The 56,180-nt window shown below is 67.3% G+C and carries 48 protein-coding genes and 1 pseudogene (1 of these 49 running past the window's edge); 26 read left to right on the top strand and 23 right to left on the bottom strand.

Annotated elements, in window-relative coordinates; translation table 11 throughout:
* Positions 1–400: 400 nt before the first annotated feature.
* From QSJ95_RS26335 to QSJ95_RS26345, 3 genes are all read right to left on the bottom strand, one after another.
* Positions 401–1,747, bottom strand: coding sequence for an HlyD family type I secretion periplasmic adaptor subunit (locus tag QSJ95_RS26335; protein WP_061562109.1), 1,347 nt, complete (start codon positions 1,745–1,747; stop codon positions 401–403).
* Positions 1,748–1,751: 4 nt separating this feature from the next.
* Positions 1,752–3,914 (bottom strand): type I secretion system permease/ATPase, encoded by a 2,163-nt coding sequence (locus QSJ95_RS26340; RefSeq protein ID WP_285646584.1) that lies wholly within the window; start codon positions 3,912–3,914, stop codon positions 1,752–1,754.
* Positions 3,915–4,019: 105 nt separating this feature from the next.
* Positions 4,020–5,378 carry a TolC family outer membrane protein gene (locus tag QSJ95_RS26345; RefSeq protein ID WP_009618789.1) on the bottom strand — a complete coding sequence of 453 codons (1,359 nt, stop codon included), beginning with the start codon at positions 5,376–5,378 and terminating at the stop codon, positions 4,020–4,022.
* A 480-nt stretch (positions 5,379–5,858) separates the two neighbouring features.
* On the opposite strand from QSJ95_RS26345, the gene QSJ95_RS26350 reads away from it, so the two are divergent.
* Complete coding sequence (locus QSJ95_RS26350; protein ID WP_285646465.1) at positions 5,859–11,672, top strand: retention module-containing protein; 5,814 nt, start codon at positions 5,859–5,861, stop codon at positions 11,670–11,672.
* 168 nt (positions 11,673–11,840) lie between these two features.
* Positions 11,841–13,025 carry a thiolase family protein gene (locus tag QSJ95_RS26355; protein ID WP_058070283.1) on the top strand — a complete coding sequence of 395 codons (1,185 nt, stop codon included), beginning with the start codon at positions 11,841–11,843 and terminating at the stop codon, positions 13,023–13,025.
* Positions 13,026–13,497: 472 nt separating this feature from the next.
* Here the strand turns inward: QSJ95_RS26355 and QSJ95_RS26360 are convergent, their stop codons facing one another.
* Positions 13,498–13,707 carry a DUF6316 family protein gene (locus tag QSJ95_RS26360; RefSeq protein WP_064582716.1) on the bottom strand — a complete coding sequence of 70 codons (210 nt, stop codon included), beginning with the start codon at positions 13,705–13,707 and terminating at the stop codon, positions 13,498–13,500.
* Positions 13,708–13,943: 236 nt separating this feature from the next.
* Here QSJ95_RS26360 and QSJ95_RS26365 point away from each other — a divergent pair, with 236 nt between their 5' ends.
* The 10 genes from QSJ95_RS26365 to QSJ95_RS26410 all read left to right on the top strand — a co-directional run bounded on the left by QSJ95_RS26365 (position 13,944) and on the right by QSJ95_RS26410 (position 22,731).
* Positions 13,944–14,582, top strand: coding sequence for a peroxiredoxin (locus QSJ95_RS26365; protein ID WP_009618796.1), 639 nt, complete (start codon positions 13,944–13,946; stop codon positions 14,580–14,582).
* A gap of 184 nt (positions 14,583–14,766) precedes the next feature.
* Positions 14,767–15,774 (top strand): aliphatic sulfonate ABC transporter substrate-binding protein, encoded by a 1,008-nt coding sequence (locus tag QSJ95_RS26370; protein WP_285646470.1) that lies wholly within the window; start codon positions 14,767–14,769, stop codon positions 15,772–15,774.
* A gap of 9 nt (positions 15,775–15,783) precedes the next feature.
* Complete coding sequence (locus QSJ95_RS26375) at positions 15,784–16,611, top strand: ABC transporter permease (protein WP_285646586.1); 828 nt, start codon at positions 15,784–15,786, stop codon at positions 16,609–16,611.
* The gene (locus QSJ95_RS26380) at positions 16,608–17,357 is read left to right on the top strand and encodes an ABC transporter ATP-binding protein (RefSeq protein WP_009618802.1); all 750 of its coding nucleotides are present in this window, start codon (positions 16,608–16,610) and stop codon (positions 17,355–17,357) included. The genes QSJ95_RS26375 and QSJ95_RS26380 overlap by 4 nt, the downstream gene beginning before the upstream one ends.
* Before the next feature lie 444 nt (positions 17,358–17,801).
* Complete coding sequence (ssuE, locus tag QSJ95_RS26385) at positions 17,802–18,395, top strand: NADPH-dependent FMN reductase (RefSeq protein WP_064582717.1); 594 nt, start codon at positions 17,802–17,804, stop codon at positions 18,393–18,395.
* Between the two features lie 168 nt (positions 18,396–18,563).
* Positions 18,564–19,541 carry a sulfonate ABC transporter substrate-binding protein gene (locus QSJ95_RS26390; RefSeq protein WP_043272101.1) on the top strand — a complete coding sequence of 326 codons (978 nt, stop codon included), beginning with the start codon at positions 18,564–18,566 and terminating at the stop codon, positions 19,539–19,541.
* 110 nt (positions 19,542–19,651) lie between these two features.
* Complete coding sequence (gene ssuD / locus QSJ95_RS26395; protein ID WP_285646475.1) at positions 19,652–20,803, top strand: FMNH2-dependent alkanesulfonate monooxygenase; 1,152 nt, start codon at positions 19,652–19,654, stop codon at positions 20,801–20,803.
* 63 nt (positions 20,804–20,866) lie between these two features.
* Positions 20,867–21,661 (top strand): aliphatic sulfonate ABC transporter permease SsuC, encoded by a 795-nt coding sequence (ssuC, locus tag QSJ95_RS26400; protein WP_009618809.1) that lies wholly within the window; start codon positions 20,867–20,869, stop codon positions 21,659–21,661.
* Complete coding sequence (gene ssuB / locus QSJ95_RS26405) at positions 21,658–22,467, top strand: aliphatic sulfonates ABC transporter ATP-binding protein (RefSeq protein ID WP_285646478.1); 810 nt, start codon at positions 21,658–21,660, stop codon at positions 22,465–22,467. Before ssuC ends, ssuB begins: the two co-directional genes overlap by 4 nt.
* A 48-nt stretch (positions 22,468–22,515) precedes the next feature.
* Entirely contained in the window at positions 22,516–22,731 is a 216-nt protein-coding gene (locus QSJ95_RS26410; RefSeq protein WP_009618813.1) for a TOBE domain-containing protein, read from the top strand.
* Positions 22,732–22,821: 90 nt separating this feature from the next.
* Here the strand turns inward: QSJ95_RS26410 and QSJ95_RS26415 are convergent, their stop codons facing one another.
* Entirely contained in the window at positions 22,822–23,622 is an 801-nt protein-coding gene (locus QSJ95_RS26415) for a c-type cytochrome (RefSeq protein ID WP_285646480.1), read from the bottom strand.
* A 671-nt stretch (positions 23,623–24,293) separates the two neighbouring features.
* Here QSJ95_RS26415 and QSJ95_RS26420 point away from each other — a divergent pair.
* The 4 genes from QSJ95_RS26420 to QSJ95_RS26435 all read left to right on the top strand — a co-directional run bounded on the left by QSJ95_RS26420 (position 24,294) and on the right by QSJ95_RS26435 (position 29,734).
* Positions 24,294–25,499 carry an acetyl-CoA C-acetyltransferase gene (locus QSJ95_RS26420; protein ID WP_285646482.1) on the top strand — a complete coding sequence of 402 codons (1,206 nt, stop codon included), beginning with the start codon at positions 24,294–24,296 and terminating at the stop codon, positions 25,497–25,499.
* Positions 25,500–25,660: 161 nt separating this feature from the next.
* Positions 25,661–27,805 carry a 3-hydroxyacyl-CoA dehydrogenase NAD-binding domain-containing protein gene (locus tag QSJ95_RS26425; RefSeq protein ID WP_285646484.1) on the top strand — a complete coding sequence of 715 codons (2,145 nt, stop codon included), beginning with the start codon at positions 25,661–25,663 and terminating at the stop codon, positions 27,803–27,805.
* 441 nt (positions 27,806–28,246) lie between these two features.
* Positions 28,247–28,804 (top strand): cysteine hydrolase family protein, encoded by a 558-nt coding sequence (locus QSJ95_RS26430; RefSeq protein ID WP_285646486.1) that lies wholly within the window; start codon positions 28,247–28,249, stop codon positions 28,802–28,804.
* A gap of 192 nt (positions 28,805–28,996) precedes the next feature.
* Positions 28,997–29,734, top strand: a complete 738-nt coding sequence (locus QSJ95_RS26435; RefSeq protein ID WP_058490172.1) for an amidotransferase — start codon at positions 28,997–28,999, stop codon at positions 29,732–29,734.
* A 333-nt stretch (positions 29,735–30,067) separates the two neighbouring features.
* On the opposite strand, the gene QSJ95_RS26440 is transcribed toward QSJ95_RS26435, so the two are convergent.
* Together QSJ95_RS26440 and QSJ95_RS26445 are read right to left on the bottom strand one after the other, a co-directional pair.
* Entirely contained in the window at positions 30,068–31,039 is a 972-nt protein-coding gene (locus tag QSJ95_RS26440) for a magnesium and cobalt transport protein CorA (protein WP_009618833.1), read from the bottom strand.
* A gap of 98 nt (positions 31,040–31,137) precedes the next feature.
* The gene (locus QSJ95_RS26445; protein WP_285646491.1) at positions 31,138–31,359 is read right to left on the bottom strand and encodes a hypothetical protein; all 222 of its coding nucleotides are present in this window, start codon (positions 31,357–31,359) and stop codon (positions 31,138–31,140) included.
* Between the two features lie 284 nt (positions 31,360–31,643).
* Here QSJ95_RS26445 and QSJ95_RS26450 point away from each other — a divergent pair, with 284 nt between their 5' ends.
* On the top strand, positions 31,644–31,832 hold the full coding sequence (locus tag QSJ95_RS26450) for a hypothetical protein (RefSeq protein WP_502945323.1): 189 nt from the start codon (positions 31,644–31,646) through the stop codon (positions 31,830–31,832).
* Positions 31,833–31,909: 77 nt separating this feature from the next.
* On the opposite strand, the gene QSJ95_RS26455 is transcribed toward QSJ95_RS26450, so the two are convergent.
* Together QSJ95_RS26455 and QSJ95_RS26460 are read right to left on the bottom strand one after the other, a co-directional pair.
* A complete protein-coding gene (locus QSJ95_RS26455; protein WP_285646495.1) occupies positions 31,910–32,092 on the bottom strand; it encodes a hypothetical protein in 183 nt (60 codons plus the stop codon).
* Between the two features lie 1,488 nt (positions 32,093–33,580).
* Positions 33,581–34,270 carry a crotonase/enoyl-CoA hydratase family protein gene (locus QSJ95_RS26460; protein WP_058490169.1) on the bottom strand — a complete coding sequence of 230 codons (690 nt, stop codon included), beginning with the start codon at positions 34,268–34,270 and terminating at the stop codon, positions 33,581–33,583.
* A 225-nt stretch (positions 34,271–34,495) separates the two neighbouring features.
* On the opposite strand from QSJ95_RS26460, the gene QSJ95_RS26465 reads away from it, so the two are divergent.
* Together QSJ95_RS26465 and QSJ95_RS26470 are read left to right on the top strand one after the other, a co-directional pair.
* Complete coding sequence (locus tag QSJ95_RS26465; protein ID WP_285646498.1) at positions 34,496–35,770, top strand: aq_1923 C-terminal domain; 1,275 nt, start codon at positions 34,496–34,498, stop codon at positions 35,768–35,770.
* A gap of 22 nt (positions 35,771–35,792) precedes the next feature.
* Positions 35,793–36,077: a GNAT family N-acetyltransferase gene (locus tag QSJ95_RS26470; RefSeq protein ID WP_009623398.1), complete on the top strand. Its 285-nt coding sequence runs from the start codon at positions 35,793–35,795 to the stop codon at positions 36,075–36,077.
* Positions 36,078–36,135: 58 nt separating this feature from the next.
* Here the strand turns inward: QSJ95_RS26470 and QSJ95_RS26475 are convergent, their stop codons facing one another.
* Both QSJ95_RS26475 and QSJ95_RS26480 read right to left on the bottom strand, forming a co-directional pair.
* Positions 36,136–37,212 (bottom strand): 3-deoxy-7-phosphoheptulonate synthase, encoded by a 1,077-nt coding sequence (locus QSJ95_RS26475; protein ID WP_285646502.1) that lies wholly within the window; start codon positions 37,210–37,212, stop codon positions 36,136–36,138.
* A 166-nt stretch (positions 37,213–37,378) separates the two neighbouring features.
* The gene (locus QSJ95_RS26480; RefSeq protein ID WP_024128653.1) at positions 37,379–37,798 is read right to left on the bottom strand and encodes a PilZ domain-containing protein; all 420 of its coding nucleotides are present in this window, start codon (positions 37,796–37,798) and stop codon (positions 37,379–37,381) included.
* Between QSJ95_RS26480 and QSJ95_RS26485 the strand changes: the two genes are divergently transcribed.
* The 5 genes from QSJ95_RS26485 to cysB all read left to right on the top strand — a co-directional run bounded on the left by QSJ95_RS26485 (position 37,797) and on the right by cysB (position 41,797).
* Complete coding sequence (locus QSJ95_RS26485) at positions 37,797–38,186, top strand: YbbN family protein (RefSeq protein ID WP_009623296.1); 390 nt, start codon at positions 37,797–37,799, stop codon at positions 38,184–38,186. The genes QSJ95_RS26480 and QSJ95_RS26485 overlap by 2 nt on opposite strands.
* The gene (locus tag QSJ95_RS26490) at positions 38,187–39,140 is read left to right on the top strand and encodes a putative 2-dehydropantoate 2-reductase (protein ID WP_281687555.1); all 954 of its coding nucleotides are present in this window, start codon (positions 38,187–38,189) and stop codon (positions 39,138–39,140) included. It abuts the gene before it with no gap.
* Positions 39,141–39,161: 21 nt separating this feature from the next.
* Entirely contained in the window at positions 39,162–40,073 is a 912-nt protein-coding gene (locus tag QSJ95_RS26495) for a 5'-nucleotidase (protein WP_043272087.1), read from the top strand.
* 64 nt (positions 40,074–40,137) lie between these two features.
* Entirely contained in the window at positions 40,138–40,626 is a 489-nt protein-coding gene (locus QSJ95_RS26500; protein ID WP_009623290.1) for a universal stress protein, read from the top strand.
* Positions 40,627–40,822: 196 nt separating this feature from the next.
* Entirely contained in the window at positions 40,823–41,797 is a 975-nt protein-coding gene (gene cysB / locus QSJ95_RS26505; protein ID WP_074980682.1) for an HTH-type transcriptional regulator CysB, read from the top strand.
* 789 nt (positions 41,798–42,586) lie between these two features.
* Here cysB and QSJ95_RS26510 read toward each other — a convergent pair.
* The 3 genes from QSJ95_RS26510 to QSJ95_RS26520 all read right to left on the bottom strand — a co-directional run bounded on the left by QSJ95_RS26510 (position 42,587) and on the right by QSJ95_RS26520 (position 44,452).
* A complete protein-coding gene (locus QSJ95_RS26510) occupies positions 42,587–43,216 on the bottom strand; it encodes a phosphatase PAP2 family protein (protein ID WP_069864270.1) in 630 nt (209 codons plus the stop codon).
* A gap of 79 nt (positions 43,217–43,295) precedes the next feature.
* A complete protein-coding gene (locus tag QSJ95_RS26515) occupies positions 43,296–43,640 on the bottom strand; it encodes a hypothetical protein (RefSeq protein ID WP_009623287.1) in 345 nt (114 codons plus the stop codon).
* 77 nt (positions 43,641–43,717) lie between these two features.
* The gene (locus QSJ95_RS26520; RefSeq protein ID WP_285646509.1) at positions 43,718–44,452 is read right to left on the bottom strand and encodes a phosphoadenylyl-sulfate reductase; all 735 of its coding nucleotides are present in this window, start codon (positions 44,450–44,452) and stop codon (positions 43,718–43,720) included.
* A gap of 187 nt (positions 44,453–44,639) precedes the next feature.
* On the opposite strand from QSJ95_RS26520, the gene thrH reads away from it, so the two are divergent.
* A complete protein-coding gene (gene thrH / locus QSJ95_RS26525) occupies positions 44,640–45,257 on the top strand; it encodes a bifunctional phosphoserine phosphatase/homoserine phosphotransferase ThrH (protein ID WP_261746446.1) in 618 nt (205 codons plus the stop codon).
* A gap of 380 nt (positions 45,258–45,637) precedes the next feature.
* On the opposite strand, the gene QSJ95_RS33085 is transcribed toward thrH, so the two are convergent.
* Positions 45,638–46,393 carry a methyl-accepting chemotaxis protein gene (locus tag QSJ95_RS33085; RefSeq protein WP_371263880.1) on the bottom strand — a complete coding sequence of 252 codons (756 nt, stop codon included), beginning with the start codon at positions 46,391–46,393 and terminating at the stop codon, positions 45,638–45,640.
* 102 nt (positions 46,394–46,495) lie between these two features.
* A pseudogene (locus tag QSJ95_RS33090) lies at positions 46,496–47,920 on the bottom strand (methyl-accepting chemotaxis protein); the annotation flags it as partial.
* A 44-nt stretch (positions 47,921–47,964) separates the two neighbouring features.
* Between QSJ95_RS33090 and QSJ95_RS26535 the strand changes: the two are divergent.
* A complete protein-coding gene (locus QSJ95_RS26535; protein WP_285646513.1) occupies positions 47,965–49,029 on the top strand; it encodes an AI-2E family transporter in 1,065 nt (354 codons plus the stop codon).
* Positions 49,030–49,238: 209 nt separating this feature from the next.
* Here QSJ95_RS26535 and nuoN read toward each other — a convergent pair whose 3' ends face one another.
* The 7 genes in view from nuoN to nuoH are tightly spaced (at most 28 nt apart) and all read right to left on the bottom strand, a layout consistent with a single transcriptional unit that may run on beyond the window.
* On the bottom strand, positions 49,239–50,705 hold the full coding sequence (gene nuoN / locus QSJ95_RS26540) for an NADH-quinone oxidoreductase subunit NuoN (protein ID WP_009623278.1): 1,467 nt from the start codon (positions 50,703–50,705) through the stop codon (positions 49,239–49,241).
* 7 nt (positions 50,706–50,712) lie between these two features.
* Entirely contained in the window at positions 50,713–52,242 is a 1,530-nt protein-coding gene (gene nuoM, locus QSJ95_RS26545) for an NADH-quinone oxidoreductase subunit M (protein WP_009623276.1), read from the bottom strand.
* Positions 52,243–52,270: 28 nt separating this feature from the next.
* A complete protein-coding gene (nuoL, locus tag QSJ95_RS26550) occupies positions 52,271–54,115 on the bottom strand; it encodes an NADH-quinone oxidoreductase subunit L (protein WP_285646516.1) in 1,845 nt (614 codons plus the stop codon).
* Positions 54,112–54,420: an NADH-quinone oxidoreductase subunit NuoK gene (nuoK, locus tag QSJ95_RS26555; RefSeq protein ID WP_009623272.1), complete on the bottom strand. Its 309-nt coding sequence runs from the start codon at positions 54,418–54,420 to the stop codon at positions 54,112–54,114. Before nuoK ends, nuoL begins: the two co-directional genes overlap by 4 nt.
* Positions 54,421–54,424: 4 nt before the next feature.
* A complete protein-coding gene (nuoJ, locus tag QSJ95_RS26560; RefSeq protein WP_043318272.1) occupies positions 54,425–54,925 on the bottom strand; it encodes an NADH-quinone oxidoreductase subunit J in 501 nt (166 codons plus the stop codon).
* Positions 54,926–54,936: 11 nt separating this feature from the next.
* Positions 54,937–55,485, bottom strand: a complete 549-nt coding sequence (nuoI, locus tag QSJ95_RS26565) for an NADH-quinone oxidoreductase subunit NuoI (protein ID WP_009623268.1) — start codon at positions 55,483–55,485, stop codon at positions 54,937–54,939.
* 11 nt (positions 55,486–55,496) lie between these two features.
* Positions 55,497–56,180 carry the 3' portion of an NADH-quinone oxidoreductase subunit NuoH gene (gene nuoH, locus QSJ95_RS26570; RefSeq protein WP_285646588.1) on the bottom strand. Its footprint extends 309 nt past the window's final position, so only the last 684 of its 993 coding nucleotides appear in the window; its start codon lies off the right edge, out of view; its stop codon occupies positions 55,497–55,499.

Genomic DNA, 56,180 nt, shown 5'->3' on the forward strand with positions numbered 1-56,180 from the left:
GAGAGCCCCGATGGGCTACAGGGACGTACCCTCGGGGCGGGCCTCCGTGGCGGGGGAATTCGCGAGGGTAGCCCGGCTCCATCGGGCCCGTATGTCGGGGCAAGCCTTTTTGGTTCCTTTTGTGGCGTTTGACAAAAGGGACTCGCCCGAGGGGGCGAAACAAGACGGTCGGGCAGACTCGGAGCGGCGCAGAAACACCCAAGCCAAGGCAGCTGGGTTCCCGCGTTCGCGGGAATGACGAGGGGGAGTGAGGAGTTTCAGGATGACTCCAGATTTTCCGCCTACTCAGGACAGCCCCCTCTCCCTTCAGGGAGAGGGCTGGGGAGAGGGCGCTCTTCCCCCCAACACCACAGCCCCCGGCAAACCCCATTCGCAAGCAAGCTCGCCCCCACAACACCCCTCACCGCTCCCGCAACGCCTCCCAGCGCGCCTTCAGCACCGGCTTGAGCAGATAATCCAGCACGCTCTTCTCGCCCGTGATGATGTCCACCGTCGCCACCATCCCCGGAATGATCAGCAGCGGCTTGTTGTCCGGCCCCAGGTGGTTCTTGTCGGTGCGCACCTGGATCAGGTAGAACGCGTTGCCCTTGTCGTCGGTGATGGTGTCCGCGCTGATCATCTCCAGCTTGGCCTTCAGGCCGCCGTAGATGGTGTAGTCGTAGGCGCTGAACTTCACCGTGGCCGGCTGGCCGGGGTGGAGGAAGGCCACGTCCTGTGGGCGGATCTTCGCTTCCACCAGCAGGTTGTCCTCCAGCGGGACGATTTCCACCATGTCGCTGCCCGGCTGCACCACGCCGCCGATGGTGTTGACCTTCAGCTGCTTGACGATGCCGCGCACCGGCGACACCACGGTGGTGCGGCTGACCTTGTCGTCGATGGCGCGGCTGGTGGCGGTGAGTTTGTTCAGCTCGGTGCGGGCCTCGTTGAGGTCCTTCAGGGCGTCGGTGCGAAAGCCCTGGCGCGACTCGTCGATCTTCCGCGCGATCTCCTGCATGGCCGCCTCGGCGCGGGGGATGGCCAGGGTGGTGGCGTTCAGCTCGCCGTTGATCTCCACCACGCTGCGGCGCAGGCGCAGCAGTTCCACCGGGGAGATGGCGCCGCTCTTGACCAGCGGCGTGGACATGTTCAGCTCCTGCTGCACCAGGCCGAGGCTGGAACGGTACTGTTGGGCCTTGGCGCGGAATTCCTGCAGTTCCTGGGTCTTCTGCCGCAGCTGTTCCTGGAGGATGCTTACCTCGCTGGCCTGGCGCGCCTGGCGGCTGTGGTAGAGCTGCAACTGGTCGTCGACCACCTGCGGCGCGGTCTGCTTCAGGGCGTCGGAGAAGGCCGGCTCGCGGCCCTCGGCCTCGGCGCTCAGGCGTTCCACCCGGGCCTCCAGGGCGTTGCGGTCGGCCTCGGTCTCGCCCTTGTTGGAGGCGAAGCGGGTGTCGTCCAGGCGCAGCAGGGTCTGGCCCTTGTCCACCACCTGGCCTTCGTGGACGAAGATTTCCGAGACGATGCCGCCCTCCAGGTTCTGGATGGTCTGCACCTTGCTGGAGGGGATGGCCTTGCCTTCGCCCTTGGTGACTTCCTCCAGGTGCGCGTAGTGTGCCCAGGCCAGCGCGCAGACCAGCAGCGCGAGCACCGCCCAGAGGGTGATGCGCGCGGCCAGCGGCGAGTCCTCCAGCACCGTGCCCTGGACCTCGGGCATGAACTCGGTGTCGCTGCGGCCGCCGAGGTAGCCCGGCGTCGGTTGCATGCTGCTCATGGCTTCACCCCGCTGCCGGGCCGACGTGGCCCTTGCGCAATGCTTCGATCACCGCTTCCTTCGGCCCGTCGGCGACGATGCGCCCGGCGTCGAGGACGATCAGCCGGTCGACCAGGGCGAGCATCGAGGTGCGGTGGGTGACCAGCAGCAGCGTCTTGCCCGCGCAGCACGCTTGCAGGCGCCGGCGCAGGGCTTCCTCGCTGCTGTTGTCCATGGCGCTGGTGGGCTCGTCGAGCACCAGGATCGGCGGGTCCAGCAGCAGCGCGCGGGCCATCAGCACGGCCTGGCGCTGGCCGCCGGAGAGCAACTGGCCGCGCTCGCCCACCGGGCGGTCGAAGCCGGCCGGGTGCTGCCGGGCCAGTTCGCTGACGCCGGTCAGCTCGGCCACCTCCAGCATGCGCGCGTCACCGACGTAGCGCGCGCCGAGGGTCAGGTTGTCGCGCAGGCTGCCGGCCAGCAGCGGCAGGTCGTGGGCCACGTAGCCCACCTGTTGGCGCAGGTCGGCCACGTCTATCTGCCGCAGGTCCAGGCCGTCGAGCAGGATCTGCCCCTCGTCCGGCTGGTAGAAACCCAGCAGCAGGCGCGCCAGGGTGCTCTTGCCCGAGCCGCTGCGGCCGATCAGCCCGACCTTCTCGCCGGGGGCCAGGCGCAGGCCGATCTGGCTCAGCGCCGCGGCGTTCTGCTCGGGGTAGCGGAATTCCACCTGGCGCATCTCCAGCGCGCCGTGCAGCTGGGTGCGCTCCAGCGGGCGCTGGCTGGCCTGGCGCTCCTGGGGCAGGGCCATGAGCGCGTCGGTGCTCTTCATGGTCAGGCGCGCCTGCTGGTGGCGGGTGATCAGCCCGGCGATCTGCCCCAGCGGCGCCAGCACCCGGCTGTTGAGCATGTAGCAGGCGACCAGGGCGCCGACGCTGAGCTGGCCGTCGAGGATGGCATAGACGCCGCAGATGATCAGGGCCATGCCGGCGAACTGCTGGACGAACAGGGTGCCGTTGGTGGCCAGGGTGGCGAGGAAGCGGGCGTGGTTGTCCAGGCGGGTGAGGGCGCCGTGGGTGGCTTCCCAGCGGTACTGCCGCTCGCTCTCGGCGCCGCACGCCTTGAGCGTCTCCAGCCCGCCGAGGGTCTCGATCAGCAGGGCCTGGCGCTCGGCGCCGAGGGTCAGGCTCTTCTGCACGGTGTCGCGCAGGCGCACCTGGATCAGGTAGGCGAAGCCGATGGTCAGCGGGAAGGCCAGCAGCGGCACCGCCACCAGAGCGCCGCCGAGCAGGCCGATGACCACGATCATCAGCAGCGAGAAGGGCAGGTCGATGAGGCTGGTGAGGGTCAGCGCGGTGAGGAATTCGCGCAGGCCCTGGAAGTCGTGGATGCTCTGGGCGAAACCGCCGACCGTGGCCGGGCGGAACTTCATGGCCATGCCGGTGATGCGCTCGAACAGCGTGGCCGAGAGCACCACGTCGGTCTTCTTCCCGGCCATGTCCAGCAGGTGCGAGCGCAGCACCCGCAGCAGCAGCTCGAAGAGGGTGCCCAGCAGCAGCCCGCTGGCCAGCACCCAGAGGGTGGAGATGGCCTGGTTGGGCACCACGCGGTCGTAGGTCTGCATGACGAACAGCGGCACCAGCATGCTCAGCAGGTTGATCAGCAGGCTCGCCACCAGGGCGTCGGTATAGAGCCAGCGCGACAGCTTGAGGGTGTCGCGGAACCAGGCCTCGACCCGCGGCACCAGCGGCTGGCGCGCCGCCTCCAGCTCGTGGCGCGGGCGGGCGAACAGGGCCAGGCCGCTGTACTGTGCGGCCAGTTCCTCGGTGCTCACCCACTGCTCGCCGCCCTCGGTCTCGCAGGGCAGGATCAGCGCCTGGCCGTCCGCGCCCCACTGGCGCAGCACCGCGCTGCGCCCGCCGTCGAGCAGCAGCAGCACCGGCAGGTTCAGCGCCGGTATGGCCTTCAGCTCGCGGCGCAGCAGGCGCCCCTGCAGGCCGGCGCGGGCCGCGGCGCGGGGCAGCAGCTCGGCGTTCAGGCGTTGCTGCGGCAACGGCAGGCCGGCGCTCAGGCTGGTGCGGCTGACCGAGCAGCCGTGCAGGCGGCAGAGGATCAGCAGGCCGTCGAGCAGGGGGTCGTCGTGGCTCAGGCGGGGGTCGTCCGCTGCGGGGTTGCCGCGCTCCTGGATGATCATGGTCACGCTACTTCTCCCGGGCTTCTGCGAGCCCCGTGCGGCCGCCGCGCCCCGCAAGCGCCGCCGGCCGGGCGGGCCGGCGGCGGACGCGGGGCGGGCAGGGCCTTATTTCATGTCGGGCAGGCGTGTCTCGGTCTTCACGTCGGACAGCGCCACGCCCTCATGGGGCGGCACGACGTTCTGCGAGCGCAGCAGGGCGCCCATGGCGGCCAGCACGCGGTAGCGCGAGTACTCCTCGGTGTAGCGCACCTGGGTGTAGCGGCGGTTGGCGGTGAAGAGTTCGTTCTCGCTGTCCAGCAGGTCGAGCAGCGTGCGCTGGCCGAGGGTGAACTGCTGCTGGTAGGCCTCGCGGACCTTGCGCGTGTAGTCGGCGTACTCGCGCGCCGGGCCGGTCTGCTTGCTGGCGTTCTCCATGGCGTCCCAGGCCAGCGAGAGGTTCTCGTTGAGCAGGCGCAGGGCGTTGTCGCGGACGTCCTTGGCTTCGTCGATCTGGTGCGAGGTGGCGCCGAGGCGGTTCTTGTCGCGCATGCCGTTGAACAGGTTGTAGCGCATCACCACCTGGGCTTCCCAGTCGTTGTAGTGGCCCACCTCGCCGTCGACGTTGTTGTTCGCCGCCTTCGACAGTTCCAGGTCGAAGCGCGGGTAGAAGGGCGACTTGGCCGCCTCGTACTGCTTCTCGGCGGCATTCACGTCGGCCTGGGCCGATTTGAGCAGCGGGTTGTTGCTCAGCACTTCCTGGCGCGCCTTGTTGATGTCGCTGGGCACCAGGGCCTTGACGGTGGAGGGCGTCTCCAGCTCGTCGGGCTGCTTGCCCACGGCGCTGTAGAAGTTGGCCTCGGCGTCGCGCAGGTCGACTTCCTCGGTGTAGAGGTTGTTCTGCGCCAGGGCCAGGCGCGCGGTGGCCTGGTCGTTGTCGGCGGTGCTGCCGACGCCCTGCTGGCTGCGCATGCGGATCTGGTCGCCGATGCGCTGGTGGGCCTGCAGGTTGTTGCGCGCCAGGCTCACCATCTCGCGGTGCTGAAGCACGTTGAGGTAGACCTCGACGGTGCGCAGCGCGGCGTTCTCCGAGGTGCCCAGCACGCGGAACGCCTTGGAATTGACGTTGGCCTCGTTGCGCGCTACCTCGTTGGGCGTGGCGAAGCCGTCGAACAGCATCTGCTGCAGGCGGATCTCGGCGTCGCCGCGGTTGAGCGTTTCCTTGTTGTGGTTGCCTTCCTGACGGGTAGAGGGGCTATCGACGCCTTCGCGGCCGTAACCCAGCAGTAGATCGACGGTGGGCAGGTAGCCGCCGCGGGCGATCTTCAGTTCCTGGTCTGCGGTCAGCCGGCTGTTCATGCTCTGGCTGATCTCCGGGTGATATTGCAGGGTGCTCTGTATGGCTTGGGTCAGGCTCATCGCATTGGCTTGAGCGCAGGTGGCCGCCAGAAATACACCGCTCCATAGCGTCGCGTTACGACTGCGCATGGCGTTCTCCTGGTGTTCTCGACTTCGATGCTCTTGCAATTCGCCAAAAACTTGGCTTTTTTCTGATATCAAGCGTTTCACGCCTGTAACATCAGAGCTAAGAACAACTTTTCGCGAACCTCAGAAGAATTTTTCACATCCCATATTCAGAAAAAGTCTTATGACACCTGTGAAAAGCGGCACATTGTAAAACTCGCAAACCCTGATTTTTCTTGGCTATGGGGACGAATAGGGCTTGCACATACAGCCATGTACGTTTCAGGCGGCTAGGGCGGGCGTTTCCGCGAAGTACCGAAGCAAGCGTGGTCAAAAAAATGGCGGATTCATCCGCTGGCTTTTTGATGCCAAAGCGCCTTCAGGCTTCTGCTTCCCTCTACGCATCACTGCGCGCCAGTGACGGCATGGCCAACTCGGAGGTCTTGGGTGCCGCCGGAGGCGGCGCCGGGCGGCAAGCGCAGAGTAAGCGCGGAGGATGCAGTCATGGCCAGCTTGGTAGGTATCGTCAGCAAGGCGGTGGGCGAGGTCTTCGCCGTGGCCGCGGATGGTTCGCGTCGCATCCTGCACCAGGGCGACAAGCTGTTCGTCGGCGAACAACTGGTGACCGGGCACGAAGGTGCCGTGGCCGTGGCGATCGCCGGCGGCGGCGAACTCACCCTGGGGCGCGACAGTTCGATGCCGATGAGCAATCAACTGGTCGCCGCCGCCCACCACCAGTACGCGGACAGCGCGCCGGCGCAGGCGCCGGTCGAGCCCAGCCAGCAGGACATCACCGACGTCAAGGCGCTGCAGGCGGCCATCGCCGCCGGGCAGGACCCGAGCCAGGTCGCCGAGGCCACCGCGGCCGGCCCGTCGTTCTCCGCCGGCGGCAACGCCAAGGCCGGCGGCGGGCACTCCTTCGTGCTGCTGACCGAGATCGGCGGCCACATCGATCCGGACATCGGCTTCCCCACCGGGCCCCTGGCCAGCGGCCCGCTGTTCCCGCGGCTGTTCGACGGCATACCCAGCCCCGAGCAGGCCCAGGCGGCGCCGCCGACCCCGCCGGAACCGCCGACCCCGCCCGTCGACGGCGTGCCCAGCGCGGGCAACGCCAGCGCCGTGGTGGATGAAGACGGCCTGCCTGGCGGCATCCAGGGCAACGACGGCCTGCCCGGCGTCGGCGCCAGCGCTTCCGGCAGCCTCGGCTACGACTTCGGCGCCGACGGCCCCGGGACCTTCGCCTGGGGCACCAGCGGCCTGCCGGCGCTGACCTCCGGCGGCGTGGCCCTGAGCTACAGCGTCAGCCCCGACGGCCACGTGCTGACGGCCTCGGCCAATGGCCAGACGGTGTTCACCCTGAGCCTCACCAACCTCGCCAATGGCACCTACGAACTGGTCCTGCAGCAGCCGCTGGACCACCCGCAGCACGGCGTCGAGGACGACATCGCCCTCAGCGTCCCCTACACCCTGACCGACGGCAACGGCACGCCCGTCGGCGGCAATCTGGCCATCCTCATCAACGACGACAGCCCCACCGCCGGCCTGGCCCTGGAGGGCGAGGCGCCGAGCCTGCTCAGCCATGACGAGGGCACCCGCGGCGGTGCTTCGGAGAGCGTCTCGGCTGACTTCGCCAGCGCCTTCAAGGCGACCCTGGCCTATGGCGCCGACGGCGCGGGCAACGTGGCCTGGCACTACAGCCTGAACGTCACCAGCCAGGGCGAGGCCTCGGGCCTGAGCAGCGGCGGCCAGGGCATCCACCTCTACCTGATCGATGGCGTGGTGGTGGGCTCCACCGCCGCCAGCGCCGGCGCGGTCAGCAGCGCCAACACCATCTTCTCGCTGGCGGTGGACGCCGCCAGCGGCAAGGTCACCCTGACCCAGTACGCCGCCATCGACCATGCGTTGCCGGGCGCCACCAGCGGCTTCGACAGCCAGCAGGTCTCCCTCGGTAACGACCTGGTGCAACTGCAGGGCAGCGTCATCATCACCGACCGTGACGGCGATCCGGCCAGCGCCAGCCAGAACCTCGACCTGGGCGGCCGGATCGGCTTCGCCGACGACGGCCCGAGCATCGGCATTGGCGCCAGCGGCGCGCAGCTCGGCAACCTGGTGACCCAGGACGCCGACACCATCGGCACGAACTCCGACAGCGCCACCACCAGCTTCGCCGCGGCCTTCGCCATCACCTCGCAAAGCGCCGGCGCCGATACCCCGGCCGCGGTGAGCTGGAGCTATGCGCTGAAACTGGACGTAGCCGAGGGCACTCAGTCGGGCCTGAACAGCGCCGGGCAGAAGATTTATCTCTACGAGCAGAACGGCCAGATCATCGGTAGCACTTCCAGCACCGAGGCTGGTGTCGATTCCAGCAACACCATCTTCAACCTGAAGGTCGACGGCAGCGGCAATGTCACCCTCACGCAATACGCCGAGATCGATCACGCGCTGCCGGGCGCCACGAGCAACTATGCCGCGCAGCAGGCCTTCCTTGGCACCGGCCTGGTGAGCCTGGACGCTACCGCGACCATCACCGACTACGACGGCGACAAGGCCTCGTCCAGCGCCAGCATCGATCTGGGCGGCAAGGTGGCCTTCGACGACGATGGCCCGTCCATCTGCATCGACCTCAGCGGCAGCAAGCCCATCGTGCTTCTGACCCATGACGCGGACACCATCGGCTCGAACTTCGACACCGCCACCACCAGCTTCGCCGCAGCCTTCGCCATCACATCGCAGAGCGCTGGTGCCGACACTCCGGCCACGGTGAGCTGGAGCTACGCGCTGAAACTGGACGTGGCCGAAGGTACCCAGTCAGGCCTGAACAGCGCCGGGCAGAAGATTTACCTGTACGAGCAGAACGGCCAGATCATCGGTAGCATCTCGAACACCGAAGGCGGGGTGAATGCCAGCAACACCATCTTCAACCTGAAGGTGGATGGCAGCGGCAACGTCACCCTGACGCAGTACGCCGAAATCGACCACGCGCTGCCGGGCGCCACCAGCAACTACGCCACCCAGCAGGCCCCCCTGGCCACCGGCCTGGTCAGCCTGCAGGCCAGCGCCACCATCACCGACTACGACGGCGACAAGGCCAGCTCCACGGCCTCCCTGGACCTGGGCAACAAGGTGGCCTTCGCCGACGACGGCCCGTCCATCAGCGTCGGCCTGGGCAGCCAGTCGGTGCTGGTGCAGACCCAGGACGCCGACACCATAGGCGCCAACTCCGACACCGCCAGCGGCGACTTCACCAGCGCCTTCGTCATCACCTCGCAGAGCGCCGGCGCCGATGCCCCGGCCTCCGCCGTGAGCTGGAGCTACAGCCTCAAGCTGCTGGCCGGGCAGGGCGCCGACAGCGGGCTGAGCAGCGGCAACGCGACCATCCACCTTTACGACGTCGGCGGCAAGATCGTCGGCAGCACCGCCACCAGCCTGCAGGGCGTGACCACGGCCAACACCGTGTTCGACCTGCGCCTGGACGGCAATAGCGGCAAGGTGATCCTCACCCAGTACTCGGCCATCCAGCACGACGGGCCGGGGGCTTCCGGCAACTACGACAGCCAGGTGGCCTGGCTGAAGACCGGGCTGGTCGGCCTGGAAGGCACCGCCAGCATCACCGACTACGACGGCGACAAGGCCAGCAGCAGCCAGACCCTCGACCTGGGCAACAAGATCGGCTTCGCCGACGACGGCCCCACCGCGGTGGACGACCACCCGGCATGCCTGCTGGTGCAGCCGCCGCCGGCGGTCAACCTGACGCTGGTGCTCGACGTCTCCGGCAGCATGCAGGGCAGCAAGCTGGCCCAGGCCAAGGCCGCGCTGATCAACATGCTGCACGAGTACGCCTCCATGGGCCTGCTGATCCAGGTCTCGCTGATCAGCTTCGCCACCTCGGCCAGCGCCGCCAGCCACTACAGCTTCGACGACGCCGGCGACAGCGGCTACACCAGCCTGGTGAACGCCATCAACGGCCTGCAGGCCGGCGGCAACACCAACTACGAGGCCGCGCTGAACCGTGCCCAGACCAGCATCAACGCCGACCTGAACGCGCCGGGGGCCGACCCCGCGGCGATCAACCGGGTGTACTTCATCTCCGATGGGCAGCCCACCACCGGTAGCACCAACGCTGCGCTGAACGCCTGGCAGAGCTTCCTCGCGGCGCACAACGGCAGCACCAACAACGTCGAGGCCTTCGCCGTCGGCGTCGGCACCTCCATCACCGACCAGGACCTGGTGCGGGTGGATAGCCACGGCACCCCGGTCATCGTCACCGACCCCAGCGACCTCAGCGCCACCCTGGTCAACCTCAGCCACCTCGACGCGGTCAGCGGCAACGTATTGGCCAATGACTTGCCGGTAAGCGCCGACGGCACCGTGCGCATCACCCAGGTGAGCATCGGCGGCGAGACCTTCGCGGTGGACGCCAACGGCAACCTCACCAACCTCAACCCCAGCGCCAGCCATGCCACCGGCAGCTACAACGCCAGCAGCGGCCTGCTGACCATCAGCACCGACAACGGCACCCTGACGCTGTACCTGAAGGATGGCGGCGGCCACCACGCCGGCGACTACACCTACGCGGTCAAGGCCAGCGTGAGCTTCCCGGAAAGCGGGCAGATCAGCGAATCGTTCCACTACACCATCGTCGATGGCGACGGCGACACCTCCTCGGCCAACCTCGACATCTGCGTGAAATACGGCGCACCGATCCTGGTGGTGGGCAGCAATGCCAGCGACACCGACGGCTCGACGACGCCCCACGTCGTGCCCAGCCCGCTCGGGCCGGACCACGGCACCATCGCCGGCAGCTTCGGCAACGACGTGCTGATCGGCGACGTGGGCGGCGTTTCCGTCACCACCACGCCCGGCAAGAACTACAACATCGCGCTGATCATCGACACCTCCGGCAGCATGGCCGACCCCTCCGGGACCACCGGGCTCAGCCGCATGGCCCTGGCCAAGGCGGCGCTGATCAACCTGCTGAACCAGATCAAGGGCCACGACGGCACCATCAACCTGGCCCTGGTGTCCTTCGCCGACGGCTCGACGCTGACCCAGGTGCATGGCCTGAACAGCACCAACGTCGCCACCCTGATCAGCGCCATCAACAGCCTCGGCGCCGTGGGCGGGACCAACTACGAGGCGGCGCTGAAATCCACCGTCGACTGGTTCAACGCCACGGTGGGCGGGGGCGCCAACGCCGCCCACGACTACATCAACCTGGCGTTCTTCCTCACCGACGGCAACCCGACCACCTACATCGGCGACAACAGCAACAGCGGCACCGTCACCAACTACCACGACATCAAGGACGCGCTGGACGTCGCCAACAACCTGCTCAACGGCGGCGGCCTGTTCAGCGGCAGCGACCACGTGTCGGTGAACGCCATCGGCATCGGCGACGGCATCAACAGCGGCATCCTGCAGTTCTTCGACAACACCAGCACCACGGGCACCGCCACCCTGCATTTCACCGGCAACACCCCGGACCTCACCGCCAACGTCGGCCAGCCGCAGATCATCAACACCGCCGAACAGCTGCAGACCGCGTTGCAGGAAGGCTTCAGCAACACCTCGCCGCAGGCGGTGGGCCACGACCACCTGGTCGGCGGCGACGGCAACGACATCCTCTTCGGCGACGTGATCAACACCGACGCCCTGAGCTGGACCGGGCACGCCGCCGGCACCCACAACGGCGCCGGCTACCAGGGCCTGGTGGACTACCTGACCGCCGCCAACGGCGGCGCCGCGCCGTCCCAGGGCCAGGTGACCAACTACATCGTCGCCCACGCCTATGAACTCAACGTCGCCGGCGACACCCGCGGCGGCAACGACACCCTTGAAGGCGGCAAGGGCGACGACCTGCTGTTCGGCCAGGGCGGCAACGACACGCTGCTCGGCGGCGACGGCAACGACATCCTGTTCGGCGGCATGGGCGACGACACCCTTACCGGCGGCGCCGGCGCCGACCAGTTCGTCTGGCAGAAGGGCGAGGCCGGGCATGACGTGATCAAGGACTTCAACATCGGCGAGGGCGACTCGCTGAACCTGGCCGACCTGCTGCAGGGCGAGCACGCCACCGCCGATTCGCTGGCGCAGTACCTGACCTTCTCGGTCAACGCCACCACCTCGACCACCACCATCTCGGTGAACCCCACCGGCGCGACAGGGGGCGCGACGACCCAGACCATCGACCTGGCCAACGTCGACCTGGTGGCCAAGTACACCGACCACCACGGCGGCGCCATCGTCTCCAGCGGCGACACCCACGCGGTGCTCAACGGCCTGCTGGCCGACCATGCGGTGAAGGTGGACACCGTCTGAGCGCGCCGCAAGGGCGCCCGCGACCGCCGCCTTCGGGCGGCGGTCGCGTATCCGCTGGGGGATGGCAGCGCATATCCGGGATGAATGATCGTCGCGCCCCGGCATTCGCTCGCCCTATGCTTGGCCGACTGCACCTCCCCAATCGAACAACAAGCAACGAGGTTTCCCATGCGTGAAGTGGTGATCGTCGACAGCGTCCGTACCGGCCTGGCCAAGTCGTTCCGCGGCAAGTTCAACATGACCCGGCCCGACGACATGGTGGCCCACTGCATCGACGCGCTGCTGGCGCGCAACGGCCTGGACCCGCTGCTGGTGGACGACTGCGTGGTCGGCGCCGGCTCCAACGAGGGCGCCCAGGGCCACAACATCGGCCGCAACGCCGCGGTGCTGTCGAAGCTGGGCATCCACGTCGCCGGCATGACCCTCAACCGCTACTGCTCCTCGGGCCTGCAGGCCATCGCCATCGCCGCCAACCAGGTGGCCTCCGGCTGCAGCGACATCCTGGTGGCCGGCGGCGTCGAGTCCATCACCCTGACGGCCAAGTCGCGCAACACCGACCACTTCGTCAACCCGCGCCTGGAAGCGGAATTCCCGGGGATCTACTACCCCATGGGGCAGACCGCCGAGATCGTCGCCCGCCGCTACAACGTCACCCGCGAGGAACAGGACCTCTACGCCCTGCAGAGCCAGCAGCGCACCGCCCGCGCCCAGGCCGAGGGCCTGTTCGACGACGAAATCGTGCCGATGAACGTGCGCTACGCCGTGGAAGACAAGGCCACCGGCGAGAAGAAGGTGGTCGAAGGTGTGGTCGACCGCGACGACTGCAACCGCCCGGACACCACCCTCGAAGGCCTCAACTCGCTGAAGCCGGTGTTCGCCGAAGACGGCTCGGTGACCGCCGGCAACGCCTCGCAGCTTTCCGATGGCGCCTCCATGACCCTGGTGATGAGCCTGGACAAGGCCCTGGAACTGGGCCTCAAGCCCAAGGCCTTCTTCCGCGGCTTCACCGTGGCCGGCTGCGAGCCGGACGAGATGGGCATCGGCCCGGTGTTCTCGGTGCCCAAGCTGCTCAAGGCCCGCGGCCTGCAGATCGACGACATCGACCTGTGGGAGCTCAACGAAGCCTTCGCCTCGCAGTGCCTGTACGCGCGCAACCGCCTGGGCATCGACAACGAGAAGTACAACGTCAACGGCGGCTCCATCTCCATCGGCCACCCCTTCGGCATGACCGGCTCGCGCCAGGTCGGCCACCTGGTGCGCGAACTGCAGCGGCGCAACCTGCGCTACGGCATCGTGACCATGTGCGTGGGCGGCGGCATGGGCGCCACCGGCCTGTTCGAAGCGGTCCGCTGAGCCTGGCGGCCGTCCCCACGCAGGAGGGCCGATAGCGAAGCCCCGGCAGCGATGCCGGGGCTTTTTTCGTTGGAGGGGCTTTTCGTAGGAGCGAGGGGGGGCGCCTAGCTCTTGCTCGCGAATGGTGTTCTGCCGGCCAGGTTCGGCGTGCGTCTTGAAGAGCGCCCTCTCCCTAACCCTCTCCCTGAAGGGAGAGGGGACCGTTCGGTGTGCTTGGATGCTCTGGAGTCAGCCGGCCACGACGGTGGTTTCCAGCTGAAACCATCCTTCCCCACTGGCACGGACAAGCCCCCTCTCCCTTCAGGGAGAGGGCTGGGGAGAGGGAAGGGAGGTCACCTGATGTGCCAGTGCATCAGGGAAACTCCCATTCGCGAGCAAGCTCGCTCCTACAGAAAAGCTCACCCCGGCACCACCAAAGAAAAACCCCGGCACCTGGCCGGGGTTCATGACTCGCCTAAAACCCAGACAACACCTACTGCGCCACCCGCGCATACAACCCGGCGGCCTGCTGCATCCGGCTGATGTACTGCATCACCTCGCGTTCCGCATCGAAGCGGGTGAAGTACGGCCCTTCCAGCGTGCCTTCGCGGGTCGAGAAGAAATACTGGCCATTGACCGCGCTGATCCGGTCGCTCCGATAGTGGGTGCCCGGCTCGCCGTCAGTCACTCGTTTACCGAACATGAAGATACCTCCCACACCTTGCGGGTTAATGATTTCAGTGTAGTCAGGCCGGGCGGCGGCGGGGCGCAGGCGACGAATGGACGGCGGCGGGGGCCTTGGCGGCTATGCTCAATGGCCAGTGGCGCGAGGCCAGGCGGCTGCATGTCTTTTTTGTTATAAGAAAATCAAAATATATTCTTTTTAATGCAATCCGGCCTTGTGCATAGTGAACCCCACACGAACCAGGAGCCCAACCCATGAGTCTGCGTCTTGGCGACATCGCCCCCGACTTCGAACAGGAATCCAGCGAAGGCCGCATCCGTTTCCACGAATGGCTCGGCGACAGCTGGGGCATTCTCTTCTCCCACCCGGCGGACTTCACCCCGGTGTGCACCACCGAGCTGGGCCTGACCGCCAAGCTCAAGGACGACTTCGCCCAGCGCGGCGTCAAGGTGATCGCGCTGTCGGTGGACCCGGTGGAGTCCCACGTGAAGTGGATCGATGACATCAACGAAACCCAGAACACCGTGGTCAACTTCCCGATCATCGCCGACGCCGACCGCAAGGTCTCCGAGCTGTACGACCTGATCCACCCGAACGCCAACGACACCCTGACCGTGCGTTCGCTGTTCGTCATCGACCCGAACAAGAAGGTGCGCCTGACCATCACCTACCCGGCCAGCACCGGGCGCAACTTCAACGAGATCCTGCGGGTGGTGGACTCGCTGCAACTGACCGACAACCACAAGGTCGCCACGCCCGGCAACTGGCAGGACGGCGACGAGGTGGTCATCGTGCCCTCTCTGAAAGACGAGGACGAGATTCGCCAGCGTTTCCCCAAAGGCTACCGCGCGGTCAAGCCGTACCTGCGCCTGACCCCGCAGCCCAACCGCTGATTTTCCCGCGGCTGCCCCGCGCAGCCGCGCCGTTGTTCCAAACCACGAGTAGGGTATTCGGCCGGTTCGTCCGGCCGCCTTTTTTTCCGTTCCCGCCCGGCTTCGCGCCGCGCTTTGTTTTCCCGCTCTGACTTGCCCGCCACACGGGGAGAAGACGTCAGCCACGTTGCCAAGGAGATCGACCATGGGTCCGTCCACCTGGCGCCGCAGCCTGACCGCCGCTCTCCTGGCGTGTCTGCCGTTCGGCGCCTTCACTGCCACCGCTTCCGCACAAACGCCAAAGGAAGTCCGCCTGGACTATGCCTACTACGCGCCCACCAGCCTGGTGCTCAGGCACTTCGGCTGGCTGGAAGACGCGCTCAAGCCCCAGGGCACCGAGGTGCGCTGGGTGTTCAGCCAGGGCAGCAACCGCTCGCTGGAATACCTCAACGCCGGCAGCACCGACTTCGCTTCCACCGCGGGGCTGGCCGCGGTGCTCAGCCGCGCCAACGGCAGCCCGCTGAAGACCGTGTACATCGCCTCGCGCCCGGAATGGACCGCGCTGGTGGTGCCCAAGGACTCGCCGCTGAAATCCCTGGCCGACCTCAAGGGCCACAAGGTGGCCGCCACCAAGGGCACCGACCCCTACCTGTTCCTGCTGCGCAGCCTGCAGAGCGTCGGCCTGGGCAAGGGCGACGTGGAGATCGTCCACCTGCAGCACCCCGACGGCCGCACCGCGCTGGAGCGCGGCCAGGTGGACGCCTGGGCCGGGCTCGACCCGCACATGGCGGCCAGCGAGCTGCAGGCCGGCTCGCGGCTGCTGTACCGCAACGTGAACTTCAACAGCTACGGCGTGCTCAGCGTCACCGAGCGTTTCGCCCGTGAGCAGCCGCAACTGATCAAGCAGGTCATCGGCGCTTACGAGCGGGCCCGCCACTGGGCCATCGAGCATCCGGAGGAGACCGCCAGGCTGCTGGCCGAGGAGGCCAGGCTGCCGCTGGAAGTGGCCAGGCTGCAGCTTTCGCGCACCGACTTCAGCCAGCCGCTGCCCGGCGCCGAGCAGGTCGCCGCGCTCAAGGCCGCCGCGCCCATCCTGGTGGACGAGCAATTGGTGCGCCCCGGCACCGACGTGGCCAAGGTGGTGGACCAGTTGATCGACCCGCAACTGGCCGGCGAAGTCATCGGCAAGCAACCCCTGGCCAGGGCGGAATGAACCATGGGTGTGCCGAGCCAGCCCCTCGACCTGGGCCGTAGCCGCCGCCTGGCCCTGTCGCTGCGGCCGCGCCCGCTGCGTTGGCGGGCCTGGGTGCTGCCGTTGCTGCTGTGCGCCGCGCTGGAGATTTCCGTGCGCGCCGGCTGGCTGGCGGAGAACCAGATGCCGGCACCCAGCAGCGTCGCGCTCACCCTCTGGCAACTGGCCCATGGCGAGCTGTGGCAGCACATCGGCGCCAGCCTGGCGCGGGTGGCCAGCGGCTTCGCCATCGGCTCCTTCGCCGCCCTGCTGATCGGTACCTGGGTCGGCCTCAGCCAGCGCGCCGAGGCCTACCTGGAGCCGAGCTTCCAGGCCCTGCGGGCCATCCCCAGCCTGGCTTGGGTGCCCTTGCTGCTGCTCTGGCTGGGCATCGACGAGACGCCCAAGGTGGTGCTCATCGCCCTCGGCGCCTTCTTCCCGGTGTACCTGGCGTTGGTCGCCGGCGTGCGCGGGGTGGACCGCAAGTGGGTGGAGCTGGGCCGGCTGTACCATCTGTCCACCTTCACCCTGGCGCGGCGCATCCTCCTGCCGGCGGCGCTGCCGAGCCTGTTCACCGGGCTGCGCGGCGCCCTCAGCCTGAGCTGGATGTTCCTCGTCGCCGCCGAACTGATCGCCGCCACCCGCGGCCTGGGCTACCTGCTCAGCGATGGCCGCGAGACCTCGCGGCCGGACATCGTCATCGCCGCCATCCTGGTCCTGGCCGTGCTCGGCAAGCTCAGCGACGGCCTGCTCAAGGCCGTGGAACGCCGCGCCCTGGTCTGGCGCGACAGCTTCGAAGGCCTGGAGGGCAAGGCATGAGCGCGCTGTTGGAACTCAACAACATCCGCAAGAGCTTCGACGGCCTGCGCGTGCTCGACGACGTCAGCCTGGCGCTGGCGCCGGGGGAGGTGGTCAGCCTGCTGGGCCCCAGCGGCTGCGGCAAGAGCACCCTGCTGCGCATCGCCGCCGGCCTGGACGCCGACTTCGCCGGGCAGCTGCAGCGCAACCCGCTGCTGGGCTTCGGCCCGGACGGCGAGAGCGGCCGCGGCGGCGGCATCGGCGTGGTGTTCCAGGAGCCGCGCCTGCTGCCCTGGCTGACGGTGGCGCAGAACGTCGGTTTCGCCGACGGCTGGCTGGCCGACGACCAGCGCATCGCCCGGCTGCTGCGCGACGTCGGCCTGGAAGGCAAGGGCGGCCTGCTGCCCAAGCAGCTCTCCGGCGGCATGGCCCAGCGTGCGGCCATCGCCCGCGGGCTCTACGGCCGCCCGCAGGTGCTGCTGCTGGACGAGCCCTTCAGCGCGGTGGACGCCTTCACCCGCCTGCGCCTGCAGGACCTGATCCAGCAACTGGCCCTGGAATACGACATCAGCATCCTGCTGGTCACCCACGACCTCGACGAGGCCTTCTACCTGGGCGACCGCGTGCTGCTCCTGGGCGGCGCCCCGAGCCGCCTGCGCCGCGAGTTCCCGGTGCCCCTGCAACGCCCGCGCGACCGCCGCGCGGTGGAGCTGGCGTACCTGCGGGGAGAGGCGCTGACGGAGTTGCAGCATTCCCATGTGATCTAGATGCCGCGCTGTTCGTAGGAGCGAGGGGGACGCCTGGTTCTTGTTCGCGAATTGGCGTTTGCTGGTGGCCTAGGTGCTGGGTTCAAGAGCGCCCTCTCCCCAGCCCTCTCCCTGAAGGGAGAGGGGGCTTGTCCGTGCCGAGAAAGGATTTGGTGTCAGCCGGGGCTCGGTGCAAGCCGGCTAACACAGAAACACCAGCGCACTCCGAACGGTCCCCTCTCCCTTCAGGGAGAGGGTTAGGGAGAGGGAGCGGAGTCCCCCCAGAACACCGCTGCCACAAGTAACTCCCGTTCGCGAGCAAGCTCGCTCCTACAGTCTTTATCCAAGTTATAAGCAAATGAATAAATAACATTTATTGGAATATCAAAACCCCTGTTAAGGTCTATGCACGTTGGTTAGCGAGCCGGCTTCAAGTCGGCTCTTTCAGTTATAAGGAAGCGTGCAATGTATGTGGTGACCCTCGCCGGCAGTCCGAGCCAGCGCTCCCGTTCCGCGGTCCTGCTGGACGTTGCCCGCCGGTGGCTGCATGAGCGTGGGGTGGAGGTGCGCGCCTACCAGGTGCGCGACTTCGCCGCCGAGGACCTGCTGCATGCCCGCTTCGACAGCCCCCAGGTGCTGGAGCTGCTGGAGCAGGTGGCGCGGGCCGACGGCCTGGTGATCGCCACCCCGGTGTACAAGGCCTCCATCGCCGGCGCCCTCAAGGTGCTGCTGGACCTGCTGCCCGAGCGCGCCCTGAGCCACAAGGTGGTGCTGCCCCTGGCCACCGGCGGCAGCAGCGCCCACATGCTCGCCGTGGACTACGCGCTCAAGCCGGTGCTGGCGGCGCTGAAGGCCCAGGAGATGCTGCACGGCGTGTTCGCCGAGGATTCGCAGATCGCCTACGCCACGGCCGATGCGCCGGCGCAGCTGGAGCCGGCCCTGGAGCGGCGCCTGCTGGAGTCCCTGGAACAGTTCCACGGCGCCCTGGCGCGGCGGCCCCGGCCGATCGACCCGAACCTGCTCAGCGAGCGGTTGCTCAAGGCGCGCTGGAGTATTTGAGAGAGGCGGCTGCAGGCTGCAAGCGACAAGCTGCAAGAAAAAGCGCGGAGCGCTACCGAGCCTCGAATAGGCAGGTGCGTGACTGCCAGACGACAAGAAACCAGGTCCTCAGCATCCCGCCAACGGGAGCGCAGGTCCGGCGAGCACACAACGACAAAGGAGCATGCAATGCGCAACCTCACTTTGCGTGGTGGACTGGCGGCCCTGCTGATCGCGGCCCTGGCCCACGGCGCCCAAGCCGAAGAACGACCCGGTACCCTGCGTATCGGCTACCAGAAGTACGGCACCCTGGTGCTGCTCAAGGCCCGCGGCACGCTGGAGAAGCGCCTGGCCGAGCAGGGCATCAAGGTACAGTGGACCGAGTTCCCCGGCGGCCCGCAGCTGCTGGAAGGGCTGAACGTCGGCAGCATCGACTTCGGCGTCACCGGCGAGACGCCGCCGGTGTTCGCCCAGGCCGCCGGCGCCGACCTGGTCTACGTGGCCAACGAGCCACCGGCGCCCACCAGCGAGGCCATTCTGCTGCCCAAGGACTCGCCGATCAAATCCGTGGCCGAGCTCAAGGGCAGGAAGGTCGCCCTGAACAAGGGCTCCAACGTGCACTACCTGCTGGTGCGCGCCCTGGAGGAGAACGGCCTGAAGTACAGCGACATCCAGCCGGTGTACCTGCCGCCGGCCGACGCCCGCGCGGCCTTCGAGCGCGGCGCCGTCGACGCCTGGGTGATCTGGGACCCGTACCAGGCCGCCGCCGAGAAGCAGCTGCACGCCCGCACCCTGGTCGACGCCCGCGGCCTGGCCGACAACCACCAGTTCTACCTGGCCACCCGCACCTACGCCAAGGAGCACCCGCAGGTGCTGACCACCCTGGTGGAAGAAGTGCGCTCGGTGGGCGAGTGGTCGCAGAAGAACCCCGAGCAGGTCACCGAACAGGTGGCCCCGCTGCTCGGCCTGCCCGCCGACATCACCCTCACCGCGGTCAAGCGCCAGGGCTACGGCGCGCAGTTCATCACCCCCGAGGTGGTGGCCAAGCAGCAGAAGATCGCCGACGCCTTCACCCAGCTGAAGCTGATTCCCAAGGCGCTGAGCATCAAGGACGTGGTCTGGACGCCGCCGGCGGACAGCAAGGCCAAGGTGGCCCAGGCGCAGTAAGCGTCCATTGGGTTCCCGCGTTCGCGGGAACCCAGCGACTTCACCCGATTCCGACACCCCATCATCGCGCGGCTACGCCACGCCGGCGCGCTCAATCTGGAGTTATAGCGATGAGCCTCAACATCTTCTGGTTCCTTCCCACCCACGGCGACGGCCATTACCTTGGCACCGCCGAGGGCGCCCGCGCGGTCGACCACGGCTACCTGCAGCAGGTGGCCCAGGCCGCCGACCGCCTCGGCTTCGGCGGCGTATTGATCCCCACCGGGCGCTCCTGCGAGGACTCCTGGCTGGTCGCCGCCTCGCTGATCCCGGTGACCCAGCGCCTGAAGTTCCTGGTGGCGCTGCGCCCGGGGATCATTTCGCCGACCGTGGCCGCGCGCCAGGCAGCGACCCTGGACCGTCTGTCCAACGGCCGCGCGCTGTTCAACCTGGTCACCGGCGGCGACCCGGACGAGCTGGCCGGCGACGGCCTGCACCTGAGCCATGAAGAGCGCTACGAGGCCTCCGTTGAATTCACCCGCATCTGGCGCCGCGTGCTGGAAGGCGAGACCGTCGACTACGACGGCAAGCACATCCAGGTACAGGGCGCCAAGCTGCTCTACCCGCCGATCCAGCAGCCGCGCCCGCCGCTGTACTTCGGCGGCTCCTCGGAAGCCGCCCAGGACCTCGCCGCCGAGCAGGTCGAGCTGTACCTGACCTGGGGCGAGCCGCCGGCCGCGGTGGCCGAGAAAATCGCCCAGGTCCGCGAGAAGGCTGCCAAGCAGGGCCGCAGCGTGCGCTTCGGCATCCGCCTGCACGTGATCGTCCGCGAAACCAACGAGGAAGCCTGGAAGGCCGCCGACCGTCTGATCAGCCACCTCGACCAGGACACCATCGACCGCGCCCAGGCCTCGCTCGCCCGCTTCGACTCGGTGGGCCAGCAGCGCATGGCCGCCCTGCACGGCGGCAGCAAGGACAACCTGGAAGTCTCGCCCAACCTCTGGGCCGGCGTCGGCCTGGTGCGCGGCGGCGCCGGCACCGCGCTGGTCGGCGACGGCCCGACCGTGGCCGCGCGGGTCAAGGAATACGCCGAGCTTGGCATCGACACCTTCATCTTCTCCGGCTACCCGCACCTGGAAGAGTCCTACCGCGTCGCCGAACTGCTGTTCCCGCACCTGGACCTGGCCCGTCCGCAGCAGCCCGAAGCCCGCGGCTACGTCAGCCCGTTCGGCGAGATGGTGGCCAACGACATCCTGCCCAGGCAGCAGGCCGCACAGAGCTGAAGTCGACTTTGTAGGAGCGAGCTTGCTCGCGAACCCCGCGAGCAACCCGGAGAAGCACAAGACATGAAGACAAATACTCTCAACCAAGTGGCTCAGCGCCTGGCGCCCTGGGCCTTGCCGGTGGCTCTGGTGCTGGTCTGGCAGGTGGCGGTGGAGGGCGGTTTCCTCTCCAGCCGCATCCTGCCGGCGCCCAGCGCGGTGGTCGAGGCCGGCTACCAGCTGGTGAAGAGCGGCGAGCTCTGGCAACACCTGGCGATCAGCACCTGGCGCGCCGCCATCGGCTTCGTCATCGGCGGCTCCATCGGCCTGGCCCTGGGCCTGGTCACCGGCCTGTCGAAGTGGGGCGAGCGCTTCCTCGACAGCTCTGTGCAGATGATCCGCAACGTGCCGCACCTGGCGCTGATCCCGCTGGTGATCCTGTGGTTCGGCATCGACGAGTCGGCGAAGATCTTCCTGGTCGCCCTCGGCACCCTGTTCCCCATCTACCTGAACACCTACCACGGCATCCGCAACATCGACTCCGGCCTGCTGGAGATGGCGCGCAGCTACGGCCTGTCCGGCTTCGCCCTGTTCCGCCAGGTGATCCTGCCCGGCGCGCTGCCGTCGATCCTGGTGGGCGTGCGCTTCGCCCTGGGCTTCATGTGGCTGACGCTGATCGTCGCCGAGACCATCTCCGCCAGCTCCGGCATCGGCTACCTGGCGATGAACGCCCGGGAGTTCCTGCAGACCGACGTGGTGGTCCTGGCGATCCTGCTCTACGCCGTGCTCGGCAAGCTGGCCGACCTCGCCGCCCGCGGCCTGGAGCGCGTCTGGCTGCGCTGGCACCCGGCCTACCAGGCCAAGGGAGGTGCGGCATGAACGCCCTCAGCACTCCGCAGAACCTCAAGCAGGGCATCCCGCTGGCGCTGAACGGCGTGGTCAAGCGTTTCGGCGAGCGCGAGGTGCTCAAGGGCATCGACCTGCGCATCCCGGCCGGCCAGTTCGTCGCCATCGTCGGCCGCAGCGGCTGCGGCAAGAGCACCCTGCTGCGCCTGCTGGCCGGCCTCGACGCCCCCAGCGAAGGCCAGTTGCTGGCCGGCTCCGCGCCCCTGGAAGAGGCCCGCGAAGGCACCCGCCTGATGTTCCAGGACGCCCGCCTGCTGCCCTGGAAGCGGGTGATCGACAACGTCGGCCTGGGCCTGTCCGGCGACTGGCGCAAGCAGGCCCTGGAAGCCCTGGAAGCGGTGGGCCTGGCCGACCGCGCCCGGGAGTGGCCGGCCAGCCTGTCCGGCGGCCAGAAGCAGCGCGTGGCCCTGGCCCGCGCGCTGATCCACCGGCCGCGCCTGCTGCTGCTGGACGAGCCGCTGGGCGCGCTGGATGCGCTGACCCGCATCGAGATGCAGCGGCTGATCGAGAACCTCTGGCAGCGCCACGGCTTCACCGTGCTGCTGGTCACCCACGACGTCAGCGAGGCGGTGGCCGTCGCCGACCGGGTGATCCTCATCGAGGAAGGCGAGATCGGCCTGGACCTGAACGTCGACCTGGCCCGCCCGCGCTCCCGCGGCTCGGCGCGCCTGGCCGCGCTGGAGGCCGAAGTGCTCGACCGCGTGCTGGCGTTGCCGCCGCTGCCGCCCGAGCCGGAACCCGTATCCCCACTGCCCACGCAACTGCGCTGGGCGCTCTGATCCACCGTTCATCCGTGCACTACCGACATTCCCCATAGGAGAAACGCCATGACCATCAAAGCCATCAACGTCCGCAACCAGTTCAAGGGCACCGTGAAGGAAATCCTCGAAGGCCCGGTGCTCTCGGAAATCGACGTGCAGACCGCCGCCGGCATCGTCACCTCGGTGATCACCACCCGCTCCGTGAAGGAACTGGAACTGGCCGTGGGCAGCGAAGTGATCGCCTTCGTGAAATCCACCGAGGTGTCCATCGCCAAGCTGTGAGGCGGGGAGGGCGGCGTTTGCGCTGCCCTGGGTGCGAAAAAAAGGCGGACGCCCCTGTGGCGCGTCCGCCTTTTTCTTTGCCGGCGCGCTCTACATCAGCGCCTGGCGCCGCGCCGCCATGTGCGCGAGGTAGTCGATCAGCTGGTCCAGCTCGGTGTCGTCGAGGGTTTCCGGGGCGAAGCCGGGCATCTTCGCCTGGGGCCAGCGGCGCAGGCTCTGCGGGTCGCGGATGTAGGCGTGGAGGAAGTCCCTGGCGAAGTACTCGGTGGGGCTGTAGGGCTGGTTCAGGTCCGGGCCGAACTGGGCGTCGCCGGCGCCGTTCAGGCGGTGGCAGGCCAGGCAGTGCTTCTGGAACAGGGCGAAGCCGGCCTGCACGTCGGGGCTGGCGTCCTTGGCCGGGACCAGGGCCGGGAAGCGGATTTCCACCGAATCCAGCACGCGCAGGCTGCTGACCTGGAAGGGCCATTGCTCCGGGCCGATGGCCGAGGCCTGCGGGTCGGTCCAGACCAGGTAGAAGGGCCCGGCCGAGGGCTTGTCCTGGCCCAGCGGCGGCCAGGGCTTCTTTTCGTCTTCGATGGCCAGCCAGGCCCGCGCGCCGTCCTTCTGCAGCAGCGGCGCGGCGGGCAGCTCGGCGGCGAAGCCGTCCAGCGCCACGGCCTGCACGTGGGCGCGGCCGTCCACGCCCTCCAGCAGCGCCGCCAGCGGCACCGCGCGGTAGTGCATGGTGCGCTTGTAGGCCACGTCGTCCTTGATCTCGATGTTGCGCGCCTGGGGGTTGCCCAGCAGCTCGGCGCTGCTCAGCGTGCGCGTGCCGGCGGGCAGCTCCAGGGTCAGTTCGGCGGCGAATACGGTGGGGCAAAGCAGGATCAGCAGCGACAGGATGAAGCGCATGGGCGGGCTCCAGCGATGGGCTGCGCAAACATAGCAGAGGATGCCGACGAACGGCACTGCCACCTGCGCTGCGAGGGCGCGGCCCCTCGGGCGACGCCGGCTTCGCAGCGGCAGGCGGACGGTTGGCTAGCCGACCAGGCGACTGAGGTTGGGGATGATGAGCACCACTGCGGTAACGAAGACGATCAGGCTGGCCTGCCGCCATTTCTTCGGTTGTTGATCCATCATGATGTTCCCGCCTTTCTTGTTGTTGGCCCGCTCCCGCGCGCTCATACGGCCCGGCGCCGGGTGGCTGCGACCTTGGCTTTGCATACCGGCCGCCCCGGCAAGACCCGGCAGCGACGTCCCATAGGTACTGCGAAATTTCAGTCTAAGCCCCGGCTGGCGCGGGCTTAGACGATCTGGCAGCAAATCCTATGGTTCCAGGCATATTCCATCTATATGACAACGCGGTGACGGCTCTGGCTCGCGGCCCGACCGCTCATCCGACCGCCCGTCGGGGCGCCGCCCAGAGCGGTGCGCCAGGCGACCGCCGGTCGGCGCGGCTGAGCGCGGGAGTCAATCCGCCTGAGCGATCCGGTCATTGCCGGCCGCCACCGCGCGGTTAAGGTAGGCCGACACGCTGCCTGCGTGACCTCCACGCCAAGAGAGCACTCCCAAGAGAGAACGCCATGACCGAAGCATTGATTTACGACGCGGTGCGCACGCCCCGCGGCAAGGGCAAGAAGGACGGCGCGCTGTACAGCGTCAAGCCGGTCGACCTGATGGCCGGCCTGCTGCGCGAAGTGCAGCGGCGCAACCAGCTGGACACCGCGCAGGTCGACGACATCGTCCTGGGCTGCGTGACGCCGGTGGGCGACCAGGGCGCCGACATCGCCAAGACCGCCGCCCTGGTCGCCGACTGGGACGAGCAGGTGGCGGGCGTGCAGATCAACCGCTTCTGCGCCTCGGGCCTGGAGGCGGTCAACCTGGGCGCCATGAAAGTGCGCTCGGGCTTCGAGGACCTGGTGCTGGTGGGCGGCGTGGAATCCATGTCGCGCGTGCCCATGGGCTCGGACGGCGGCGCCTGGGCGCTGGACCCGCAAACCAACCTGCACACCAGCTTCGTGCCCCAGGGCATCGGCGCCGACCTGATCGCCACCCTGGAAGGCTTCAGCCGCAGCGATGTCGACTCCTTCGCCCTGCGCTCCCAGCAGAAGGCCGCCAAGGCCCGCGCCGAGGGGCTGTTCGGCAAGTCCCTGGTGCCGGTCACCGACCAGAACGGCATCGTCATCCTCGACCACGACGAATTCATCCGCGCCGACTCCAGCCTGGAAGGCCTCGGCGCGCTCAAGCCGAGCTTCGAGATGATGGGGCAGATGGGCTTCGACGCCACCGCCCTGCGCAAGTACAGCTACGTCGAGCGCATCGAGCACGTGCATACCCCGGGCAACAGCTCGGGCATCGTCGACGGCGCCGCCGCCATGCTCATCGGCTCCGAGGCCAAGGGCCGCGAGCTGGGCCTGAAGGCCCGCGCGCGGATCGTCGCCACCGCGGTCACCAGCACCGACCCGACCATCATGCTCACCGGCCCCGCGCCGGCCACCCGCAAGGCCCTGGCCAAGGCCGGCCTGCGCGTCGACGAGATCGACCTGTTCGAGGTCAACGAAGCCTTCGCCTCGGTGGTGATGAAGTTCATGAAGGACATGGGCGTGCCGGAGAGCAAGGTCAACGTCAACGGCGGCTCCATCGCCATGGGCCACCCCCTGGGCGCCACCGGCTGCATGATCCTCGGCACCCTGCTCGACGAACTGGAGCGGCGCAACCTGCGCTACGGCCTGGCCACCCTCTGCGTGGGCGGCGGCATGGGCATAGCCACCATCATCGAACGCGTTTAAGGATCGATCATGGGCTACTGCGCTCGGCCATGCTGCGTTGGAAATTCTCCGGGAATGCTCATTGGCTGCAGCCAACTCCGCTTGCCGAAGAATTTCCGCCTTGCCTGACCTTCGCTCGTGACGCCCCTGAAGCGATCCCCCACCCTGGGAAGAAGATAAAAATGACCGAAGCCATCCGCTACGAAAAGGGCCAGGACAACATAGTCGTCCTGACCATGGACATGCCCGGCCAGAGCGCCAACATCATGAATGGCGCCTACCGCGAGGCCATGGCCGCCACCGTCGCTCGCCTGGAGGCCGAGAAGGACTCCATCGCCGGCGTCATCCTGACTTCCGCGAAGAAGACCTTCTTCGCCGGCGGCGACCTCAACGAACTGATCAAGGTCACCAAGGCCGACGCCCCGGCCTTCTACGCCGGCATCCTGGTGCTCAAGGGCCAGCTGCGCCGCCTGGAGACCCTCGGCAAGCCGGTGGTGGCCGCCATCAACGGCGCGGCCCTGGGCGGCGGCTGGGAAATCGCCCTGGCCTGCCACCACCGCATCGCCCTGGACGAAAGCCACGTGCAGTTGGGCCTGCCGGAAGTCACCCTGGGCCTGCTGCCCGGCGGCGGCGGGGTGGTGCGCATGGTGCGCCTGCTGGGCCTGGAGAAGGCCTTGCCGTACCTCGCCGAAGGCAAGAAGGTGCGCCCGGAACAGGCGCTCAAGGCCGGGCTGATCCACCAGCTGGCCTCCAGCCGTGAAGACATGCTGGCCAAGGCCCGCGAATGGATCGCCGCCAACCCCAACGCCAAGCAGCCGTGGGACACGGCCGGCTACAAGATCCCCGGCGGCACCCCGTCCAGCCCGAACGTGGCGCAGATGCTGGCCATCGCCCCGAGCGTGCTGCGCGACAAGACCAAGGGCTGCTTCCCGGCGCCGGAGAAGATCATGTGCGCCGCGGTCGAAGGCGCCCAGGTGGACTTCGACACCGCGCAACTGATCGAGGCGCGCTACTTCACCGAGCTGACCACCGGCCAGGTGGCGAAGAACATGATCGGCACCTTCTGGTTCCAGTTGAACGAGATCAACGCCGGCAAGTCGCGCCCGCAGGGCTACCCGCAGCAGCAGACGAAGAAGGTCGGCGTGCTCGGCGCCGGCATGATGGGCGCGGGCATCGCCTACGTCTCGGCCGCCGCCGGCATCGAGGTGGTGCTCAAGGACGTCTCCATCGAAGCGGCGGAGAAGGGCAAGGCCTACTCGGCCGCGCTGCTGGAGAAGAAGGTCGGCAAGGGCCAGATGACCGCCGAGAAGCGTGATGCCTTCCTCGCCCGCATCAAGCCGAGCGCCAGCGAAGCCGACTTCGAGGGCTGCGACCTGATCATCGAGGCGGTGTTCGAGGACCGCGCGCTCAAGGGCAAGGTCACCGCCGCCGCCGAGGCCGCCGCGCTGCCCGACGCGGTGATCGCCTCCAACACCTCGACCCTGCCGATCACCGGCCTGGCCCAGGCCGTGGCACAGCCGCAGAAGTTCATCGGCCTGCACTTCTTCAGCCCGGTGGACAAGATGCCGCTGGTGGAAATCATCCGCGGCGAGAAGACCGACGACGCCACCCTGGCCCGCGCCTTCGACTACGTCCTGCAGATCAGGAAGACGCCGATCGTGGTCAACGACAGCCGCGGCTTCTTCACCTCGCGGGTGTTCGGCACCTTCACCAACGAGGGCCTGGCCATGCTCGGCGAGGGCGTGCCGGCGGCGATGATCGAGAACCAGGCGCGCCAGGCCGGCATGCCGGTGGGCCCGCTGGCGATCAGCGACGAGGTCTCGCTGAGCCTGATGAGCCACATCCGCGAGCAGACCCGCAAGGACCTGGAGACCGAAGGCAAGGCCCTGCCCCAGCACCCGGCCTTCGCCGTGGTCGACCTGATGCTCAACGAGTACAAGCGCCCGGGCAAGGCGGCCGGCGGCGGCTTCTACGACTACCCCGCCAACGGCAGGAAACACCTGTGGCCGGAGCTGAAGCAGCGCTTCGAGAAGCCCGACGGGATGATCCCGGCCGAGGACATGCGCGACCGCATCCTCTTCGTCCAGGCCATCGAGACGGTGCGCTGCGTGGAGGAGGGCGTGCTGCTGTCGACCGCCGACGCCAACATCGGCTCGATCTTCGGCATCGGCTTCGCCGCCTGGAGCGGCGGCGCGCTGCAGTTCATCAACCAGTACGGCCTGCAGGACTTCATCGCCCGCGCGCAGTACCTGGCCGAGCAGTACGGCGAGCGCTTCGAGCCGCCGGCGCTGTTGCTGGACAAGGCGTTGCGCAACGAGACCTTCTGAATGGGCTTGGTGTAGGAACGAGGGGGACGCCTAGTTCTTGCTCGCGAACGGGAGTTACCTGTGGCAGCGGTGTTCTGGGGGAACTCCGCTCCCTCTCCCTAACCCTCTCCCTGAAGGGAGAGGGGACCGTTCGGTGTGTGCGGATGCTCTTGAGTTAGCCGGGCCCGCCGGCGGTTTCAGGTTGAGGCCATTCCTTCTCTTGGCACGGACAAGCCCCCTCTCCCTTCAGGGCGAGGGCTGGGGAGAGGGGACGGAGCAACCGGAGACACCATGGCCGCCGGCGAGCACCATTCGCGAGCAAACTCGCTCCTACGAAAAGCAAAAGCCAAAGCAGGGAATGCGACGCCCCCGAAACCGCCCCCCACCGCCGGTTTTTTCTTCCCCACGACCCCCGTAGGATGGCGTTGAGCGCAGCGAAACCCATCACCCCCGGGACCCACCATGCCCAACACCCCCGCCCTGATCATCATCGACATGCAAAAAGGTATGGCCAGCACCCCGGTCCCACGCAACAACCCCCACGCCGAAGCCCGCATCGCCGAACTCCTGGCCGCCTGGCGCGCGGCCGGGGCGCCGCTGCTGCACGTCCGGCACATCTCGCGCACGCCGGGCTCGCCGTTCTGGCCGGGGCAGCCGGGGGTGGAGTTCCAGGACGCGCTGGCGCCGCTGGAGCACGAGCAGGTGCTGGAGAAGAACGTCCCCGACGCCTTCGCCAACAGCGGCCTGGAGCGCTGGCTGCGGGTGCGCGGCATCGACACCCTGGTGATCGCCGGCGTCAGTACCAACCACTCGGTGGAAAGCACCGCGCGCAGCGCCGGCAACCTGGGCTTTCGCACCTTCGTGGTGGCCGATGCCTGCTTCGCCTTCGAACAGCGCGACTACCACGGCACCCTGCGCAGCGCCGAGGAGGTCCACGCCATGGCCCTGGGCAACCTGCAGGGCGAGTACGCCTGGGTACTGGAGACCGCGCAGGCGCTGGGGATGGCGCGGGACGGCTGAGCAGCCGGTCGCCATCGTTCCCGCCGGCATTGATGCGCGGCGGTTTTTCGGGTATTTCCCCTGAAATTCCGATGCAAGGAATGGCTTTGTCATCTTGTGTCGTGAAAAAACAGTGTGTAGTTTTCACGGGGCGTGCAGTTTGTTAAGAAAGCGCGCGTTCGTGCCCGCTCAACCTCAGGAACCCACCACTACATGACGCTGCAAATCTGCATTCTGGAAACCGACATCCTGCGTCCCGAGCTGATCGACCAGTACACCGGCTACGGCTGGATGTTCCAGCAGCTGTTCGCCAAGCAACCGGTGCCCGCCGAGTTCAAGGTGTACAACGTGGTGGAGGGCCATTACCCGCCCGACAGCGAGCACTACGACGCCTACCTGGTGACCGGCAGCAAGTACGACTCCTTCGGCGACGAACCCTGGATCCGCACGCTCAAGGAGTACCTGCTGAGCCGCTACGAGCGCGGCGACAAGCTGCTGGGCGTGTGTTTCGGCCACCAGCTGCTGGCCCTGCTGCTGGGCGGCAAGACCGAGCGCGCCGACCAGGGCTGGGGCGTGGGCATCCATGACTACCGCATCGAAGAGCAGCCGCAGTGGATGCAGCCGCAACTGGACGACCTGACCCTGCTGGTCAGCCACCAGGACCAGGTCACCCAACTGCCCGAAGGCGCCCGGCGCATCGCCAGCAGCGACTTCTGCCCGAACGCCGCCTACGCCATCGGCGACCAGGTGCTGTGCTTCCAGGGCCACCCGGAGTTCGTCGCCGACTACTCCCAGGCGATCCTCGACCTGCGCCGCGAGATCTTCAGCGAGCCGGTCTACCGGAAGGGCATCGACAGCCTCGACCGCGAGCACCAGGGCGCCACCGTGGCCGAATGGATGATGCGCTTCGTCCAACTGGGCCGGAAAAAGGACGAGCAGAACGCCGCCTGAGCCCGCTGCGCCCACCAACGCCGCTCCCCGGAGCGGCGTTTTCGTTCCCGCGCCGAGGCGAACCGCCTTTCGTAGGAGCAACTGTCTGCGTCGAGGTGCTTTTCGTAGGATGGGTTGAGCTTGCGAAACCCATCGGGCCATGGTGATGGGTATCGCTTCGCTCAACCCATCCTACGGGGCTTCCTGGAACTGTAGCGGATCTCATCCGCGAATCGCGCCGGCACCTCCGGCTATCGCGGACAAGGTCCGCTCCTACGGCTCCAGGGACGCACGGGCGTAGGGCATTCCGCGCAGGATGCCATCCTACACAAGCGCTGTGGCGCGGTCGGTGGGCTAGAGCCAATCCGCCTGCTTGAAGCTGACGTACAGCCCGATGCAGCCGATCACCAGCAGGCCCATCACCAGGAAGTAGCCGTAGTGCCAGTGCAGCTCCGGGATGTACTCGAAGTTCATCCCGTAGATGCCGGCCACCGCCGTGGGCAAGCCGAGGATCGCCGCCCAGGCGGCGAACTTGCGCTGCACCACGCTCTGCCGCGAGGACTCCAGCAGCAGGCCGACCTCGATGGTCTGGCTGGCGATGTCGCGCAGCGAGTTGAGGTCTTCCAGCAGACGGTTGACGTGGATGGCCACGTCGCGGAAGTAGGGGCGCATCTGCTTGTCGATGAAGGGGAAGTCCAGGCGCTGCAGCTCCTGGCAGATCTCCACCATGGGCGCCGCGTAGTGGCGCAGCTTGAGCACCTCGCGGCGCAGGCCGTAGATGCGCTCGATCTCCTCCTGGCTCAGCGAGGTGCGCAGGGCGCGCTGCTCCAGCACCTCGATCTCGCCGCGGATCTCTTCCACCACCGGCTCGTAGTTGCCGACCACGAAGTCGAGCAGGGCGTAGAGCACGAAGTCGGTGCCGTGGGCCAGCAGCAGCGGGCGCGCCTCGCAGCGCTGGCGCACCTGCGAGTACGACTGCGAGAAGCCGTGGCGGGCGCTGATGATGTAGCCGATGCCGGCGAACAGGTGGGTTTCCACGAACATCAGCCGGCTGTCCGCGCGCACCGGCGAGTAGATCACCATGAACAGCGCGTCGCCGAAGGTCTCCAGCTTCGGCCGGCTGTGCTTCTCCAGGGCGTCGGCGATCGCCAGCTCGTGCAGGTTGAACTGCTTCTGCAGGTTCATCAGCTCTTCCGGCGTGGGTTCCTGCAGGCCGGTCCAGACGAAGTGGTCGGGCTGGCAGGCCCAGCGATAGCCCGCCTCCAGCGGGATATCGGCGACCTTCTTGCCCTTGCAGTAGACGGCGGATGCGACGACTCGACCCATGGCGCGTTCTCCCGGCAGGTGGAGGCGGGCGGTGCCGGCGGGCGCCGGCGGCGATCTGCAAAGTATGGGCAAGCTGGCGCAGGCCGCCAGCGCGGGGCTCAGGAGTGCGGGCGCAGGCTCTGCTGCAGCACCGCCAGGGCGTTGGGCAGCACTTCGTTGAAACGCTGGAACAGCGCGCTCTTGTCCATGCCGTCCGGCTGGATGTTGCGGGCGCCCTGGAAGCCGCCGCTCAGGGCCAGCGCCACCAGGACCACGATGCTGTACAGGCCGATGCTGGCGAGGGCGCCGTTGCGCAGGGTGCGGGCGGTGGAGCGGTGCATGGCGAGGGCTGCCGGAAGTGGGAGTGGGGCCAGTTTCCCAGCAGTCTGGTCGATGGGATAACGAAGTTCGTTGCTTTCAACTATCGGTGGAATTGATGGTTTGCCGACCGCCGCGAGGGGGATGCGGCCTTGATGCGGGTCAAGGTTCGCGGTGCGGCCAGGCGTAACGTGGAAATGGACGGGAGCGCAAGGCAAGGCTTCCGAGGTACTCCACCGAGGGCAGCGGGCGTAGCGCCAAGCCGGCCAAGGCCAGCCTGGAGAACGTCGGGCACTGCCTGCGGGAGCTGGCGAAGTACGTCGAGGGGGAGGGCGTCCGCAGCCTGGCGCTGCCATGCCTGGCCACCGGTGTCGGCGGGCTGGACTGGAAGGATGTGCGACCGTTGCTGGACAGGTATCTCGGCCATCTGGACATCCCCGTAGTGGTCTATGCGGTCTATCGCAAGGGAGTCGCCGCCGACGAGAAGCTCGGCTGAGGCGTGGCCGGCGGCCTGGCGCGTCCCGGAGCCGGGGCGCGTGGGGCCGTCGGAATGCCGGCGAGCGCCGGTCAGCCCTAGTGGGCGGGGGTAGCGTCGTGCTGCTGGCTGGCGGTCCGCTCGGCCTGATGCTGCAGCGCGGCCTGGTTCAGGTTGGCCATGCGGTTCTGCATCAGCGGCGATTCTTCGGCGAAGCCGGACTGGGCGCCGAGCAGAGTGGCGCTGGCGAGGAGGGCAGTGGCGATGAGTTGCAGTTTCATGATGAACACCTCGTTGGTTGCTTTTCCTGTGGGTTCATCAATAGGTTAACGCGCAATAATTTTTGAAAAAGACTGAACGGGCTTAATCAGTTTTGCCTTTTTCGTAACTATTCGAGGCGCCCCGTAGGAGCAACTGTCTTGCGCCGAGGTGCTCTTCGTAGGATGGGTTGAGCTTGCGAAACCCATGCGGTTGCGCTGATGGGTATCGCTTCGCTCAACGCCATCCTACGAAAAGCCGTGCTTCCTGGAACCGTAGGGCCCTGCCCGCGAAATCGCGCGCAGGGCGCGCTCCTACAGGGGAATGGCATCGGCGCTCGGGCTTTCCCCTCACCCCAGCCCTCTCCCGGAGGGAGAGGGAGCTAGTCTGTGCCGAGAGAAGGCCTGGTTTCAGCCGGCAACCCCTGCGCTAGCCGGCTAACGCCGAAACACCAACGCACGCCGAACGGTCCCCTCTCCCTCCGGGAGAGGGTTAGGGTGAGGGGGCCGCAGGCCTGCTCGCTCGATTCCGTCCCCCCTATGCGCTTCGTGAGGTACGGCATTTCCCCTGCACCTGTAAGCGGGCCCTGCCCGCGAAATCGCGCGCAGGGCCCGCTCCTACAGGGGAATGGCATCGGCGCTCGGGCTTTCCCCTCACCCCAGCCCTCTCCCGGAGGGAGAGGGAGCCAGTCCGTGCCGAGAGAAGGCCTGGTTTCAGCCGGCAACCCCTGCGCTAGCCGGCTAACGCCGAAACACCAACGCACGCTGAACGGTCTCCTCTCCCTCCGGGAGAGGGTTAGGGTGAGGGGGCCGCAGGCCTGCTCGCTCGATTCCGTGCCCCTATGCGCTTCGTGAGGCACGGCATTTCCCCCGCACCTGTAGGCGGGCCCTGCCCGCGATTTCGCGCGCAGGGCGCGCTCCTACAGGGGAATGGCATCGGCGCTCGGGCTTTCCCCTCACCCCAGCCCTCTCCCGGAGGGAGAGGGAGCCAGTCCGCGCCGAGAGAAGGCCTGGTTTCAGCCGGCAACCCCTGTGCTAGCCGGCTGACGCCGAAACACCCATGTACTCCGAACGGTCCCCTCTCCCTCCGGGAGAGGGTTAGGGTGAGGGGGCCGCAGGCCTGCTCGCTCGATTCCGTCCCCCCTATGCGCTTCGTGAGGCACGGCATTTCCCCCGCACCTGTAAGCGGGCCCTGCCCGCGAAATCGCGCGCAGGGCGCGCTCCTACAGGGGAATGGCATCGGCGCTCGGGCTTTCCCCTCACCCCAGCCCTCTCCCGGAGGGAGAGGGGCCAGTCCGTGCCGAGAGAAGGCCTGGTTTCAGCCGGCAACCCCTGCGCTAGCCGGCTAACGCCGAAACACCAACGCACGCCGAACGGTCCCCTCTCCCTCTGGGAGAGGGTTAGGGTGAGGGGGTCGCAGGCCTGCTCGCTCGATTCCGTGCCTCTATGCGCTTCGTGAGGCACGGCATTTCCCCCGCACCTGTAGGAATAGTGGGGCGGCGTAGGAGCACCTCAGGCCAGGTGCTGCTTGTCCTTCTCGATGGCCTGGTCCAGGGTTTCCAGCAGTTGCCGGCGCACCTTCAGCTTGGTGTTGCGGTGCGCGGTCATGTTCAGCTTCTTCAGCTGCTGGGCGGCGGCGCGGGCGGTGTCCAGCAGTTCCTCGGCGCTCACCACCTTGTCGAGGAAGCCGGCGGCCATGGCTTCTTGCGGGGCGAACATCTCGGCGTTGATCACCGAACGGTTGAAGGCCGACTTGCGCAGGCGGTCGCGGGCCAGCTCGATGCCCACGTGGTGCATGGTCATGCCGATGGCCACTTCGTTCAGGCCGATCTGGAAGGGGCCGTCGACGCCGATGCGGTAGTCCGCCGAGAGCAGCAGGAAGGCGCCCTTGGCCACCGCGTGGCCGGAGCAGGCGACGATGATCGGGTAGGGATGGGCCAGCATGCGCCGGGCCAGGGTCGAACCGGCGGCCACCAGGGCCACGGCGTTCTCCGGGCCGGAGGTCATCACCTTGAGGTCGTAGCCGCCGGAAAGGATGCCCGGCTGGCCGGTGAGGATCACCACCGCGCGGTCCTGCTCGGCACGGTCCAGCGCCTGGTTGAAGGCCTCGATCACGGCGGGGGAGATGGCATTCACCTTGCCGTTGGCGAGGGTCAGGGTGGCGACGCCGTCGTCGAGTTGATAGCTGATCAGTTCACTCATGGCAGGACATCCGGAAAAAGGGCGTGGCGCAGAACATACTGGCGGCCACGGCGACCGTAAAGCGCTGTATCCGACCGGCCGGTCACCGCGGTTTTGCGACGGACTTCACTCTCCGATGGGCGAGCCGGTGAATTTCGCGGGGTGTGCGTGGAGGCGCGCAGGCCGTGCTGTTAAGCTGCCAGCACCGCCGTCCGTATCAATCCGCTTACAGGGAAGTCCTTCCGAATGTCGAAACTGCTCAAGTGGGGCCTGCTCGGCATCGTGGCCGTCGCGCTCATCATCAAGGTGTCGCTGTGGCTGTCCGTGCGCAGCATCGTCGACGACGCCGTGGCGCGCCTGTCGCCGATGGTGGAGATCACCTACGGCGGGATTTCCTCTTCCTTCGACGGCCGCGTCGGCCTGAAGAACGTGGAGATCCGCGTGCCGGCCGCCCGCGACAGCCTGAAGGTGGCCCATGCCCAGCTCAGGTTCAACGGCCTGCGCGAGCTGCTGAGCTTCAAGGAGCGCCTGGCCGAGGGCAAGCTGCCCAAGCAGATGGCCATGGAACTCACCGGCGTCGAGCTGCAGGTGCACGGCCCGTTCATGCAGGCGCTGTACCAGCAGCCGGCGGAGAGCAGCGTGTTCACCGCCATGAGCGAGGTGGCCTGCGGCAACATCCGCAACATCGGCTCCGACGAGTTGCTGCAGATGGGCTACCGCACCCTGGAATCGGACATCGAGTTCTCCTACCTGTTCGAACCCGGCGCGCAGAAGCTGACCTTCAACCTGCGCTCGGACGCCCGCGGCATGCTCGACACCCGCGTCGGCATGTCCCTGAGCAACGTCTCCGAACGCCCCGGCGACATGCGCGTGAACCCGCCGCGGGTGTCCCAGGTGACCGTCGAGCTGGACGACAACCAGTACCAGCGCAAGGTCCAGGAATTCTGCGCCGCGCGCCTGGGCGTCAAGCGCGAGGAGTACCTCAAGCAGGCCCTGGCGCAGTTCGACAAGGCCATGCGCAGCCAGCGCGTGGCGCTGGACCAGCCGCTGCTCGACGCCTACGCCCGCTACCTGGCCGACCCGCAGTCGCTGCGCCTGGAACTCAACCCCAGCGAGGGCATGACCTGGAGCGGGTTGCAGTTCTTCGAGGCCAGGGACGTGGTCGGCATGCTGCGCCCGGTGGTGCTGGTGAACCAGCAGGCGGTGAACCCGATCGGCTTCGCCTGGGTCGACCCGCTGAAGCACAGGGTCACCGCCGATTCGGCCACGCATAAGATTTCGGCCGAAGAAACGGTTGAGTCGGAGAAGAGAACGCAGCAATATGGCTTCGTCAGTATCGACAGCCTTGCCCAGTACACCGGCAAGCGCCTGCAGTTCATCACCTTCGATGGTGCCTATTATCAGGGTGTACTGCACAAGGTGGAGAACGGACGAGTCTATATCACGGTCCTCATGGGGACGGGCTCGGCCGAGATGAACCTCCGCCTGAACAAGATCAATCAGGTGCGCGTCGAGTTGTGAGACGCGCAAGAGGAGAGTGCAAGTGAGTGAGTCGTTGTCCATCCATCATGATGAGTCCAGCCACCAGTTCGTCACGACGGTGGACGGTCATCGTGCCTACCTGGCCTACATGGATCTGGGCAAGCAGACGCTGGACATCTACCGCACCTTCGTGCCCGACAGCCTGCGCGGCCGCGGCATCGCCGCGGCGCTCACCGAGCACGCGCTGCAGTACGCCGAGCGCAAGGGCTACAGCGTGATTCCCTCCTGCTCCTACGTCGAGCGCTACCTGGAGCGCCATCCGCGCCACGCCGACCGCATGGCCTGAGCCGCCAGCACCCATGAAAACGCCGGGCATTGCCCGGCGTTTTTCGTTACGGCCCGACTCAGCCGCGCTGGCGCTTGGGCAGCACGTCCTTGAGCTTGGCGTGCATGCTGCGCACGGCCTTCTCGGTGGTTTCCCAGTCGATGCAGGCGTCGGTGACGGAGACGCCGTACTGCAGCTGGCAGAGGTCCTTCGGGATCGGCTGGTTGCCCCAGCCCAGGTGGCTTTCCACCATCAGGCCGACGATGGAGTTGTTGCCTTCGACGATCTGGTTGGCGACGTTGTCCATCACCAGCGGCTGCAGCGCCGGGTCCTTGTTGGAGTTGGCGTGGCTGCAGTCGACCATCACGTTCAGCGGCACCTTGGCCTTGTTCAGCTCCTGCTCGCACAGGGCCACGCTCACCGAGTCGTAGTTCGGCTTGCCGTTGCCGCCGCGCAGCACCACGTGGCCGTAGCGGTTGCCCTTGGTGGTGACGATGGACACGCCGCCTTCCTGGTTGATGCCGAGGAAACGGTGCGGGCTGGAGACCGACTGCAGGGCGTTGATCGCCACGGTCAGGCTGCCGTCGGTGCCGTTCTTGAAGCCGACCGCGGAGGACAGGCCGGAAGCCATCTCGCGGTGGGTCTGGGATTCGGTGGTGCGCGCGCCGATGGCCGACCAGCTGATCAGGTCCTGCAGGTACTGCGGGGAGATCGGGTCGAGCGCCTCGGTGGCGGTGGGCAGGCCCATCTCGGCCAGGTCGCGCAGCAGCTGGCGGCCGATGTGCAGGCCGTCCTGGATCTTGAAGGAGTCGTCCAGGTAGGGGTCGTTGATCAGGCCTTTCCAGCCCACGGTGGTGCGCGGCTTCTCGAAGTACACGCGCATTACCAGGAACAGGGTGTCGGCGACTTCGACGGCCAGGACCTTGAGGCGCTCGGCGTATTCGTGGGCGGCCTTGACGTCGTGGATGGAGCAGGGGCCGATCACCACGAACAGGCGGTGGTCCTTGCCATCGAGGATGTCGCGGACGACCTGGCGGCCATGGGCGACGGTCTGCCGGGCGGCGTCGGTCAGGGGGATTTCGCGCTTGAGCTGCTCCGGCGTGATCAGGGTCTCGTTGGAGGCAACGTTAAGGTCGTCGATCTGTAAATCAGCCATCGTGGTACTCAGTCAGGTCACGGGTGCCGGCCGCCAGGAACCCCCCATGCGATGGGGCGCAGGCATGAATCTCGCTAAGGGGAAGTCGAACCTTAACGCGTCGGACGCCGGCTCGACAATGGGCAGGCAGCGGGAAAATGCCCGGATGACGGGGTTTGGCGCCGTTTCAGATGGCGCAGAACAGGGGGAAGTCGGCGGCGTTGCAGGCGATCCATTCCAGGGCGGTGTCTTCCACCGGCTGCGCCTGCCCGCTTTCGCGCTCGCGCTGGCGGCGGAAGTGCTCGATCTGGCAGACCTGCTCGACCATGCGCGCGCGGAACAGGGTGTCCTCGTCGAGGAAGGCCACGCCCACCAGGTAGTCGTCGCTGAGCTTGCGGCTCCAGGCCACCACGCCGGGGTAGCGCGCGGCGTCGCCCAGCAGCGGGATGCGCAGCTCGACCGCGGTGCCGCGGCGGAAACCGCGCGGGGCGTTGCAGGCTACCCCGCCGAGGCTGATATTGTACAGGCGCTGGCGCGGCAGGAAGAGCTGCCTGCGGACCACCAGCTCCACCGGTAGATCACAGGGGTGACGCAGGAACTGTCGCATGACGGAAGGCTCCGACTGCAATCTTTTTGGCGTTGGCATTGGGCAAAGTATAGTGCCGTCGCTGGAACTCACCGACCTGGATGCCGATCACCGGTTGCTCGAGTTGCCAGGCGACTCGCTGCTGGTGTTCAGCGCCGAGGGCTGCGCTTCCTGCCGCTGGGCCCGCGCGCAGTTGCCGGGCATGGGGCTGCCGGTGCGGCGCCTGTGCTGGGTCGATGCCGGGCGCAATGGCGGCCTGGTCGAGCGTTATGAAGTCTTCCACCTGCCGGCGCTGTTCCTGGTGCGCGACGGCGCCTTCCATGGCCGCCTCGACGCGCCCCTGCGCGCCGGCCCACTGGCCCAGGCCCTGCGCGCCGCGGCCTTGCGCATTCCCGAGGAGTTGCCCTGAATGACTGTTTCCCCCGTCCGCATCGGCGTGATCGGCACCGGCGCCATCGGCGGTTTCTACGGCCTGATGCTGGCCCGCGCCGGCTTCGACGTGCATTTCCTGCTGCGCAGCGAATACGCCGCGGTGGCCGAGCACGGCCTGCGCCTGAACAGCCAGGTGCACGGCGCGCTGGGCCTGGCGCCGGTGCAGGCCTACCACGACGTCGCCGACCTGCCGCCGTGCGACTGGCTGCTGGTGGGCGCCAAGACCACCAGCAACGCCGAGCTGGCGCCGCTGATCGCCCGCGCCGCGGCGCCGGGCGCCAAGGTCCTGCTGCTGCAGAACGGCCTGGCGGTGGAGGAGGGCCTGCGCCCGCTGCTGCCGGACGCGCTGCACCTGCTCGGCGGGCTCTGCTACATCTGCGTGCACCGCTCAGCCCCTGGGGTGATCGAGCACCAGGCCCTGGGCGCGGTGCACCTGGGCTACCACAGCGGGCCGGCTGCCGCTGCCGCCGGCCAGGCCATCGCCGAGGAGGGCGCCGCGCTGTTCCGCCAGGCCGGGCTGGATTCCGTGGCGATGCCGGCGCTGGAGCACGCGCGCTGGCAGAAGCTGGTATGGAACGTCCCTTACAACGGTCTGTCGGTGCTGCTGGACAGCGGCACCCGGGCGCTGATGGCCAACGCCGACAGCCGCGCGCTGATCGCCGCCATCATGGACGAGGTGATGGCCGGCGCCGCCGCCTGCGGCCATGAGTTGCCGGCCGGCTACCCGGCGGCGATGCTGAGCGCGACCGAACGCATGCCCGACTACCTGCCGAGCATGTACCACGACTTCGCCCAGCGCCGGCCGCTGGAGCTGCAGGCGATCTATGATGCGCCCCTGGCCGCGGCGGCCGCCGCCGGGGTGGCGATGCCACGCATCGAGGCGCTGCAACGGGCGCTACGCTTCATCGACGCGCGCAACCAGGCGCGCTGATCCATCACGGGGGAACGGGCAATGGGCAAGGGGCTGGGCGACAAGCTGGTGGTGGCGATCTCCTCGCGGGCGCTGTTCGACCTGGACGAGAGCCACCGCATCTACGAATCCGAAGGCGTGGAGGCCTACCGGCAGTACCAGATCGCCCACGAGGACGAGGTGCTGCAGCCCGGCGACGCCTTCGCCCTGGTGCAGAAACTGCTGGGGCTCAACGAGATGCTCGGCCGGCAATTGGTGGAAGTGGTGCTGGTCTCGCGCAACAGCGCCGATACCGGCCTGCGGGTGTTCAACTCCATCCAGCAGCATGGCCTGGGCATCTCCCGCGCGGCCTTCGTCGGCGGGCGCAGTCCATACCCGTACCTGGCGGCGTTCGGCTGCCACCTGTTCCTCTCCACCCACGTCGAGGACGTGCGCAGCGCGCTGGAAAACGGCTTCGCCGCGGCGACCATCCTCTCCGCCGGGGCCCGCCGCGAGACCGCAGGCGAACTGCGTTTCGCCTTCGACGGCGACGCCGTGCTGTTCTCCGACGAGGCCGAGCGGGTGTTCCAGCAGGGCGGCCTGGAGGCCTTCCAGACGCGCGAGCAGGCGTCCGCCCGCGAGCCGCTGGGCGGCGGCCCGTTCAAGCCCTTCCTGGCCGCGCTGAACCGCGTGCAGCAGGCCTTCCCCCAGGAGTCCTGCCCGATCCGCACGGCGCTGGTCACCGCGCGCTCGGCGCCGGCCCACGAGCGCGTCATCCGCACCCTGCGCGAATGGGACATCCGCCTGGACGAATCGCTGTTCCTCGGCGGCCTGGACAAGTCGGCGTTTCTCGAGGCCTTCAGCGCCGACGTGTTCTTCGACGACCAGCCCGGGCATTGCGAGCGGGCCCGGGAGGTGGTCGCCACCGGCCACGTGCCCCACGGCGTCAGCAACGAGCCGCAGACGGCCAGCTAGCGCGGCCTCGGCCGCTTGCTGCTACTCTGCTCAGAGGCCCGCCGCCGAGGCAGTAGGAGGCCGCATGATCCGATCGATTCTCTACGCTACCGACCTTGGTCTCTACGCCCCGTACGTCCTCCAGCACGCCATGTCCCTCGCCCGCGCCTACGACGCCGAGATCCACGTGGTGCACGCCGTGGAGCCGATGGGGCTGTTCGCCGACTCCGTGCTGCAGACCTACCTGGATGCCGACACCCTCGCCGAGCTGCGCAGCAGCGGTTTGAGCACCGTCATGGGCAATATCGAGCGGCGGGTGATGGAAGGCTTCCGCGACGAACTCGGCGAACTGCACGAGGAGTCGGACATGATCCGTTCGGTGCGCGTGCTGCAGGGCGACCCGCCACAGGTGATCCTCGACGAGGCGCAGCGCCTGGCCGTGGACCTGATAGTCGCCGGCAGCCACAGCCATGGCGAGGGCATGAACACGCCCCTGGGGCGCACCGCCGCACGGGTGGTGCAGCTGGCGGAAGTGCCGGTCTACCTGGTACCCATGTTGCAGCACCGCAGCTGAAGGCGGCTGCGCGACGAACGGACGCGGCGCTCTGCCGCGCACTTTTCCCGGTGTCCGTGGGTTGCCGGGATGTTGCCATAGGGGACGCAGTAGGCAAGCTCGAAAAAAACGTCTAACTTTATTCCTCAAACCATTAATATGGTTATAAAAGCAGAGCCCGGGTCGCGGGCCGCGACATCCATTTCGAGGAATCTCCATGAAGCTTCAGCAACTGCGCTATATCTGGGAAGTCGCGCACCACGACCTCAACGTTTCCGCCACCGCGCAGAGCCTGTACACGTCGCAGCCGGGCATCAGCAAGCAGATCCGCCTGCTGGAGGACGAACTGGGCGTGGAAGTCTTCGCCCGCAGCGGCAAGCACCTGACCCGCGTCACCCCGGCCGGCGAGCGCATCATCAACACCGCCGGCGAGATCCTGCGCAAGGTCGAGAGCATCAAGCAGATCGCCCAGGAATTCTCCAACGAGAAGAAGGGCACCCTGTCCATCGCCACCACCCACACCCAGGCGCGCTACGCGCTGCCGGGCGTGATCAGCGGCTTCATCAAGCAGTACCCGGACGTCTCCCTGCACATGCACCAGGGCACGCCCATGCAGATCGCCGAGATGGCCGCCGACGGCACCGTCGACTTCGCCATCGCCACCGAGGCCCTGGAACTGTTCGGCGACCTGATCATGATGCCCTGCTACCGCTGGAACCGCTGCGTGATCGTGCCCCAGGGCCACCCGCTGACCAAGGTGCCGAAGCTGACCCTGGAACTGCTCGCCGAACAGCCGATCGTCACCTACGTGTTCGGCTTCACCGGCCGCTCCAAGCTGGACGAGGCCTTCAACCAGCGCGGCCTGGTGCCCAAGGTGGTGTTCACCGCGGCCGATGCCGACGTGATCAAGACCTACGTGCGCCTGGGCCTGGGCGTGGGCATCGTGGCGCACATGGCGGTGGACCCGAAGCTGGACAGCGACCTGGTGATGCTCGACGCCAGCCACCTGTTCGAATCCAGCGTGACCAAGATCGGCTTCCGCCGCGGCACCTTCCTGCGCGGTTTCATGTGCGACTTCATCGAGAAGTTCGCTCCGCACCTGACTCGCGAGTTGCTGGCCAAGGCGGTGCAGTGCCACAACAAGGCTGAGCTGGATGAGCTGTTCGAGGGGATCGAGCTGCCGGTTTACTGAGGCTGGTGTGAAGCGGCTGGGGATTGGCGGGGTTTAGGTGGGGTAGGTGTTGGGTTCAAGAGCGCCCTCTCCCCAACCCTCTCCCGCAAGCGGGAGAGGGGGCTGTCCGTGCCACCGTCGACAACGGATTTAGCCGGAAGCACCGGAGCTGCCGGCTAACGCCATAACATCCAGCTCTGCCCAACGGTCCCCTCTCCCTTCAGGGAGAGGGTTAGGGAGAGGGAACGGAGTCGATCCCAAACATCTATATCGCCGGGAAACTCCCTTCGCGAGCAAGCTCGCTCCTACGAAGAGCAAAAGCACGCCCGCTCTTGCTTTTGGGACTTCCAGAGAAACCTCCGCGCACTCCGAAACGCCCCTTCAGCAGGCCGAGCGAAACCGGCGCTCAGGAGGTCATGCGACATGGATGTCGCGAGAGCCCCGATGGGCTACAGGGACGTACGCTCGGGGGGGGACGCCTAGTTCGGGCCTCCGTGGCGGGGGAATTCGCGAGGGTAGCCCGGCTCCATCGGGCCCGTATGCGGGGCAAGCCTTTTTGGTTCCTTTTTGCGGGGGTGGCCTTCCACCGATTGACAAAAGGGACTCGCCCGAGGGGGCGAAACAAAAAATCTCCGCAGACTCGGTGCGGCGCGCTATACCCAAACAAGACGTCTCTGGGTTATTCCCCTTCGGGCCAGCGCAAGCGCTGTTCGCGATGAAGCCGCGTCCCGCGTTCGCGGGAATGACAAGATAGAAAGCGGCGCTCGAGGCCAGGTTCACGACCGAAACCATGCCGCTCGCCAGGCGCATTCAGTGACGCAACCACCCCCGGCTGATTGCCGGCGCCAGAACGCGCCGGTATAGCGTCTCGGCCTGGGCGGTCAACGTGCCGCCGTGGCGCTGCCAGAGCAGCCAGACCAGGCTGTTGCTCACCGCCGACACGGCCAGCGCGCCGAGCATGTCCAGCGGGGAGTGGATGCCCAGGTAGACCCTCGCGTAGCCCACCGCCAGGCCGACGGCGCCGATCAACGCACCCAGCAGCCAGGCATCGTCGAACAGCAGGCTGAGAGCGCAGCCGGCGAAGAGGGTCAGGTGGTCGCTGGGGAAGGAGGCGTTGGCGGCGTGGGCCAGCCAGGGGTGGCCCAGGCCTATGGCAAAGGGGCGCGGGTGCGGCCAGAGCAGGCCGATCAGCAGGCTGAGCCCCAGCGCCAGCGAGGTCACGCCCAGGGCGCGCAGCAGGCGGCCGCGCAGGCCGTGGTCACCCCGGCACCACAGGTACAGCAATGCCAGCGGCAACAGGTAGAGCGGCACGGTGGCGATGAAGCGCGCGGCGTCGATCAGCCAGGCTGGCGTCTGCGCGGTGGCGTTGATGGCGAGGAACGCCTGGCGGTCGAGCGCCTCCAGCAGGCTGGGGCCGGGAGTAGGGAGCAAGGTGGGCATGGTCGATTCTTGTAAGAGGGCACGCAGGACTATAGGCGTCGGAGCCTGAAGGCGGCATTAAGCTGGGACGGAAGGGCGGTCAGAGTCGGTCGAGGTCGCTGCGCAGGGCCAGCTCGGCCAGTGCCTCGGGCGAGTCCTGCGGCGCCGGGCCGCGGCCTTCGAGAATCTCGTGGAGGAAGCTCATGAACACGGTGAACACCTGCTCGCGGCCGTCGTCGTGGCGCACCACGAAGAAGGGCGCGCTGTCCACGCCATACTGGGCGGCGACCATCCAGCCGGCGCTGCCCGGGTTGCGTTCGTCGGCCACCAGCACGCGGTCGATGCGCGGCAGGTAGCCGCCTTTCTCCAGGCGTTGCTGCACGTCCTTGCACTTGCCGCAGTCCTCGCCGTCGGCCAGGACCTTCTTGACCATGGTGATGCGCATGGGGCTTTCCTCTCGCGGTAGGGGCAGGGCCTACCTTAAGCGCTGCGGCGCCGGCGGAAAACCCGCCGGCGACGAGCTCAACCCTTGCTGATCAGGTTGCCGGCGTGCAGGCCGCATTCCTTCTGGGTGGCTTCCTCCCACCACCAGCGGCCTTCGCGCTCGTGCTGGTTGGGCAGCACCGGGCGGGTGCAGGGCTCGCAGCCGATGCTGATGAAGCCGCGCTCGTGCAGGCTGTTGTAGGGGATCTCCAGCATGCGGATGTAGGCCCAGACTTCCTCGCTGCTCATGCTGGCCAGCGGGTTGAACTTGTACAGCGGCTTTTCCGCCGTGGAGAAGGCGCCGTCCAGTTCGACCACCGCCACCTGGCTGCGGGTGCCCGGGCTCTGGTCCTTGCGCTGGCCGGTGGCCCAGGCGCTGACGGTGGCGAGCTTGCGCTTGAGCGGCTCGATCTTGCGGATGCCGCAGCACTCGCCGTGGCCGTCCTTGTAGAAGCTGAACAGGCCCTTTTCCTTGACGAAGGGTTCCAGCAGGCGCGGATCGGGGGTCATGACCTCGATGGCGATGCCGTAGTGCTCGCGCACCCGCTCGATGAAGCGGTAGGTCTCCGGGTGCAGGCGGCCGGTGTCCAGGCTGAACACCTTGACGTTCTTGTTGATCTTCCAGGCCATGTCCAGCAGCACCACGTCCTCGGCGCCGCTGAAGGAGATCCACAGGTCGTCGCCGAAGTGCTCGAAGGCGAACTTGAGGATGTCCTGGGGGGACTTGCTGGCATAGGTCGCGGCGATTTCGGCGACGTCGAACGGATGGCTCATCAGGCGGTTTTCCACTTGTACTTGCGCGGTGCGCTATAAGGCTGCCGATCTTAACAAAGGCAGGGATATGCCCCTAAATAACCATCAGGAAGGTCGACTGTATGCTTTGGGTATAAGTGCTGCGTTGCGCCGGCCCGGGCGAGCCGCTAGAGTGCCGCCTTCTGTCCAAACCTGCGGGGAATCGTTCGTGGAAATCGCCTGTCTCGACCTGGAAGGGGTACTGGTCCCGGAAATCTGGATCGCCTTCGCTGAAAAAACCGGTATCGAAGCGCTCAAGGCGACTACCCGCGATATCCCCGACTACGACGTGCTGATGCAGCAGCGCCTGCGCATCCTCGACGAGCACGGCCTGAAGCTGGCCGACATCCAGGAAGTGATCGCCACCCTGAAGCCGCTGGAAGGCGCGGTGGAGTTCGTCGACTGGCTGCGCGAGCGCTTCCAGGTGGTGATCCTCTCCGACACCTTCTACGAGTTCTCCCAGCCGCTGATGCGCCAACTGGGCTTCCCGACCCTGCTGTGCCACAAGCTCATCACCGACGAGACCGACCGCGTGGTCGGCTACCAGCTGCGCCAGAAGGACCCCAAGCGCCAGTCGGTGATCGCCCTGAAGAGCCTGTACTACCGCGTGATCGCCGCCGGCGACTCGTACAACGACACCACCATGCTCAGCGAAGCCCACGCCGGCATCCTGTTCCATGCGCCGGAGAACGTCATCCGCGAGTTCCCGCAGTTCCCGGCGGTGCACACCTACGAGGACCTGAAGCAGGAGTTCCTCAAGGCGTCGAACCGCCAGCTCGGTCTGTAATACCGGCGGGCCGGTGATGGCCCGCGGTTCGAGAAAGAACGCCGTTTCCCGTCATGGGAAACGGCGTTTTTTGTTGCTTCCAGGAAAACACGGGCGGAATTGTCGACTGCGCCGAGGCGCTCTTCGTAGGATGGGTTGAGCTTGCGAAACCCATGCGGCCGCGATGATGGGTATCGCTTCGCTCAACGCCATCCTACGGGTGTGGACCGGGGCATTGGTGTTTCCGGCCAACGGCGGATAACCGCGAACGGTTATGCGCCCTACATCCCTGCGCCGAGGCGCTCTTCGTAGGATGGGTTGAGCTTGCGAAACCCATGCGGGCGGGGTGATGGGTATCGCTTCGCTCAACGCCATCCTACGGGTGTATGGGAGCCCGCCGATCACACCCGGAACTGCCCCATCAACCCCTGCTGGTGATTTGCCAGGTCGTTCAACGACTGGCTGATCTGCGCCGACTCCTGGGCCTGGCCGGACAGCGATTCGGTCACGTCGCGGATACCCGCCACGTTGCGGTTGATCTCCTCGGCCACCGCGCTCTGTTCCTCGGCGGCGCTGGCGATCTGCAGGTTCATGTCGTTGATCACCCCCACCGCCTCGCCGATGCGCTGCAACGCCGCTACCGCCTGCTCGACCTGGCTGACGCTGCCCTGGGCCTGCTGGTGGCTGCTGTGCATGGCGGTGACCACTTCGCGGGTGCCGTTCTGCAGGCCTTCGATCACCTGGCGGATTTCCTCCACAGAGTCCTGGGTGCGCTTGGCCAGGTTGCGCACTTCGTCGGCCACCACCGCGAAGCCACGGCCAGCCTCGCCGGCGCGGGCCGCTTCGATGGCCGCGTTCAGCGCCAGCAGGTTGGTCTGCTCGGCGATGGCGCGGATCACCTCCAGCACCGAGCCGATCTGCTCGCTGCTGGCCGCCAGGCCCTCGACCTGGGTCATCGCCTGGCTCATGTCGCGGGCCAGTTCGTCGATGGCGCGGGTGGTCTGGTCGATCACCGCCAGGCCGTCGCGGGTGGCGCCGTCGGCACCGCGGGCGGCGTCGGCGGCCATGGCCGCGCTGTTGGCCACGTCGTGGGCGGTGGCGCTCATTTCCTGAGAGGCGGTGGCCACCTGCTCGATCTCGCGGAACTGCTGCTGCATGCCGGCGCTGGTCTGGGTCGACAGCGCGGCGGACTGGTCGGCGGTGGCGCGGGCGTCCTGCACCGAGGCCTTCACGTCGCGGATGATCGGCTGCAGCTTGTCGAGGAAGCGGTTGAACCAGCCGGCCAACTCACCCAGTTCGTCCTGGCCCTGGTATTTCAGGCGCTGGGTCAGGTCGCCCTCGCCGCTGGCGATGTCGCGCAGCATGCCGGCCACGCCGAGGATCGGGCGCGTCACGCCGCGGGCGGTCAGCCATACCAGCAGCAGGCCGAGCAGGGCGGCGAGCAGGCCCAGGCCGAGTTCGACGACGGTGCCCTGGGTGCGTTGTTGGTCCAGTTCCTGCTGCAGTTTCACCGCCGGGCCCTGCAGCGCCTGCAGCGGCACGTCGATGAGCACGCCCCAGGCGTCGGCCTCGGGGATCGGGCGCAGCGGTTGCAGGGCGCGCAGTTCGCTGTCGTGTTCGAGGACCTTGTGCTGGCCGGCGCCGAGCAGTTGCAGCAGCTGCTCGCCCTGAGCGGGGTAGACCTCCTGCAGCTTCCTGCCGAGCTTGCCGGCGTCGGCGCTGTAGCCGGCGAGCAGGCCGGCGGGGCTGACGATGGCGACGCGGCTCTGGCCTTCGTAGAGTTCCTGGCTGCCTTCATGGGCGATTTCCTGCAGGCGGTCGAGGGCGATGTCCACGCCCAGCACGCCGACCAGCTTGCCGTCCACCCACAGGGGCAGAGCGATGCTGGTCATGAGGATCTTGCGGTTGCCCACTTCGTCGACGTAGGGCTCCAGCACGCAGGTCTTGCCGGCGGCCTTCGGGCAGGTGTACCAGGCGTTGTAGGCCGCGCCGCTGGGGCCGGGGCTGGTGTCGGCGAGCATCTTCTCGTCCATCGGCTCGGCTTCCAGTTTGCCGGGGGTGGCCTGCGCCCAGTATTGCGAGAAACGCCCCTTTTCGTTACTGCCGATCTCCGTGCGGCCTTCGGCCTGCGCGTCATGGCCGTCGAGGGCGTCGGGCTCGAAGGCGAGGTACAGGCCGAGCAGTTCGGGGTTGGCCGCCACCGCGTCGCGCATCTGCCGGTTCAGCTCCTCACGCAGGGCCAGGGTGTCCAGGCCGCGCTGGGCGGCGAGCTGGCGCATGGCCAGGGCCTGGCGGGCGAAGCTCTGTGCGTAGCGGTAGGCGTCGCTGAAGTAGCGTTGGATGCGCATCGCCTGGATTTCCCCGCGGGCGCGCAGGCGGGCTTCGGCGGCATCGTCCAGCATGTGCGTGCTGGATTCCTTCACCAGCGCGGTGCTGTGCTGCATGCGGAAGATCGAGAGGCCGGCGAGCAGCGAGACCACGCCGAGCAGGCACAGGCCGGCGAGCAGGGTGATCTTCCACTGGATGGAGAGGCGACGGAAGGGCATGGGGGTGTCCTCTGCGGGAACCTTGGGGATGTTCGGAAATATCGGCGGCTGTGCGATTTTCTTTACAGACATTGCTACCGTCCGTCGGCTGAGCTTCTGGGGCGCCAGTCTCGCGCCGGGTTGCACTTCGCCACCCATCTGCTGACTAATGTGCAGGCCACTCTCGGCAGATGGGATTGCACATGCTCGATTCGAAACTGGAAAACCGGACGTTCCTGATACTGCTGGCGGTGGTCAGCATCGCCTTCGCCTGGCTGCTGCTGCCGTTCTACGGCGCGGTGTTCTGGGGCACCATCCTGGCCATCATCTTCACCCCGGTGCACCGCCGGCTGCAGGCGCGCCTGGGTGGGCGCAGGAACCTGGCGGCGCTGATCACATTGAGCGCCTGTATCCTCATCGTGATCCTGCCGGTGATCTTCATCGCCGGCTCGCTGGTGCAGGAAGGCGCCAACCTCTACCAGAGCCTGAAGTCCGGCCAACTGAACCCCGCCGGCCTGGTGCAGCAGGCCTTCGCCGCCTTGCCGCCATGGGCCCACCAGTGGCTGGAGCGTTTCGACCTGGGCGACCTGTCGAGCCTGCAGGAGAAGCTTTCCAGCGGCGCCATGCAGGCCAGCCAGTTCGTCGCCACCAAGGCCTTCAGCATCGGCCAGAACACCTTCGACTTCGTCGTCAGCTTCGGCGTGATGCTCTACCTGCTGTTCTTCCTGCTGCGCGATGGCCGCACCCTGGGCCGGCGGATCAAGCAGGCGGTGCCGCTGGACCACGAGCACAAGCAGCACCTGTTCACCAAGTTCACCACCGTGGTGCGCGCCACGGTGAAGGGCAACATCGCCGTGGCCGCCACCCAGGGCGCGCTGGGCGGGCTGATCTTCTGGTTCCTGGGCATCCAGGGCTCGCTGCTGTGGGGCACGCTGATGGCCTTCCTGTCGCTGCTGCCGGCGATAGGCGCGGGCCTGGTATGGGTGCCGGTGGCGGCCTGGTTCCTGCTCACCGGGGCGATCTGGCAGGGCGTGGTGCTGATCCTCTTCTGCGTGCTGGTGATCGGCCTGGTGGACAACATCCTGCGCCCGATCCTGGTGGGCAAGGACACCAAGATGCCCGACTACGTGGTACTGATCTCCACCCTCGGCGGCATGTCGCTGTTCGGCCTCAACGGCTTCGTCATCGGCCCGCTGATCGCCGCGCTGTTCATCGCCAGCTGGGATCTGTTCACCGGCCGCGAGGAAACCGAGGATTTGGCGGAGTAGGGGAGGGCCTGGGGATAGCGTAGGAGCAACTGTTTGCGCCGAGGCGTCTTTCGTAGGATGGGTTGAGCTTGCGAAACCCATGCGGTTGCGCTGATGGGTATCGCTTCGCTCAACACCATCCTACGAAGAACAATCCCGGCGCGTACGAAGAGCGTTTCGCAGGCAAGAAAAAACCCCGCCGAGGCGGGGTTTTTCTTTGCTGCCTGCGCTCAGCCGGCGACGGCTACCGCCAGGCCGGAGTGCTGGAGGATGTCCAGCAGCGGCTGCGGGTAGACGCCGAGGAAGAAGGCCAGCAGGGCGATGGCCACCAGCATGATGCCGCCGGCGCGCTGGGCCCAGTCCAGGGGCGCGTCGTGGCGCTTCATGTTCGGCTCGACCAGGAACAGGGTGACCATGACGCGCAGGTAGTAGTACAGGCCGATGGCGCTGCCCAGTACCAGGGCGCCGACCAGCCACCACAGGTGCGACTCGACGCCGCTGGCGATGACGTAGAACTTGCCGATGAAGCCGGCGGTCAGCGGGATGCCGGCCAGGGACAGCATCATCACGGTCATCACCGCGGTCAGCACCGGACGGCGCCAGAACAGGCCGCGGTACTCGAACAGCGCGTCGGCGTCGCGGCCGCCGTAGGGGGTGGACATCAGGGTGACCACGCCGAAGGCGCCCAGGGTGGTGACCACGTAGGTGGTCAGGTAGACGCCGACGGTCTCCACGGCCAGGCCGTTGCTGGCCACCACGGCGATCAGCAGGTAGCCCAGGTGGGCGATGGAGGAGTAGCCGAGCAGGCGCTTGAGGTTGCTCTGGGTCAGCGCCAGCAGGTTGCCGACCAGGATCGAGATGACCGCGATGACCGCCAGGGCGACGTGCAGCACGCCGCTGTGCAGGGCCGCCGGGGCGATCTGGAACAGGCGCAGCAGCACGGCGAACACGGCGACCTTGGCGGCGGTGGCGAGGAACGCCGCCACCGGGGCCGGGGCGCCTTCGTAGACGTCCGGGGTCCACAGGTGGAAGGGCGCCAGCGACAGCTTGAAGCCCAGGCCCACCAGCATCATGCCCACGCCGATGGTCAGCAGCGGGCTGTGCACGGTGCCTTCGGCCAGGGCGCTGCCCAGGCCGGCGAAGTCCAGGGTGCCGGCTTCGGCGTAGAGCATGGCCATGCCGAACAGCAGGAAGGCCGAGCCCGCCGCGGACAGCACGGTGTACTTGATGCCGGCTTCCAGGCTGCGCTTGTTGAAGAAGGCGTAGGCCACCATGCCGTAGACCGGCACCGAGAGCAGTTCCAGGCCGATGAACAGGCCGGCCAGGTTCTGCGCCGCCACCAGCACCAGGCCGCCGGCGGTGGCCAGCAGCAGGAGCAGGTAGAGCTCCTCGCGGTTGCCCGGGTAGCTCTCCATGTAGGCATGGGCGAGGGTCGAGCAGGCGAGGGCGGCGATCAGGATCAGCGCCGAGTAGAACAGCGCGAAGTTGTCGATCAGCAGCAGCGGGGTGACGGCGATGGGGGTCGCCTTGATCGCCCAGAGGATCGACAGCAGCGCCAGGTTGAGGCCGATCATCGAGAGGGTGGCGATCAGCCGGTGGTTGCGTTTCCAGGCGACCGCCAGCATCACCACCACCAGAGTGGCGCTGGTGATGAGCAGCGGCAGGAGCGCGATGAAGTGTTGGATCGTGAAGGTCATTTCGCGACTACCGTGCGGCAAGGGTGGAAAGGGCGGAATCGAACCACTGCTGGACACCGTGCATGGTGGCGGCGGAGGTATCGAGAACCGGCTGCGGGTAGATGCCGAGGATGATCAGCAGGACCGCCAGGCCCAGGACCATGCTCAGCTCGCGGGCGTTCAGGCCGGCGATCGGCGTGTCCGCCTTCGCCGGGCCGAAGTAGGCGCGGTGGATCATGATCAGCGAGTAGATCGAGGCGAACACCAGGCCGAAGGTGGCGATGACGATGACCACCGGCACGGTCTTGAAGGCGCCCAGCAGGATCAGGAACTCGCCGACGAAGTTGCCGGTGCCCGGCAGGCCCAGGGACGCGGTCGCGAAGAACAGGGCCACGGCCGGCAGGTAGGGGATGCGCGACCACAGGCCGCCCATCTTGCGCATGTCGCGGGTGTGCAGGCGCTCGTAGAGCTGGCCGCAGAGGATGAACAGCGCGGCGGCGGACAGGCCGTGGGCGATCATCTGGATCACCACGCCCTGCAGCGCCTGCGGGCTGCCGGAGTAGATGCCGATCATCACGAAGCCCATGTGCGACACGCTGGAGAAGGCCACCAGGCGCTTGATGTCGGTCTGCGCGAAGGACAGCAGGGCGCCGTAGAAGATGCCGATCAGGCCCAGGGTCATGGCGATGGGCGCGAACTCCGCCGAGGCGTTGGGGAACAGCGGCAGGGCGAAGCGGATCAGGCCGTAGGCGGCGGTCTTCAGCAGGATGCCGGCCAGGTCCACGGAACCGGCGGTGGGCGCCTGGGCGTGGGCGTCCGGCAGCCAGGAGTGCACCGGCACCACCGGCATCTTCACCGCGAAGGCGACGAAGAAGCCGAGCATCAGCAGCCACTCGACGTGCTCGCTCATCTGCGTCTTCAGCAGGTCGGCGTAGTTGAAGGTCAGCACGCCGGTGCTGTTGTAGTGCACGAACACCAGGCCGAGGATCGCCACCAGCATCACCAGGCCGCTGGCCTGGGTGAAGATGAAGAACTTGGTGGCGGCGTAGATGCGCGTCTTCTTGCCGTCGTCCGAGCTATGGCCCCAGAGCGCGATGAGGAAGTACATCGGCACCAGCATCATTTCCCAGAAGAAGAAGAACAGGAACAGGTCGACGGCGAGGAACACGCCGATCACGCCGCCGAGGATCCACAGCAGGTTCAGGTGGAAGAAGCCGATGCGGCGTTGGATCTCGTTCCACGAGCAGAGCACGGACAGCACGCCGAGCAGGCCGGTGAGGGCGACCATCAGCAGCGACAGGCCGTCGATGGCCAGGTGCACGCTGATGCCGAAGCGCTCGATCCATTGCAGCTTGAATTCGGCGGTCCACTGCGGCTCGCCACCCGGCGCGGGCGCCAGGTGGAAGTCGCCGGTGTGCCACAGCCACAGGCTCAATGCCAGGGTCAGGGTCATGGAACCCAGCGCGACCCAGCGGGGCAGGGTCTTGCTGGTGTACTCGGCGATCCAGCAGAGGAAGCCGCCGATGAAGGGGATCAGGATTAGCCAGGGCAGAATCATGACGGGCTCGATCTCTTTCGTGAATGCGTTAGGCCAGTAGCAGCGCGAACAGCAGCACCGCGCCGCCGACCAGGGAAGCGGCGTACCAGCGCAGGCGGCCGTTCTCGGTCAGGCTCAGAAGGGTGTGCCCACCGCGGGCGGACAGCGGCACCAGGACCAGGGTCTGGTCGATGGGGTCGCGGCCGAGCAGGCGGCAGAGCAGCAGATAGGGTTTCACGAACAGCTTGTCGTACAGCCAGTCGAAGCCCCAGGCGTGGTACCACCAGGTGCCGAAGAAGCGGCCCGGCGCGCTCTTGGCCAGGGCGCTGACGAAGCGGCGCTTGCCGAGGAACAGCAGGCCGGCCAGCAGGATGCCGGCCAGGGCGATGGCGCCCGAGGCGATTTCCAGGCTGTGCTGTGCTTCGCCGCCGGCATGGCCGACGCTTTCCGGCAGCACGCCGTGCAGCGGCGGGGTGATCAGCGCGCCGACGAAGGTCGACAGCACGATCAGCACCGACAGCGGCAGCCAGTGGCTGATGCCATGGCCGGCGTGGGCCTCGGTCTTCTGCTCGCCGTGGAAGGCGATGAAGATCAGGCGGAAGGTGTAGATCGAGGTCAGGAAGGCACCCGCCAGGCCGGCGATCAGCAGGTTCTGGTGACCGCTGGCGAAGGCTTCCCAGAGGATCTCGTCCTTGGAGTAGAAGCCGGCGGTAACCAGCGGCAGGGCGGCCAGGGCCGAACCACCGACGATGAAGCTGGCGTAGGCCAGCGGCAGCTTCTTCCACAGGCCGCCCATCTTGAAGATGTTCTGCTCGTGGTGGCAGGCGACGATCACCGCACCGGAGGCGAGGAACAGCAGGGCCTTGAAGAAGGCGTGGGTCATCAGGTGGAAGATCGCCGCGTCCCAGGCGCCGACGCCCAGGGCCAGGAACATGTAGCCGATCTGGCTCATGGTCGAGTAGGCGAGGATGCGCTTGATGTCGGTCTGCACCAGGGCGGCGAAGCCGGCCAGGACCAGGGTGACCGCGCCGACCACGCCGACCAGTTCCAGCACGTTCGGCGCCAGGGTGAAGATGCCGTGGCAGCGGGCGATCAGGTAGACGCCCGCGGTGACCATGGTCGCCGCGTGGATCAGCGCCGAAACCGGGGTCGGGCCGGCCATCGCGTCCGCCAGCCAGGTCTGCAGCGGCAGCTGGGCCGACTTGCCGACCGCGCCGCCGAGCAGCGCCAGGGCCGCCAGGCTCACCCACATATCGCCCTGGGCGAAGTGCTGCGGGGCCAGCACCAGCAGTTCCTGAATGTTCAGGGTGCCCAGCTGCTGGAACAGGATGAACAGGCCGAAGGCCATGAACACGTCGCCCACGCGGGTGACGATGAAGGCCTTGAGCGCCGCGTTGCCGTTCGGTACGTGGCTGTAGTAGAAGCCGATCAGCAGGTAGGAGCACAGGCCCACGCCTTCCCAGCCGAAGTACAGGAACAGCAGGTTGTCGCCCAGCACCAGGAACAGCATGCTGGCGATGAACAGGTTGGTGTAGGCGAAGAAGCGCGAGTAGCCGGCTTCACCGCGCATGTACCAGCTGGCGAACAGGTGGATCAGGAAGCCGACGCCGGTGACCACGCCGAGCATGGTGACCGACAGGCCGTCCAGGTACAGGGCGAAGTTCGGCGCGAAGCCGTCGACGTTCATCCACTGCCACAGGACCAGGGTGTAGGCGCCGCCTTCCGGCGGGGCGCTGTGGAAGCTCCAGATCGCCCAGAAGGCGGACAGCGCGGCCAGGCCGACCGAGCCGACGCCGACCAGCGCGGAGAGATTTTCCGACCACTTGCCGCGGGAGAAAGACAGCAGCAGGAAGCCGACCAGGGGGAACAGGAAGGTGAGGGGCAGCAGGTTCATCCGCGCATCTCGCTGGCAGCGTCGACATCGAGGGTATGGAAGCGGCGATACAGTTGCAGCAGGATCGCCAGACCGATGCTCGCCTCGGCCGCGGCCAGGCTGAGCACCAGGATGAACATCACCTGGCCGTCGGGCTGCGCCCAGCGGCTGCCGGCGACCACGAAGGCCAGCGCGGCGGCGTTCATCATCACTTCCAGGCTCATGAGTACGAACAGGATGTTGCGCCGGACCATCAGGCCGGCCAGCCCGAGGCAGAACAGCACGCCGGAGAGTGCCAGCCCGTGTTCCAGGGGGATTGCATTCATGGTGTTATTCCTTCGCGTCGTGGCGGCCGAGGTGGTAGGCGGCGACCAGTGCCGCCAGCAGCAGCATCGAGGCCAGTTCGACGACCAGCAGGTAGGGGCCGAACAGGGCGATGCCCACGGCCTTGGCGTCCACGGTGGTGTGGCCGATGCCGGCGCCGCTGGGGTTGCGCGACAGCACCAGCAGCAGTTCGACGAGCAGGACGGCGGAAAGCACGCCCGGGCCGATCCAGACCCCGGGCTTGAGCCACTTGCGCTCCTGCTCGGCGATCGCCGGGCCCAGGTTGAGCATCATCACCACGAAGACGAACAGCACCATGATCGCGCCGGCGTAGACGATGATCTCCAGGGCGCCGGCGAACGGGGCGCCGAGGCTGAAGAAGGTCATCGACACGGCGAGCAGCGAAACGATGAGGTAGAGCAGGGCATGCACCGGGTTGCTGTTGGTGATGACCCGCAGGGTTGCCAGCACGGCGACGCCGGCGGCGAAGTAGAAAGCGAATTCCACGCGACGTCTCCTTACGGCAGCAGGCTCTTGACGTTGATCGGTTCGGCCTCGTTCTGCGCGCTGCCCTTGGGCTTGCCGGCGATGGCCATGCCGGCGACGCGGTAGAAGTTGTAGTCCGGGTTCTTGCCGGGGCCGGAGATCAGCAGGTCTTCCTTCTCGTACACCAGATCCTGGCGCTTGAACTCGCCCATCTCGAAATCCGGGGTCAGCTGGATCGCGGTGGTCGGGCAGGCTTCCTCGCACAGGCCGCAGAAGATGCAGCGGGAGAAGTTGATGCGGAAGAACTCGGGGTACCAGCGGCCGTCGTCGGTCTCGGCCTTCTGCAGCGAGATGCAGCCGACCGGGCAGGCCACGGCGCACAGGTTGCAGGCCACGCAGCGTTCCTCGCCGTCGGGGTCGCGGGTGAGGACGATGCGGCCGCGGTAGCGCGGCGGCAGGTAGACCTGCTCTTCCGGGTACTGCAGGGTGTCGCGCTTGCGGAAGGCATGGCCGAAGATCATCACCAGGCTGCGCAGCTGGGTGTAGGTGCCATGCACGATGTGCAGGATTTCTTTGATCATGGTGGTTCTCCTTACTGGGCCGCGGCCAGCACACAGGCGCCGGTCACCAGCAGGTTGATCAGGGTCAGCGGAAGGCAGAACTTCCAGCTGAAGGCCATCACCTGGTCATAGCGCGGACGCGGCAGCGAGGCGCGGATCAGGATGAACAGCATGATGAAGAAGCTGGTCTTCAGGGCGAACCAGATGAACGGGATCTGCGGCAGCAGGCCGAACGGGCCGTGCCAGCCACCGAAGAACAGCGTCACCAGCAGCGCCGAGATCAGCACGATGCCGATGTATTCGCCGACGAAGAACATGCCCCATTTCATCCCGGCGTACTCGATGTGGTAGCCGTCGGCCAGTTCCTGCTCAGCTTCCGGCTGGTCGAACGGGTGACGGTGGGTCACGGCGACGCCGGCGATGATGAAGGTGCAGAAGCCGAAGAACTGCGGAATGATGAACCACAGGTGCTGGGCCTGGTAGTCGACGATGTCGCGCATGTTGAACGAGCCGACCTGGGCCACGATGCCCATCAGCGACAAGGCCAGGAACACCTCGTAGGAGATGGTCTGGGCCGAGGCGCGCAGGCTGCCGAGCAGGGCGAACTTGTTGTTGCTCGACCAGCCGGCGAAGAGCACCGCGTACACGGTCAGGCCGGCCATGGCGAAGAAGAACAGGATGCCGATGTTCAGGTCCGCCACGCCCCAATTGGGGCT

It is taken from the genome of Pseudomonas sp. NBRC 100443 (assembly GCF_030268185.1).
Taxonomy (GTDB): Bacteria; Pseudomonadota; Gammaproteobacteria; order Pseudomonadales; family Pseudomonadaceae; genus Pseudomonas; species Pseudomonas citronellolis.

What these genes read in the sequence shown, in the direction of transcription:
- QSJ95_RS26335 (WP_061562109.1), bottom strand. Translation starts at nt 1,747, where the DNA reads ATGAGCAGCATGCAACCGACGCCGGGCTACCTCGGCGGCCGCAGCGAC.
- QSJ95_RS26340 (WP_285646584.1), bottom strand. Translation starts at nt 3,914, where the DNA reads ATGATCATCCAGGAGCGCGGCAACCCCGCAGCGGACGACCCCCGCCTG.
- QSJ95_RS26345 (WP_009618789.1), bottom strand. Translation starts at nt 5,378, where the DNA reads ATGCGCAGTCGTAACGCGACGCTATGGAGCGGTGTATTTCTGGCGGCC.
- QSJ95_RS26350 (WP_285646465.1), top strand. Translation starts at nt 5,859, where the DNA reads ATGGCCAGCTTGGTAGGTATCGTCAGCAAGGCGGTGGGCGAGGTCTTC.
- QSJ95_RS26355 (WP_058070283.1), top strand. Translation starts at nt 11,841, where the DNA reads ATGCGTGAAGTGGTGATCGTCGACAGCGTCCGTACCGGCCTGGCCAAG.
- QSJ95_RS26360 (WP_064582716.1), bottom strand. Translation starts at nt 13,707, where the DNA reads ATGTTCGGTAAACGAGTGACTGACGGCGAGCCGGGCACCCACTATCGG.
- QSJ95_RS26365 (WP_009618796.1), top strand. Translation starts at nt 13,944, where the DNA reads ATGAGTCTGCGTCTTGGCGACATCGCCCCCGACTTCGAACAGGAATCC.
- QSJ95_RS26370 (WP_285646470.1), top strand. Translation starts at nt 14,767, where the DNA reads ATGGGTCCGTCCACCTGGCGCCGCAGCCTGACCGCCGCTCTCCTGGCG.
- QSJ95_RS26380 (WP_009618802.1), top strand. Translation starts at nt 16,608, where the DNA reads ATGAGCGCGCTGTTGGAACTCAACAACATCCGCAAGAGCTTCGACGGC.
- ssuE (WP_064582717.1), top strand. Translation starts at nt 17,802, where the DNA reads ATGTATGTGGTGACCCTCGCCGGCAGTCCGAGCCAGCGCTCCCGTTCC.
- QSJ95_RS26390 (WP_043272101.1), top strand. Translation starts at nt 18,564, where the DNA reads ATGCGCAACCTCACTTTGCGTGGTGGACTGGCGGCCCTGCTGATCGCG.
- ssuD (WP_285646475.1), top strand. Translation starts at nt 19,652, where the DNA reads ATGAGCCTCAACATCTTCTGGTTCCTTCCCACCCACGGCGACGGCCAT.
- ssuC (WP_009618809.1), top strand. Translation starts at nt 20,867, where the DNA reads ATGAAGACAAATACTCTCAACCAAGTGGCTCAGCGCCTGGCGCCCTGG.
- ssuB (WP_285646478.1), top strand. Translation starts at nt 21,658, where the DNA reads ATGAACGCCCTCAGCACTCCGCAGAACCTCAAGCAGGGCATCCCGCTG.
- QSJ95_RS26410 (WP_009618813.1), top strand. Translation starts at nt 22,516, where the DNA reads ATGACCATCAAAGCCATCAACGTCCGCAACCAGTTCAAGGGCACCGTG.
- QSJ95_RS26415 (WP_285646480.1), bottom strand. Translation starts at nt 23,622, where the DNA reads ATGCGCTTCATCCTGTCGCTGCTGATCCTGCTTTGCCCCACCGTATTC.
- QSJ95_RS26420 (WP_285646482.1), top strand. Translation starts at nt 24,294, where the DNA reads ATGACCGAAGCATTGATTTACGACGCGGTGCGCACGCCCCGCGGCAAG.
- QSJ95_RS26425 (WP_285646484.1), top strand. Translation starts at nt 25,661, where the DNA reads ATGACCGAAGCCATCCGCTACGAAAAGGGCCAGGACAACATAGTCGTC.
- QSJ95_RS26430 (WP_285646486.1), top strand. Translation starts at nt 28,247, where the DNA reads ATGCCCAACACCCCCGCCCTGATCATCATCGACATGCAAAAAGGTATG.
- QSJ95_RS26435 (WP_058490172.1), top strand. Translation starts at nt 28,997, where the DNA reads ATGACGCTGCAAATCTGCATTCTGGAAACCGACATCCTGCGTCCCGAG.
- QSJ95_RS26440 (WP_009618833.1), bottom strand. Translation starts at nt 31,039, where the DNA reads ATGGGTCGAGTCGTCGCATCCGCCGTCTACTGCAAGGGCAAGAAGGTC.
- QSJ95_RS26445 (WP_285646491.1), bottom strand. Translation starts at nt 31,359, where the DNA reads ATGCACCGCTCCACCGCCCGCACCCTGCGCAACGGCGCCCTCGCCAGC.
- QSJ95_RS26455 (WP_285646495.1), bottom strand. Translation starts at nt 32,092, where the DNA reads ATGAAACTGCAACTCATCGCCACTGCCCTCCTCGCCAGCGCCACTCTG.
- QSJ95_RS26460 (WP_058490169.1), bottom strand. Translation starts at nt 34,270, where the DNA reads ATGAGTGAACTGATCAGCTATCAACTCGACGACGGCGTCGCCACCCTG.
- QSJ95_RS26465 (WP_285646498.1), top strand. Translation starts at nt 34,496, where the DNA reads ATGTCGAAACTGCTCAAGTGGGGCCTGCTCGGCATCGTGGCCGTCGCG.
- QSJ95_RS26475 (WP_285646502.1), bottom strand. Translation starts at nt 37,212, where the DNA reads ATGGCTGATTTACAGATCGACGACCTTAACGTTGCCTCCAACGAGACC.
- QSJ95_RS26485 (WP_009623296.1), top strand. Translation starts at nt 37,797, where the DNA reads ATGACGGAAGGCTCCGACTGCAATCTTTTTGGCGTTGGCATTGGGCAA.
- QSJ95_RS26480 (WP_024128653.1), bottom strand. Translation starts at nt 37,798, where the DNA reads ATGCGACAGTTCCTGCGTCACCCCTGTGATCTACCGGTGGAGCTGGTG.
- QSJ95_RS26490 (WP_281687555.1), top strand. Translation starts at nt 38,187, where the DNA reads ATGACTGTTTCCCCCGTCCGCATCGGCGTGATCGGCACCGGCGCCATC.
- QSJ95_RS26495 (WP_043272087.1), top strand. Translation starts at nt 39,162, where the DNA reads ATGGGCAAGGGGCTGGGCGACAAGCTGGTGGTGGCGATCTCCTCGCGG.
- QSJ95_RS26500 (WP_009623290.1), top strand. Translation starts at nt 40,138, where the DNA reads ATGATCCGATCGATTCTCTACGCTACCGACCTTGGTCTCTACGCCCCG.
- cysB (WP_074980682.1), top strand. Translation starts at nt 40,823, where the DNA reads ATGAAGCTTCAGCAACTGCGCTATATCTGGGAAGTCGCGCACCACGAC.
- QSJ95_RS26510 (WP_069864270.1), bottom strand. Translation starts at nt 43,216, where the DNA reads ATGCCCACCTTGCTCCCTACTCCCGGCCCCAGCCTGCTGGAGGCGCTC.
- QSJ95_RS26515 (WP_009623287.1), bottom strand. Translation starts at nt 43,640, where the DNA reads ATGCGCATCACCATGGTCAAGAAGGTCCTGGCCGACGGCGAGGACTGC.
- QSJ95_RS26520 (WP_285646509.1), bottom strand. Translation starts at nt 44,452, where the DNA reads ATGAGCCATCCGTTCGACGTCGCCGAAATCGCCGCGACCTATGCCAGC.
- QSJ95_RS33085 (WP_371263880.1), bottom strand. Translation starts at nt 46,393, where the DNA reads ATGCAGCAGCAGTTCCGCGAGATCGAGCAGGTGGCCACCGCCTCTCAG.
- QSJ95_RS26535 (WP_285646513.1), top strand. Translation starts at nt 47,965, where the DNA reads ATGCTCGATTCGAAACTGGAAAACCGGACGTTCCTGATACTGCTGGCG.
- nuoN (WP_009623278.1), bottom strand. Translation starts at nt 50,705, where the DNA reads ATGACCTTCACGATCCAACACTTCATCGCGCTCCTGCCGCTGCTCATC.
- nuoM (WP_009623276.1), bottom strand. Translation starts at nt 52,242, where the DNA reads ATGATTCTGCCCTGGCTAATCCTGATCCCCTTCATCGGCGGCTTCCTC.
- nuoL (WP_285646516.1), bottom strand. Translation starts at nt 54,115, where the DNA reads ATGAACCTGCTGCCCCTCACCTTCCTGTTCCCCCTGGTCGGCTTCCTG.
- nuoK (WP_009623272.1), bottom strand. Translation starts at nt 54,420, where the DNA reads ATGAATGCAATCCCCCTGGAACACGGGCTGGCACTCTCCGGCGTGCTG.
- nuoI (WP_009623268.1), bottom strand. Translation starts at nt 55,485, where the DNA reads ATGATCAAAGAAATCCTGCACATCGTGCATGGCACCTACACCCAGCTG.